This window comes from Chloracidobacterium sp., from assembly GCA_015075585.1.
Taxonomy (GTDB): Bacteria; Acidobacteriota; Blastocatellia; order Pyrinomonadales; family Pyrinomonadaceae; genus OLB17.
Genome location: JABTUB010000001.1, coordinates 403,700 through 461,370, shown reverse-complemented (window position 1 = coordinate 461,370; position 57,671 = coordinate 403,700). Strand labels below are relative to the sequence as shown.

The 57,671-nt window shown below is 53.9% G+C and carries 54 protein-coding genes and 2 tRNA genes (2 of these 56 running past the window's edge); 35 read left to right on the top strand and 21 right to left on the bottom strand.

The window, feature by feature from the left end:
• Positions 1-329 carry the 3' end of a 7-cyano-7-deazaguanine synthase QueC gene (queC, locus tag HS105_02080; GenBank protein MBE7515389.1) on the top strand. 346 nt of this gene lie to the left of the window's left edge, so 329 of the gene's 675 nt are visible here — the last part of the coding sequence; its start codon lies beyond the left edge, outside the window; its stop codon occupies positions 327-329.
• Here the strand turns inward: queC and HS105_02075 are convergent.
• Both HS105_02075 and HS105_02070 read right to left on the bottom strand, forming a co-directional pair.
• Positions 326-988, bottom strand: coding sequence for a hypothetical protein (locus HS105_02075; protein ID MBE7515388.1), 663 nt, complete (start codon positions 986-988; stop codon positions 326-328). The genes queC and HS105_02075 overlap by 4 nt on opposite strands.
• Before the next feature lie 3 nt (positions 989-991).
• Positions 992-2,269, bottom strand: a complete 1,278-nt coding sequence (locus HS105_02070) for an insulinase family protein (protein ID MBE7515387.1) — start codon at positions 2,267-2,269, stop codon at positions 992-994.
• A gap of 154 nt (positions 2,270-2,423) precedes the next feature.
• Between HS105_02070 and HS105_02065 the strand changes: the two genes are divergently transcribed.
• The 6 genes from HS105_02065 to HS105_02040 all read left to right on the top strand — a co-directional run bounded on the left by HS105_02065 (position 2,424) and on the right by HS105_02040 (position 10,059).
• A complete protein-coding gene (locus HS105_02065) occupies positions 2,424-3,818 on the top strand; it encodes an HlyD family secretion protein (GenBank protein MBE7515386.1) in 1,395 nt (464 codons plus the stop codon).
• Positions 3,818-5,398, top strand: a complete 1,581-nt coding sequence (locus HS105_02060) for a DHA2 family efflux MFS transporter permease subunit (GenBank protein MBE7515385.1) — start codon at positions 3,818-3,820, stop codon at positions 5,396-5,398. The genes HS105_02065 and HS105_02060 overlap by 1 nt, the downstream gene beginning before the upstream one ends.
• Before the next feature lie 87 nt (positions 5,399-5,485).
• The gene (locus HS105_02055; protein MBE7515384.1) at positions 5,486-6,148 is read left to right on the top strand and encodes a hypothetical protein; all 663 of its coding nucleotides are present in this window, start codon (positions 5,486-5,488) and stop codon (positions 6,146-6,148) included.
• A gap of 115 nt (positions 6,149-6,263) precedes the next feature.
• Positions 6,264-8,585 (top strand): oligopeptide transporter, OPT family, encoded by a 2,322-nt coding sequence (locus tag HS105_02050; GenBank protein ID MBE7515383.1) that lies wholly within the window; start codon positions 6,264-6,266, stop codon positions 8,583-8,585.
• Positions 8,586-8,714: 129 nt separating this feature from the next.
• Positions 8,715-9,581, top strand: a complete 867-nt coding sequence (locus tag HS105_02045) for a hypothetical protein (GenBank protein ID MBE7515382.1) — start codon at positions 8,715-8,717, stop codon at positions 9,579-9,581.
• A 94-nt stretch (positions 9,582-9,675) separates the two neighbouring features.
• The gene (locus HS105_02040) at positions 9,676-10,059 is read left to right on the top strand and encodes a hypothetical protein (protein MBE7515381.1); all 384 of its coding nucleotides are present in this window, start codon (positions 9,676-9,678) and stop codon (positions 10,057-10,059) included.
• A 4-nt stretch (positions 10,060-10,063) separates the two neighbouring features.
• On the opposite strand, the gene HS105_02035 is transcribed toward HS105_02040, so the two are convergent.
• The 3 genes from HS105_02035 to HS105_02025 all read right to left on the bottom strand — a co-directional run bounded on the left by HS105_02035 (position 10,064) and on the right by HS105_02025 (position 13,490).
• The gene (locus HS105_02035; protein MBE7515380.1) at positions 10,064-12,160 is read right to left on the bottom strand and encodes a S9 family peptidase; all 2,097 of its coding nucleotides are present in this window, start codon (positions 12,158-12,160) and stop codon (positions 10,064-10,066) included.
• A gap of 126 nt (positions 12,161-12,286) precedes the next feature.
• Positions 12,287-12,721, bottom strand: coding sequence for a DUF3225 domain-containing protein (locus tag HS105_02030; protein MBE7515379.1), 435 nt, complete (start codon positions 12,719-12,721; stop codon positions 12,287-12,289).
• A gap of 85 nt (positions 12,722-12,806) precedes the next feature.
• Positions 12,807-13,490, bottom strand: a complete 684-nt coding sequence (locus tag HS105_02025) for a peptidoglycan-binding protein (GenBank protein ID MBE7515378.1) — start codon at positions 13,488-13,490, stop codon at positions 12,807-12,809.
• Between the two features lie 280 nt (positions 13,491-13,770).
• On the opposite strand from HS105_02025, the gene HS105_02020 reads away from it, so the two are divergent.
• The 8 genes from HS105_02020 (at position 13,771) to HS105_01985 (ending at position 22,310) form a co-directional block, all read left to right on the top strand.
• A complete protein-coding gene (locus HS105_02020) occupies positions 13,771-16,140 on the top strand; it encodes a 3-hydroxyacyl-CoA dehydrogenase/enoyl-CoA hydratase family protein (GenBank protein MBE7515377.1) in 2,370 nt (789 codons plus the stop codon).
• Positions 16,141-16,247: 107 nt separating this feature from the next.
• Positions 16,248-16,967 carry a zf-TFIIB domain-containing protein gene (locus HS105_02015; protein MBE7515376.1) on the top strand — a complete coding sequence of 240 codons (720 nt, stop codon included), beginning with the start codon at positions 16,248-16,250 and terminating at the stop codon, positions 16,965-16,967.
• Between the two features lie 32 nt (positions 16,968-16,999).
• Entirely contained in the window at positions 17,000-17,575 is a 576-nt protein-coding gene (locus tag HS105_02010; GenBank protein MBE7515375.1) for a DNA-3-methyladenine glycosylase I, read from the top strand.
• A gap of 81 nt (positions 17,576-17,656) precedes the next feature.
• The gene (locus HS105_02005) at positions 17,657-18,136 is read left to right on the top strand and encodes an aminoacyl-tRNA deacylase (protein ID MBE7515374.1); all 480 of its coding nucleotides are present in this window, start codon (positions 17,657-17,659) and stop codon (positions 18,134-18,136) included.
• On the top strand, positions 18,133-18,426 hold the full coding sequence (locus HS105_02000; protein ID MBE7515373.1) for a hypothetical protein: 294 nt from the start codon (positions 18,133-18,135) through the stop codon (positions 18,424-18,426). Before HS105_02005 ends, HS105_02000 begins: the two co-directional genes overlap by 4 nt.
• A gap of 196 nt (positions 18,427-18,622) precedes the next feature.
• Positions 18,623-19,804, top strand: a complete 1,182-nt coding sequence (locus HS105_01995) for an acetyl-CoA C-acyltransferase (GenBank protein ID MBE7515372.1) — start codon at positions 18,623-18,625, stop codon at positions 19,802-19,804.
• A 45-nt stretch (positions 19,805-19,849) separates the two neighbouring features.
• Complete coding sequence (locus tag HS105_01990) at positions 19,850-20,398, top strand: hypothetical protein (GenBank protein ID MBE7515371.1); 549 nt, start codon at positions 19,850-19,852, stop codon at positions 20,396-20,398.
• A gap of 130 nt (positions 20,399-20,528) precedes the next feature.
• Positions 20,529-22,310 carry an acyl-CoA dehydrogenase family protein gene (locus tag HS105_01985; GenBank protein ID MBE7515370.1) on the top strand — a complete coding sequence of 594 codons (1,782 nt, stop codon included), beginning with the start codon at positions 20,529-20,531 and terminating at the stop codon, positions 22,308-22,310.
• 94 nt (positions 22,311-22,404) lie between these two features.
• On the opposite strand, the gene HS105_01980 is transcribed toward HS105_01985, so the two are convergent.
• The gene (locus tag HS105_01980; GenBank protein ID MBE7515369.1) at positions 22,405-22,713 is read right to left on the bottom strand and encodes a hypothetical protein; all 309 of its coding nucleotides are present in this window, start codon (positions 22,711-22,713) and stop codon (positions 22,405-22,407) included.
• A gap of 310 nt (positions 22,714-23,023) precedes the next feature.
• Positions 23,024-23,581 carry a hypothetical protein gene (locus tag HS105_01975; GenBank protein ID MBE7515368.1) on the bottom strand — a complete coding sequence of 186 codons (558 nt, stop codon included), beginning with the start codon at positions 23,579-23,581 and terminating at the stop codon, positions 23,024-23,026.
• A 274-nt stretch (positions 23,582-23,855) separates the two neighbouring features.
• Between HS105_01975 and HS105_01970 the strand changes: the two genes are divergently transcribed.
• Genes HS105_01970 through HS105_01960 form a run of 3 tightly spaced genes read left to right on the top strand, consistent with a single transcriptional unit; the run spans position 23,856 to position 26,076 of the window.
• Positions 23,856-24,704: a 3'-5' exonuclease gene (locus tag HS105_01970; GenBank protein ID MBE7515367.1), complete on the top strand. Its 849-nt coding sequence runs from the start codon at positions 23,856-23,858 to the stop codon at positions 24,702-24,704.
• A gap of 2 nt (positions 24,705-24,706) precedes the next feature.
• The gene (locus HS105_01965; GenBank protein MBE7515366.1) at positions 24,707-25,507 is read left to right on the top strand and encodes a site-specific DNA-methyltransferase; all 801 of its coding nucleotides are present in this window, start codon (positions 24,707-24,709) and stop codon (positions 25,505-25,507) included.
• A gap of 41 nt (positions 25,508-25,548) precedes the next feature.
• Positions 25,549-26,076, top strand: coding sequence for a hypothetical protein (locus HS105_01960; protein MBE7515365.1), 528 nt, complete (start codon positions 25,549-25,551; stop codon positions 26,074-26,076).
• Here HS105_01960 and HS105_01955 read toward each other — a convergent pair.
• The 9 genes from HS105_01955 to HS105_01915 all read right to left on the bottom strand — a co-directional run bounded on the left by HS105_01955 (position 26,069) and on the right by HS105_01915 (position 32,705).
• A complete protein-coding gene (locus HS105_01955; protein MBE7515364.1) occupies positions 26,069-26,800 on the bottom strand; it encodes a 16S rRNA (uracil(1498)-N(3))-methyltransferase in 732 nt (243 codons plus the stop codon). The two genes, HS105_01960 and HS105_01955, sit on opposite strands and share 8 nt — an antisense overlap.
• Entirely contained in the window at positions 26,797-27,363 is a 567-nt protein-coding gene (locus HS105_01950) for a hypothetical protein (protein ID MBE7515363.1), read from the bottom strand. The genes HS105_01955 and HS105_01950 overlap by 4 nt, the downstream gene beginning before the upstream one ends.
• Before the next feature lie 7 nt (positions 27,364-27,370).
• Positions 27,371-27,862 carry an adenylyltransferase/cytidyltransferase family protein gene (locus HS105_01945; GenBank protein ID MBE7515362.1) on the bottom strand — a complete coding sequence of 164 codons (492 nt, stop codon included), beginning with the start codon at positions 27,860-27,862 and terminating at the stop codon, positions 27,371-27,373.
• Positions 27,855-28,850 carry a carbohydrate kinase gene (locus tag HS105_01940; GenBank protein MBE7515361.1) on the bottom strand — a complete coding sequence of 332 codons (996 nt, stop codon included), beginning with the start codon at positions 28,848-28,850 and terminating at the stop codon, positions 27,855-27,857. The genes HS105_01945 and HS105_01940 overlap by 8 nt, the downstream gene beginning before the upstream one ends.
• Positions 28,851-28,946: 96 nt before the next feature.
• A complete protein-coding gene (locus tag HS105_01935; GenBank protein MBE7515360.1) occupies positions 28,947-29,927 on the bottom strand; it encodes a VCBS repeat-containing protein in 981 nt (326 codons plus the stop codon).
• 207 nt (positions 29,928-30,134) lie between these two features.
• Complete coding sequence (locus tag HS105_01930) at positions 30,135-31,673, bottom strand: S8 family serine peptidase (GenBank protein MBE7515359.1); 1,539 nt, start codon at positions 31,671-31,673, stop codon at positions 30,135-30,137.
• Between the two features lie 106 nt (positions 31,674-31,779).
• Positions 31,780-31,855: transfer RNA gene (locus tag HS105_01925), tRNA-His, on the bottom strand.
• Positions 31,856-31,884: 29 nt separating this feature from the next.
• A tRNA-Arg gene (locus HS105_01920) sits at positions 31,885-31,958 on the bottom strand.
• A 66-nt stretch (positions 31,959-32,024) separates the two neighbouring features.
• Positions 32,025-32,705 (bottom strand): (d)CMP kinase, encoded by a 681-nt coding sequence (locus tag HS105_01915; protein ID MBE7515358.1) that lies wholly within the window; start codon positions 32,703-32,705, stop codon positions 32,025-32,027.
• Positions 32,706-32,828: 123 nt separating this feature from the next.
• On the opposite strand from HS105_01915, the gene HS105_01910 reads away from it, so the two are divergent.
• Positions 32,829-33,491 carry a DUF2461 domain-containing protein gene (locus tag HS105_01910; GenBank protein MBE7515357.1) on the top strand — a complete coding sequence of 221 codons (663 nt, stop codon included), beginning with the start codon at positions 32,829-32,831 and terminating at the stop codon, positions 33,489-33,491.
• Here the strand turns inward: HS105_01910 and rpiB are convergent.
• Positions 33,488-33,934: a ribose 5-phosphate isomerase B gene (gene rpiB / locus HS105_01905; protein MBE7515356.1), complete on the bottom strand. Its 447-nt coding sequence runs from the start codon at positions 33,932-33,934 to the stop codon at positions 33,488-33,490. The two genes, HS105_01910 and rpiB, sit on opposite strands and share 4 nt — an antisense overlap.
• Before the next feature lie 112 nt (positions 33,935-34,046).
• On the opposite strand from rpiB, the gene HS105_01900 reads away from it, so the two are divergent.
• The 3 genes from HS105_01900 (at position 34,047) to HS105_01890 (ending at position 37,092) form a co-directional block, all read left to right on the top strand.
• Positions 34,047-35,489 (top strand): trypsin-like peptidase domain-containing protein, encoded by a 1,443-nt coding sequence (locus HS105_01900; protein ID MBE7515355.1) that lies wholly within the window; start codon positions 34,047-34,049, stop codon positions 35,487-35,489.
• A gap of 2 nt (positions 35,490-35,491) precedes the next feature.
• The gene (locus HS105_01895; GenBank protein MBE7515354.1) at positions 35,492-36,106 is read left to right on the top strand and encodes a UbiX family flavin prenyltransferase; all 615 of its coding nucleotides are present in this window, start codon (positions 35,492-35,494) and stop codon (positions 36,104-36,106) included.
• 122 nt (positions 36,107-36,228) lie between these two features.
• The gene (locus tag HS105_01890; protein MBE7515353.1) at positions 36,229-37,092 is read left to right on the top strand and encodes an ABC transporter substrate-binding protein; all 864 of its coding nucleotides are present in this window, start codon (positions 36,229-36,231) and stop codon (positions 37,090-37,092) included.
• 55 nt (positions 37,093-37,147) lie between these two features.
• Here HS105_01890 and HS105_01885 read toward each other — a convergent pair whose 3' ends face one another.
• Positions 37,148-38,269: a S8 family serine peptidase gene (locus HS105_01885; protein MBE7515352.1), complete on the bottom strand. Its 1,122-nt coding sequence runs from the start codon at positions 38,267-38,269 to the stop codon at positions 37,148-37,150.
• Positions 38,270-38,566: 297 nt separating this feature from the next.
• Here HS105_01885 and HS105_01880 point away from each other — a divergent pair, with 297 nt between their 5' ends.
• Positions 38,567-39,346: a patatin-like phospholipase family protein gene (locus HS105_01880; GenBank protein MBE7515351.1), complete on the top strand. Its 780-nt coding sequence runs from the start codon at positions 38,567-38,569 to the stop codon at positions 39,344-39,346.
• On the opposite strand, the gene HS105_01875 is transcribed toward HS105_01880, so the two are convergent.
• On the bottom strand, positions 39,340-39,936 hold the full coding sequence (locus tag HS105_01875) for a hypothetical protein (protein MBE7515350.1): 597 nt from the start codon (positions 39,934-39,936) through the stop codon (positions 39,340-39,342). The genes HS105_01880 and HS105_01875 overlap by 7 nt on opposite strands.
• Before the next feature lie 379 nt (positions 39,937-40,315).
• Between HS105_01875 and HS105_01870 the strand changes: the two genes are divergently transcribed.
• Positions 40,316-40,654 carry an RNA-binding protein gene (locus HS105_01870; protein MBE7515349.1) on the top strand — a complete coding sequence of 113 codons (339 nt, stop codon included), beginning with the start codon at positions 40,316-40,318 and terminating at the stop codon, positions 40,652-40,654.
• Positions 40,655-40,688: 34 nt separating this feature from the next.
• Here the strand turns inward: HS105_01870 and HS105_01865 are convergent, their stop codons facing one another.
• A complete protein-coding gene (locus HS105_01865) occupies positions 40,689-41,219 on the bottom strand; it encodes a hypothetical protein (protein MBE7515348.1) in 531 nt (176 codons plus the stop codon).
• Positions 41,220-41,318: 99 nt separating this feature from the next.
• Between HS105_01865 and HS105_01860 the strand changes: the two genes are divergently transcribed.
• The 10 genes from HS105_01860 to HS105_01815 all read left to right on the top strand — a co-directional run bounded on the left by HS105_01860 (position 41,319) and on the right by HS105_01815 (position 52,169).
• Positions 41,319-42,626 carry a class I SAM-dependent methyltransferase gene (locus HS105_01860; protein MBE7515347.1) on the top strand — a complete coding sequence of 436 codons (1,308 nt, stop codon included), beginning with the start codon at positions 41,319-41,321 and terminating at the stop codon, positions 42,624-42,626.
• Entirely contained in the window at positions 42,627-43,370 is a 744-nt protein-coding gene (locus HS105_01855) for an aspartate/glutamate racemase family protein (GenBank protein ID MBE7515346.1), read from the top strand.
• Between the two features lie 263 nt (positions 43,371-43,633).
• Positions 43,634-45,172: an RNA-directed DNA polymerase gene (locus tag HS105_01850; protein ID MBE7515345.1), complete on the top strand. Its 1,539-nt coding sequence runs from the start codon at positions 43,634-43,636 to the stop codon at positions 45,170-45,172.
• A 244-nt stretch (positions 45,173-45,416) separates the two neighbouring features.
• Positions 45,417-46,208 carry a site-specific DNA-methyltransferase gene (locus tag HS105_01845; protein ID MBE7515344.1) on the top strand — a complete coding sequence of 264 codons (792 nt, stop codon included), beginning with the start codon at positions 45,417-45,419 and terminating at the stop codon, positions 46,206-46,208.
• Positions 46,205-46,693 (top strand): hypothetical protein, encoded by a 489-nt coding sequence (locus HS105_01840; protein ID MBE7515343.1) that lies wholly within the window; start codon positions 46,205-46,207, stop codon positions 46,691-46,693. Before HS105_01845 ends, HS105_01840 begins: the two co-directional genes overlap by 4 nt.
• A gap of 289 nt (positions 46,694-46,982) precedes the next feature.
• Complete coding sequence (locus HS105_01835) at positions 46,983-48,815, top strand: ABC transporter ATP-binding protein (protein ID MBE7515342.1); 1,833 nt, start codon at positions 46,983-46,985, stop codon at positions 48,813-48,815.
• A 44-nt stretch (positions 48,816-48,859) separates the two neighbouring features.
• Complete coding sequence (locus HS105_01830; GenBank protein ID MBE7515341.1) at positions 48,860-49,849, top strand: hypothetical protein; 990 nt, start codon at positions 48,860-48,862, stop codon at positions 49,847-49,849.
• An 80-nt stretch (positions 49,850-49,929) separates the two neighbouring features.
• Positions 49,930-50,358 carry a hypothetical protein gene (locus HS105_01825; protein ID MBE7515340.1) on the top strand — a complete coding sequence of 143 codons (429 nt, stop codon included), beginning with the start codon at positions 49,930-49,932 and terminating at the stop codon, positions 50,356-50,358.
• 133 nt (positions 50,359-50,491) lie between these two features.
• Positions 50,492-51,151 carry a GTP cyclohydrolase II gene (gene ribA / locus HS105_01820; GenBank protein MBE7515339.1) on the top strand — a complete coding sequence of 220 codons (660 nt, stop codon included), beginning with the start codon at positions 50,492-50,494 and terminating at the stop codon, positions 51,149-51,151.
• Positions 51,152-51,170: 19 nt separating this feature from the next.
• On the top strand, positions 51,171-52,169 hold the full coding sequence (locus HS105_01815) for a carboxypeptidase regulatory-like domain-containing protein (GenBank protein MBE7515338.1): 999 nt from the start codon (positions 51,171-51,173) through the stop codon (positions 52,167-52,169).
• Between the two features lie 202 nt (positions 52,170-52,371).
• Here the strand turns inward: HS105_01815 and HS105_01810 are convergent, their stop codons facing one another.
• A complete protein-coding gene (locus HS105_01810; protein ID MBE7515337.1) occupies positions 52,372-55,611 on the bottom strand; it encodes a TonB-dependent receptor in 3,240 nt (1,079 codons plus the stop codon).
• 521 nt (positions 55,612-56,132) lie between these two features.
• On the opposite strand from HS105_01810, the gene HS105_01805 reads away from it, so the two are divergent.
• Positions 56,133-57,671, top strand: partial view of a TonB-dependent receptor gene (locus tag HS105_01805; protein MBE7515336.1) — the 5' end (the start) only. The gene runs 1,779 nt beyond the window's last position; 1,539 of the gene's 3,318 nt are visible here — the first part of the coding sequence; it begins with the start codon at positions 56,133-56,135; the stop codon falls past the right edge of the window.

The window sequence follows — 57,671 nt, the reverse complement described above, 5'->3', positions numbered from 1 at the left end:
TCGGTGCAGATTCGATCTTTATCGGCGCGGTCTTTGAGGATTCGAGCGGTTATCCTGACTGCCGCCCGCAATTCTATGATGCATTTCAGCAGACGATGAACGAAGGCACCAAACCCGACACGCATATCGAGATACGTACACCGATCATTCACCTCTCAAAGGCCGAGATCGTTAAGCGAGGGCTTGAACTCGATGCTCCGCTGCATCTTACGTGGTCTTGTTACCGCTCGAACGGGCCGGCGGCATGCGGAACGTGCGATTCGTGTGCGCTGCGGCTGCGCGGCTTTGCACAAGCCGGCGTTGCAGATCCTATCGAGTACGCGGACTAACTTTGCTCTTCAGCACTGTCGTCGGCGGACCGCAGCTCCAGCTTTTTCTCTTCGAGGATCCGAATTCTCGCTTTAAGCTCTTCTATCTCGGCCTCGATCCCGGCCGCATCAGGCCCGCGGCTGAGCTTATGAAATACCGGCGTCATTACCGTTACCGCGCCTATGAGAATGGCGAGAACGCCGATGATCCTAAAGATAATATCGCCGTTGCCGTCGGGCTCGAACCACAGCAGGAACAGCAGGATGCCGACAAGGCTGCCGTCCAGTATGAGTGCCGCGGTGCGCGACCACGAAAAGCGATGATCGAGCCGTGCCAATGACAATAACGAGATGTGTGCGAATGCGACCGCTGCGATCAGCGCCGTAAGTTCGGTCTTTACGAAGATCGTGCCCTCGGCCGATCTCCAGATCGTCACAAGCGTCATCACGCCTGCGATCACCGTGCTGATCACGCCGGCGATCGGCAATAACGCGGCCCGCTCCGTCTCGTAATATGCGCCGCATGCAAGGCCGAGTATGCTCATGACCGTGATCGTGAGCGTCGTCAGCAATATGCGCACTTCCGTATCGCCATAATCGCCGAGAAGAATGACAACTATCCCAAGAACAGCGCTGACCGTAACCGATGCGATCAATGAGTAGAGAAATATTCGTTTCATGGCTCAGACGGTCAATATCGAATGATCGAGCGACAACTCGTCAATATCGCCCAGTGCAGCAAATGCAAGCTTGTCGGTCGAGAAGAACTCTGCGGCAAGTGCCCCGCAGTCATCGGCAGAAACGCTGTCAATTTGGTCCATCACCTCTTCGATCGTTATCTGCCGCCCGTGTGTCATTTCCGATTGTGCAAGCGAAGCGGTCCGCGATGCGGAATCTTCGAGCGATAACAACAGTGATGTACGAGCCTGCTCCTTTGCAAGTTCAAGTTCGTCATCCGTAACGCCGTCCTTTGCGACGGCACTCATTTCCGCGACAGAGATCTTGACGGCCTCTTCGAGGTGCTCGGGAGCCGTTGCGGCAGATACCGAAAATATCCCGCAATCTCGGAATAATGTCGCCGCCGCACCGACCGAGTAAGCAAGGCCCCGCTGCTCGCGTATCTGCTGCCAAAGCCGGCTCGATGTGCCGCCGCCGATCAAATTTGCAAGTATGTCGGCCGCATAGCGACGCGGATCGCCGGCTCCGACAAGCGGTGCGGCCAATATGAAGTGTGCCTGCTCCAGAGTCTCGTTCGCTTTGACGATAAAAGGGGCGGCAGGCTGCGGCTCATTTTTCACAATTTGTCTCGGCGCCTCGCTCCCGTTCGGGGTTGCAAATCCGTAACGGATCGCCATCTCGACAAGAGCGTCGTGGTCGATATTACCCGCGGCCGCAATGACAAGTTCTGCGGCTGTGAACCTCGCTTTGTGATACCGTTCAGTGATGTCGTGATCAAAGCTGTTCACACTCGCGGCCGTTCCGGCGATGTTCTTGCCCAACGGATGACCGGCAAAATACGCTTCGGCAAAGACCTCACCGAGATGATCCTCGGGCGAGTCCTCGACCATCTTCAGCTCCTCGATTATCACCTTTTGCTCACTTTTTAGGTCGGGTTCGGCAAATCGCGGTTCCAGTAGCATATCCGCGATCAGATCGAAGGCACGCGGCAAACGGTCGTCTATCACCTTTATCGCAAAGCCGGTCTCTTCATGCGTCGTAAAGGCATCGAGGTTGCCGCCAAGCCGATCTTGTTCGATGGCGATATCGAGCGCCGTTCGCCGTGATGTACCTTTGAAGACCGTGTGTTCGATGAAATGCGAAATGCCGTTGAGCCCTTCCGGCTCGTCGCGTGCGCCCACGCGAAAAAAGAAACCGAGCGTAGCACTGCGCGCGCCTTCCATTCTGTCCGAAAGGACGACCGCACCGCTGTCGAGCCGTGTTTCATTTATCGAATCTTTCATTTAGATCACGGCAGAAAAAGAGCGCTCATCGAGCAGTTGGTCCGGCCGTCTTCAGATAATAGCAGATGCCGAAAATGTACGCAGTCCGGTATTGACAACAGAAGGTGGTTTTGCCAAAGTTAGTGATTACTTACTAACAATTGTTAGTTGATCGATGAGCGACGAAGACGATAATGAGACAGTGAGCGAACCGGCCGCTACAACCCCTGCGGCATCCGAAGATGATCCTTCGGAAAGCTCTGCTCAGCCAAAGAACGGCAAGCGGCGGCGGATATTCATTTTTGCGGGAACAGGTGCGTTGCTTTTGTGCATCGTAGGTTTCGGTTATTGGCTTTACGCGCGCCAATTCGAATCGACCGATGATGCCTTTATCGAAGGCGACATCGTGCAGATCAGCCCGCGCGTCTCGGCCCATGTAAAAAAGATCTATGTATCGGACAATCAGCTTGTCCACAAAGGCGATCTGCTTGTTGAGCTTAGCACCGAAGACCTCGAAGTAAAGCTTGAACAGGCAAAAGCCGAGCTCGCAAATGCCAACAGTCAATATCAGCACGCTGTTGCGAGCACCGACCTGACGGCGAGTACAACACACGCTGCAAAGCTGCAGGCACGTTCAAACGTATCAACGACAACGGGCAATATCGAACAGAACCGCCTCGCGGCAAACAGCCGCAGGGCACAAGTTACGCAAGCCGAGGCCGCAGTAAGGACGGCGACGGCGAACCTCGCACAAGCACAGGCACAGGTCGCTCAACCTGAGTCCGACGTACGTCTTGCCCAACTCGAATACGATCGCCGCCTCGCTTTATTCAACAAAGGCGACATTTCGCAGCAATCGGTCGATCAAGCCCTCAATCAATTACAGAACGCAAGATCGCGTCTCGACGCGGCTCACCGTCAGGTCGATTCGGCCCGTTCGCGTGTTGATGAATCGAAGGCCGCGGTCCTTACCGCCACCGAGAACTATCGGCAATCGCTCGCGCAGGTCAACGTCAGCCGCTCGCAGGCTGATGAGTCGATGGGCCGTCTCGCCCAAGCCGACACGGCCCCGGAGCAGATCGCCGTTAGCCGTTCGCAGATAGAAACGGCGGCGGCTGCACAGGCGGCGGCCGAGGCGGCGGTACATCAGGCAGAACTCGACCTTTCATACGCAAAGATCTACGCTCCGGAAGAAGGCCACGTTACAAAGAAGGCGGTTGAAGAAGGCCAGCTCGTCCAGATCGGAATGCCGCTGATGGCCATCTCGATGTCGAGCAATGTTTGGGTCATCGCAAATTTCAAGGAAACTCAACTTGAAAATATGCGGGTCGGCCAAGGAGTCGATATCGAGGTTGACGCGTATCCCGGGCAGAAATTCAAAGGAAAAGTTGACAGTTTTCAGGCCGGAACAGGATCGAGGTTCTCCGTGCTGCCGCCGGAGAATGCGTCGGGAAACTATGTGAAGGTCGTACAGCGGCTTCCCGTAAAGATCGTTTTTGATCAGCCGCCTGACGACATTCATCTGCTGGTACCAGGAATGTCGGTCGTACCGGTGGTCAAGGTCCGCTGATGGCCGCTGATGCCGCACAGCATGACGTATGGGTTCCGAGTTTTAACCCTTGGATCATCGCGATCTCGGTAATGCTCGCGACGGTTATGGAGGTCCTCGACACCTCTGTCGCGAATGTCGCGCTTCCGCACATTGCCGGCAACCTCTCGGCCACGAGCGAGGAAGCAACTTGGGTTCTCACAAGCTATCTCATCTCGAACGCGATCATTCTGCCGGCAACAAGCTGGATCACTAAATACATAGGCCGCAAACGCTTCCTGATAATTTGTATAACGACATTCACGCTGGCTTCGGCGCTGTGCGGTGCGGCTCCGAGCCTTGGTTTCTTGATCGCCGCCCGCGTGCTGCAAGGCATGGGCGGCGGAGCACTGCAGCCGATCGCACAGGCCGTACTGCTTGAGAGCTTCCCCATAGAGAAGCGCGGTGCGGCAATGGCTCTTTACGGAATGGGCATTGTGCTTGCGCCGATCATCGGCCCGACGCTTGGCGGCTGGATAACCGACAACTATTCCTGGCGTTGGATCTTTTACGTTAATCTGCCCGTCGGCGCGCTTGCGGCTTTTATGGCAAATTCCTTTGTTGAGGATCCGCCGTATCTTCGCGATCAGAAGCCGGGAAGGATCGACTATTTCGGATTCGGCCTTATGGCTCTCGGTCTTGGCGCCCTTGAGCTGACACTCGATCTTGGCCAGCAAAAGGATTGGTTCGAGTCGTCTGTGATCATTTTCACGGCTGCGACATCAGGCATCTCGCTGCTTGGTTTTGTCATTTGGGAACTGGTCACGCCTGAACCGATCGTCAATCTCCGCGTATTTTTGAACCGGAATTTTGCTGTAAGCTGTGCGATGATCGCCTCGCTCGGCGTCGTCCTCTATGGCTCCACCGCGCTTCTGCCACTGTTTCTGCAAACGATCCTTGGCTATCCTGCTCTCCAGAGCGGTATGGCGGTAAGCCCGCGCGGAGTCGGCTCGATAATCTCAATGGTCATTGTCGGGCGGCTTATCGGCCGTATCGATTCGCGTTACCTGATATTGTTCGGGTTCGCAACGCTTGGCATTTCGACGTATATGTTCACGGACATAAGCCTCTATATCGGCTTCTGGAGCATTGCGATACCGATGGTCATAAGCGGCTTTGCAATGGGCTTTCTTTTCCCTCCGCTTACCACAATGTCTGTGGCAACGCTTCCGCAGCGTGAGATCGGCAATGCCAGCGGCGTTTATAATCTTATGCGAAATACCGGCGGCAGCGTCGGTATCGCGATAATGATGACGCTGCTTCAGCGTCGGCAGCAGATGCACCAAAGCTACCTAAGCGAGCACTTCAATGAGTATTCACCCGCATATCAGCATCTCCTTCAGCAGATAAAGGCGGGATTGGGGGCAGCGGCCGACCCTTACACCGCTTCGCAGCAGGCGTATCAGATAATGTATGGGATGTTAGCTCGCCAAGCCGCAGTACTCGCTTATATTGATGACTTTGCCCTTATGGCCGTTCTTTGTGCCGTCTGCGTACCGGCCGTGCTCTTATTCAAAAAAATCAAGAAACCACAGCCGGGCCACTCCATAATGGCCGAATAGGATCCGCGTGCGGTTCCGAACCAGTTTTTACAACGCCGGCTCCGCGTTAAACGATCATTAAGAAAAGCTGTATGCTAGACGTGCCCTATGCGCGTGCTGCCGAAATGTATTTGCGGCCTGATCTTCGCCTTGATCTGCGCGGGAGCCGCTCCTTTCACGGCGTTCGCGCAGCGTATGACGCCGTGCGAACAAACGATAGCGAGAGCATTCGGTGATGCAGGTGCATATTTCTCGAACCCGCACGACGGCGAGCCGATCGACCTGACGGTCGGCTTCAGCAGCCTCGGCAACGCCGACGCAGGCGATCTTTTTGCGGGCGACAATCATCTTTACGCGAGTTCGACCGACCCGGAAGCCCGTTCGGCGGTCTATATTCCGAGAGGCGGCAAGCTTGTGCCCGTCGCACGGCGCGACAAAGGCGACTCGATCTATGTAGGCAGGCTTGAAAGCGGCGATGCGTATTCGATCGTCCAATTCAGCGAACTTCGACAAACGCTGTTCATCCTTCACGCAGTAAACGTGAAACGCCGCCCGAAAGGATCGGACGGCCGTTCAAAACTCGGTGAAATGGGTACGGGCGGAGGCGGCGAATGGCACTTTCGCACGATCGATAAGACAAGGAGTCCGGAATCCGTCTGGCACCCTAGTTTTCATTACCATTTTGAACTTTACTCCGGCCTTCTGAACTCATTTGAGGCCGCGACAGACCCTGTTGCTTTCGATGATCTCTGTGCTCTGCTTGAACGCTGATCGGCGTCGATCATCGCCCCAAGCCTTGCAGGATGTTGCTTTTTCGCGGAATGCAATGTAAATTCCTAGCAGGTCTGTCCCCAATTTATTCCGTAATTAAAGGAGAACCCGTTGGATGAAAAATCCGTTTCTCGAGAACTTTAAGCCGTATATCCCTGACTCGGCAACCCTGCGTGAGCTGACACCGATCCCGCTGATCGTAGGCACGGTGCTCGGCATTATTTTCGGAGCATCATCGCTTTACTTGGTACTGAAGGTCGGTTTGACCGTTTCGGCGTCGATACCGGTCGCCGTGGTAGCGATCACGCTGTTTCGCCTTCTCTCAAAGATCGGCATGCGTGACGCAACTATCCTCGAAGCGAACATTATGCAGACCGCAGGATCGGCGGGCGAATCGATCGCATTCGGCATCGGCGTTACGATGCCGGCGATCATGATCCTCGGCTTTGACCTGGAACTGTCGCGCGTGATGATCGTCGCGGTTATGGGCGGCCTGCTCGGCATCCTTATGATGATCCCGCTTAGGCGAGCCCTGATCAAAGATCAGCACGGCCTTTTGAAATATCCTGAGGGCACAGCCTGTGCTGAGGTCTTAAAGGCAGGCGCCTCAAAGGAATCGCGTGAGGCCTCGCACCTCGGCGACACTCACGGTGATGACAACGCCGCTCTGCACGGCGGCAAGATCATCACGGTCGGTTTCATCTTCGGCTTTCTTTTCAACGTGTTGATGAAGGTTCTTTTCTTTTGGAAGGAACAGCCCGGCTACGATTTCACGAAGAACGGCTTTAACGGTGCTTCGATCAACTCGGATAACGACCCGACGCTTCTCGGTGTCGGATACATAATCGGGCCGAAGGTCGCGGGTTTGATGATGGGCGGCGGCGTCCTTTCGTATCTCGTAATGATCCCGATGATCAAGTTCTTTGGCGCCGCGGTAACCGAGCCGATCGCACCTGAAATAAGTAAAACGATCTCGGAGATGTCCATCAGTGATGTAAGGAGCGCGTATGTCCTCTACATCGGTGCCGGTGCGGTCGCAATGGCGGGCATCATCTCGCTCGTTCGCAGCCTGCCGACGATATGGCACGGGCTTAAGGGCGGCCTTGCCGACCTGCGGGGCGGATCCGAACGCTCAAAATCAGCAACACCGCGAACTGATCAAGATCTTTCGCTCAAATGGGTCATCATTGGACTTATCATCCTGATGCTTGGCATCATGCTGGCTCCGCAGCTCAACTTGAGCGTTTTCCAACATCCCTTCGTAGCATTCTTCGGTGCGTTGCTCATCATCATATTGGGCTTCCTTTTCGTTACGGTATCGTCAAGGCTGACGGGTGAGATCGGCTCTTCATCCAACCCGATCTCAGGTATGACGGTCGCAACACTGCTCATCACATGCCTTGCATTCCTCGGCATGGGCTGGACGGCCGCAGACCCGTATTTTGTAACGGCACTTTCGATCGGCGGCATCGTCTGCATCGCAGCCTCGAACGGCGGCACGACATCGCAAGATCTCAAGACCGGCTTCTGGGTAGGAGGCACGCCGTGGCGGCAGCAGATAGCTATCCTTGTCGGAGCACTCGCCTCGGCGCTGGTGCTGGGTGCTTTGCTCATTATGCTCAATAACAATGAGACGTACTTCCAGAAGATCGAGCCGTCGAATCCCGTCGCCTCGCTCACCATTCCGGAAAATAAGCTCTTTACTCAAGACGGCAAACTTCAGACCGAGATCGTCAGCAGCGGCAAATACCGAGGCGTCGATACTAATACTTACCGAGTCTGGCAAAACACCAAGCCGGAGGAAGGCCAAGTCGGCAAATACCTGATCGATGAAGCAGGAAAACCGATATATTTTGTCGATCCGGGCATCAACGGCATCATCTCGAAAGACGAGGACGGAAAACCGCTCACACGATACGACGCCCCGAAAGCAACCCTGATGTCATATATCATCAAAGGTGTGCTCGGCCAAAATTTGCCGTGGGGCCTCGTTATCCTCGGAGCGATGATCGCAGTTGTGCTGGAGCTTGCAAGTGTTCCGTCCCTTGCATTCGCGGTCGGCCTTTATCTGCCTATATCAACCTCGTCGCCGATATTTATCGGCGGCATCGTTCGCTATCTCGTCGATCTGTATCTCAAACGAAAGTTGTCCACAACAAATATGACCGAGGATGAGATCGCAGCCGAAACCGACAAGTCGAACGGCGTTTTGCTCGCGTCCGGCTACATCGCGGGCGGAGCGATCGCGGGTATCCTGATAGCACTTTTCGCCGTACTTCCAACGCTAAAGAATATTCAGGATAAGGCCGCCCACTGGTCCGAACAGAACAATCCGTTCCTCGCCGGCGACTTCCTCGGCTTTATTCCGCTCGTCGGGCTTGCGGTCATTCTGTACCTTGTCGGCCGCGAGATATGGCTGAAAGGCCGATCCGCGTGATATAAGGCGCAAAAAGGTGTTGTGTCTTTTTAGGCGCGGAACGTATAATCACCAATATACGTTCCGCGCTTTGCCGCGCTGACGGTCGATGCAAGCCCTCACAGCGTTGCTTTTTTCGACAACAAAACTATGCGTCACTTTACGCAGCTATCTTCCGGAATCCTGCTCTTCGGCCTGCTCATTTTCGCCGTTGCGTGCAGCGGAGCTTCGGCCGGACCATCGAACGGCACCGCAGCAAATGCAGCGAACGCAGCCGCCTCGAACTCAACATCGACCGGTGCAACGATCTCGATCGACCCGCAAGGCCCTGCCGATACGGTCCGTACGTTCTACGCAAAGCTTCGTGAGCGAAAATTTCGCGAGGCGATATTTCTGACCAATTTGCGGCCTGCGATCGAGAGTTTGACAGATGCCGAACTTGCAGATTTCTCAGTGGATCTTGCCGCGATCGCAGGTGATATCCCCGCTGACATCAAGATCAACGGCGAGATAATTACCGGAGACAGTGCTGCGGTTACTGTCGATCTGCCTTCAGATGACTCCGGCAAGCTCGAAACACAACAGATCAAGCTTCGCCGGCAGAATGGTGCTTGGATCATCCTCACCGTTGATGACGCCACCGAAGAACGCATCAAAAAGGACGGCAAAGACTATTTCTACAACCTCCGCATAGAGACGCACGAGGATGAGGCACGGAAAATGCTGGAACGTATAGCGAAGGCGCAGGTCGCATATTCGCTGCAGAACGGCGGCCTCTGTGCCGAGCTGAAAACGCTCATTGACGGAGGCCTTCTGCCGTCCGACGTTTTGACGAGCGATTCAACGGGGTATAATTACTCGGTTAAGCTGTCCGACGACAAACGCCGTTACTATGCGACAGCGACTCCCGCAGAATATGGAAAAAGCGGCAGGGCATCATTCCTGCTCGACATTGACAACAAAGGGCTCCCTCATGTAAGCGGTAAAGACAACGGCGGCAAACCGTTGAAAGACTAAAAGCTCAAAGACGATGTTGCGAAGGCTTATTTCAAATTTCCGCAGAAATGTTTCCGAACGTTTAGTTGCATCGAGGCGGAAGTTCAACGCTCCGATGCGGATATGGTTCGAACCTACGCTTAATACGCCGCGTGAACACGACCTTGCACGCAGCAGGGCGATCAAAGGCGAGACCGTGGATCTCAGCCGCACCGGCATCGCCTTTATGGTCAACGTGATCCGCGTGAATGAGAATTACCTTGTCGGGCAGGACCGAAAACTCAACTGCGAGATCGACCTGCCGACCGGAAAGGTTGCGATGCAGATAGTTGCCCGGCGCTACGAAAAGGTCGGTATCCATCTGACCACTGAGCAGTACCTTATCGGTGCCAGCATCACGCGGCTCGACAGCGACAGTAATGCCGCCTACGACCACTTCTTACGAAAGGGCGACCGACGCGGGAAACGAACGCGCGAACTCGGCCTCAGAACCGACTGACACCCTATTTCAAATACTTATCAAGGAAATCGGCGACGAGCGGATAAAGCTCCAGCCGATTCTTTAGTTTTGTAATACCGTGTCCTTCGTCGGTGTAGAGCTTATATTCGACAATGCCGCCGCGTTCGCGTACCGCCGTAACGATCTGCTCGGCCTCTGTGTAAGGCACACGCGGATCATTCTTGCCTTGGATCACAAAAAGCGGACACTTTATTTTATCGACCCTTCCGATCGGCGAGATCGAACGCAGGAATTCGAGGTCACGATCGAGCCGCCCGTACTCTACCTCACGCTGACGGCGCCGGTAGCCGCTTGTATTCTTTAGAAAGGTCTCCCAATTCGCGATACCGACGGTATCTACAGCTGCCGCCCAAAGTTCAGGGTAAAGCGTGATAGCGGCAAGCGTCATATAGCCGCCGTAGCTTCCGCCCATAACGGCGATCCGATCCTTATCGGCATTGCCCATAAAGGTCAGCCACTGAACCGCGAATGAGAGATCTTTTACGGAATCCTCACGTTTTTCAACGTCATCCAAATGCGTGAAGCGTTTGCCGTAGCCGGTCGAACCGCGGACATTCGGGGCGAGTATCGCATATCCTTTCGATAAATAGTATTGATAGAGCGGGTTAAAGCCCGGCCGCTCTTGGCCCTCGGGGCCGCCGTGAACCGAAACGATGACCGCGTGTCCTCGGGCCGCAGGGATCGGCGGGCCGACCGTACCATCCGGACGCGGTGCGAGCGGCGGCCGTTTGCCGCCGCCCTTTGGCGTTGATGCGATCTCCTCGGTCGCCGGCCGAAAAAGATCCTCATCCGTTGCTTGCTTCCAGCCCGAAGCCACTGGAGCATCAACAGCCTTGGGCTTCGGCGAGTAATACCACGCAGGTATCTCGCGGCCGTCGAATGTTTGATATCTGACCAGCTGCGGTGCGATGAACGTATTCGGGTTGACGCCTGCCGTGTCGCTACGCGTAACCCGCTTCAGTTGCTCGGTCTTCAGATCGTATGTCCAAATATCGGAGTTGCGTGTCGCCGAGTTGAAGGCAAATGCCAGCTTTGTCTGATCGCGGTTGAAAGTAACACCGGAAACAACGCCGTCGCCCGGCAGTTTCACATCACGAGCCTCCCCGACGAACCGAGAGAGCGCAGGTTTGCCGCTCGTCGCTACATTCCTTGTAAAAACTCGTGAAAAACCGTCGGCGTTCACGGTATAGACGACCAACGAGCCGGAGGGTGAGACCGCAATATTGCTTACATCCCACCGAGCATCTTCAATAGGCTCCATCGCGGGGGCCGCAACGCCGAGGCGAACCTGCGTCAAAGCGGCGAACTCGCGTCGGTCATTCTGCGACATCAGGAGCGAAGTGCCGTCAGGCAAGAACTCGACATTGTAAAACTCCGCAGCGCCTTTATGCGGCGTCAGCAGCGTCTCATGGCCGTCAGCGACAAGATATAAATTATTGTCGAGGCTCAACTCCGTGCCATCGCGCGAGATAATGAATTTTGTTCCGGCTGCGTTGGCCGCTTCGATATTCTGATTTCCGTCGAATTGGCTTATCAGCGTCTCCTTGCCAGATGCAATGTCCATTTTATAGCTGTCGAAATATTGCCGGTTGCGTTTGTTGGAGCTGTATGCGATCCATTTGCCGTCAGGTGAAACAAATTCGAAGTTGTGCCGCACCGCCGGATCATTCGTCAATGCCCTTATGCCTGCGCCGTCGGGCCGCATCCAATAGAACTGCGTATTCTCATCGCCGCCCTTTGCTTTACCGAAAATGATGCCCGAGCCGTCGCCCAGCCAGCGGACAAAGCTCAAATTATCATCAGAATCGGTCAGCCGATGTGTCGCTGCCGTTGCAAGATCGACTACCCACACCTCAGATATCCCTGATTCGTTCGACAGATACGCGATCCGGCGTCCGTCGGGCGAGAAGGACGGAGCCGAAGCTGCCTTGATCGTCAGATATTGCTCGATCGTGTACGGCCCGGGCTTATAAACTCGCGAAGGCGCGGTGGTTCTGCCCGTTCTTTGCGCAAATACGGAAGCACTCAGAAGCAGGATAAGAGCAACGCAAAAGGACTTGGTCAAAAATTTTCTCTTCATCGTTGATAAGCACATTATACATCAGCGTTGTATAGAGACGCTTTTGCTGCCCGAATAGATGCACGACATTCAACGCTTCATAACAATATCGGCTGCTAAATGAACGCCTCTTGATGAGATCCGGTGCTAACTTGTATGGTCTATAATGATGCGCCAGCCTTCTTTCAGTTTGCGAAAGGTCAATGTGAATTTTCCGTGCGGCTCATCCTTTTCGCGTTTTAGTGCCCACGACCCCAGCACGACCGCAAAATCCTTGCCGAGCATGGTTACCTCAATATCCGAGAACGTCAGCACGCCCATCTTTTCGCGTGTCGGATAGCCTTTCTTGTAGTTGTCGAGCGTTTGCTGCCAGCCGCGTGTTACACGGTCGCCCGAAACGAACGTGAGCTTGTCGGATCGCCAATAGCCGATCGACATGAAGCCGTCGAGATCACCGCGGTTCCATGCCGCGGCTTGATCGTTCATCACCTTGCGGATCGCGGCAGCCGACCGATCCGACTGCGAGAACGCCGTCGTTGTTATTAGCAGAAATAATACTGTTACGGGAATAATATATTTCATAAGGACGTCGGGTGTATGACTTGAAAGACCGAGAGCCGCCACGTTTGGGCGGCCCTCGTTTCAGAGATAGAACTGCCGCTGCAGATCAATCCTTCTTCTTCGCAGCATCGAATGCAGCTTGTGCTGCGACCTGCTCCTTCTGCTTTTCGGTCAACGCGATTCCGGCCTTTTGCAGCGTTTCGGCATTGATGCCGCCGGTCGCCTTGAGTTTGTTCGATTCCTGATACTTCATAACGGCCTGTTTCAAAGCATCGCTCCGCTCGCCGGTAGCCTCACCGCTGAAAAGTTTCGCGCCTATCAGCACTTTCTGCAGATCGACGATCTGATCCTTTGTTGCGGTGAAAGGAGCAGGACGCTTCGGTCCGTCTTTTGAAGTTGCTGCGTCGGCGGTCGATGTCTTTGCCTTACTACTTGTGCCCGCCGTTCCGGTTGAAGAAATACCTTTCTGGCTGTCCGTCAATGCGATGCCCATCTTTTCGAGCGTCGCCTTATCGAATTTGCCGTTAACATCGAGGCCGTGAGCCTTCTGATAAGCCTTTACAGCAGGCCGCGATTCACCGTAAACACCTGTCGCCTCGCCTGTGTAAAACTTTTCTTTGATGAGTATTTGCTGGCCCTCGCGTATCTGCTCTTTCGTCGGCCGAAAGACCGGAGCTTTTGCAGGTTTATCCGCCGAAGTGCTGTCAGTCGTCTTTGAACCGCCTTGGGCAAAAGCTCCGGCGGCCATCAATGCAAAAACCGAAATGGTCAATATCGCTCTCTTGTACATAATGAATCCTCCGCAGACCTAAGTATCAGATAACGGCGCTTCGGCGGTACGAAGTACCCCTTTCTTCCGACGCCGCGTATTCAAGCCTGTTAGTGAAACATAATCGGCCGATTTTTACCTCGTGTCAAGATTCTTCGTTCAAAAACACTGTCGGCTGAGGCTTGCTGAATGAATGTTCATTCAGTTATACTTCCTTCAACAGCTATTTCATCAGAGCTTAGGAAAGGTTCATTACAGTATGGCAAACGCAGCAGCAATCAAAGATCAACACTCAACCACAATGCCGATCCGCAAGGCGGCAGTGCTTGGAGCGGGCACGATGGGTGCGGCGATCGCCGCGCACCTGACGAACGCAGGCGTGCCGGCCTTGCTTCTCGACATCGCTCCGAAGGGCGACGCCGCGGGCGACAACGATCTGATCGTCAAGTCGCTTTTCGAGGCGGCGAAGAAGCTGAAACCGGCGCCGTTTATGCTTGCAGGCAACGCAAAGCTGATCACGCTCGGCAATTTCACCGATGATCTTGAAAAGATCAAGGACTGCGACCTTGTGATCGAGGCTGTAGTAGAGGATCTTGATATAAAGCACAAACTCTTCGCCGAGGTCGAGAAGTATCGCGGTCCGAACGCCGTTGTCGCATCGAACACCAGCGGGCTGCCGATAGACTCGATCGCAGAACCGTTCTCCGATGAGTTCAAGGAGCACTTCATCGGCGTCCATTTCTTCAATCCGCCGCGTTATATGAAGCTTGTTGAGGTCATTCGCGGCTCACACACGCGGGCGGATGTCGCCGATAAGGTCTCTGACTTCCTTGATAAGCGCCTTGGCAAGGGCGTTGTGGCGGCAAAGGACAGGCCGAATTTTATCGCTAATCGGATCGGCGTTTTCGGAATGATGGCGACCATTCACGAAATGATCGCGATGGGCTTTACACCGACCGAGGTCGATCAAATGACAGGAAAAGCTATCGGCCATGCGTCCTCAGCAACATTCCGCACAAGCGACCTCGTCGGGCTGGATGTTACCGCACACGTTACCGATAATCTGTATCCTGCGGTGCCTGATGATGAGGATCGCGATGTTTTTCGTCTGCCCGAGATCATCCGAACGCTGCTCGATAAGAATATCCTCGGCGACAAGACCGGCGGCGGCTTCTTCAAAAAGTCTAAGGACGCGGAAGGCAACCGCGTCATCCTGGAACTCGACCTTCAAACCTTTGAATACAAGCCGCAGGCGAAGGCACAGTTCGCGTCGCTCGATGCTGCAAAACAGATCGACGATCAGGCAAAGCGTGTAAAACAGCTCGTTTGGGGTGAAGATCGCGTCGGCGAATTCCTTTGGAAAACTACCTCGCGGATCTCACGATATGCGGCGAACCGCATCCCTGAGATCGCCGATACGGTTGTCGAGATCGACAATGCCATCAAGTGGGGCTTTGGCTGGACGATCGGCGTTTTCGAGGCTTGGGATGCCATCGGCTTGGAACGATCGGTCGAAAGAATGCGGCATGAAGGCCAAGCCGTACCGGCAAATATCGAGCAAATGCTGGCCTCCGGAGCGAGATCATTCTACAAGGACGAGAATGGGGAGCATTTCTTTTACGACCTTGTTGCAGGCGAATACCGGCCGGTTCCGCCGAGACCGGGCGTTCTCATTCTAAAAGATGTTAAGGAGCGCAACGGCGTTATAAAGACGAACCCCGGAGCTTCGCTGATCGATCTTGGTGACGGAGTGGCGTGCCTCGAATTTCACTCGAAGATGAACTCGCTCGGCACCGACACCGTCGCGATGATGAATTTTGCGATCGATGAGGTCGAACGCAACTTCAAAGGCCTCGTCGTCGGCAACCAAGGCGGCACTTTCTCGGTCGGTGCGAACTTGATGATGCTTCTCTTAGCGGCCCAGGAAGAGGAGTGGGACGACATCAATATGATGGTGCGTGCGCTGCAGAATGCGGTAATGCGGCTGCGGTATTCCTCAAGGCCGGTCGTGACAGCTCCGTTCGGAATGACATTCGGCGGCGGCTGTGAGATAACGCTGCACGGAAATAAGGTTCGTGCGGCCGCTGAAACATATATCGGCCTCGTCGAGGTCGGCGTCGGCGTAATTCCCGCGGGCGGCGGCACAAAGGAGATGACGATGCGCGCCTCCGATGCGTGGGCAAAGGTTCCCGATGCTGACCCTGTCGCATTCCTCAAAAGGACCTTTGAAACTATCGGCATGGGCAAGGTCGCAACATCGGCGCAAGAGGCACGCGAACTCGGATTTCTTCGCGACAGTGATGCCATCTCGATGAACGGCGACCGCCTCATTCAAGATGCCAAGCAGGAAGTCCTCAATATGGACGCCGCGGGTTTTGTCGCACCTATCGAACGCACTGATGTCACGGTATTTGGCGAGGCGGCCGAAGCGGCGATGAAGCTTGCCTTGCACATGATGAGACAGGGCGGATTTATCTCCGACCATGACAGGCTCATCGGCACAAAACTCGCACACGTTATGTCGGGCGGAACGATCAACCACAAAGCACAGGTCTCGGAGCGTTACCTTCTCGATCTGGAACGCGAGGCTTTCCTCTCGCTCTGCGGCGAGCGCAAGACACAGGAACGCATCGCCGCGATGCTAAAGACCGGAAAAGCACTCCGCAACTGACGCGGATTCGCTAGGTGCGGAACATTTGGTGGCAGTCAATGGGACATATCCGCTAGAATGGACAATGACGGCATTGGACCGATCATCCGGATGCCGCGTGTTTCAGCGTGACCGTAGTTGCCCTAAACTGTCCGAATTGTGGTGCCGGAGCACTTAGCGATGCGACCCGCTGTGATTTTTGCGGTTCGCGCCTCAAGACGACCGCGTGTACGTCCTGCCTTTCGCTGATGTTCGTCGGCAGCAAGTATTGCTCGCATTGCGGCAATGCTGTCGTTGATATCGAAGCCGGTGCGAATATTCCCGTCGGCAAGTGTCCGCGATGCCGCTCGGCGTTGACGCCTCTTGCGATAGAGAACACTTTATTGTCCGAGTGTCAGCGATGCGGCGGTTTCTGGTCTAGTGCGGACACCTTTGAGGATATCTGTGCCGAAAAGGAGCGCCGGGCGAGCGTGCTGCGATCGATACAGGAACGCTCATTTCCGAAATCCGACGTTCCTGTCAAATACGTTCCGTGCCCTGTTTGCGGGCAGTTGATGAACCGAAACAACTTCGCACGCAGCTCAGGGGTCATTCTTGATATTTGCAAAGAACACGGTGTGTGGTTCGACGCTGAAGAGCTGCCTGCGATAATAACCTTTGTAAGGCAGGGCGGCTTGGACCGTGCTCGTGAGAATGAGAAGATCGCACTGAATGAACAGAAACGCGACCTGATCGAAATGCAGAACAGGATCGCGCGTCAGGACGCTCGCTTCGCACAGGGAAACTACGATGCCGGCGAGCCGCTTACTGACATGGTACGCGGCTTTGTAAAGCTTTTGTTCCGCTAGATCGCCGGCCTGTCGTAAGTACTTTTTATCAGATGCAAGTTGAACGATGCCATTGGGCTAAGAACGAGATCAACATTCCCTATCACGATACCGAATGGGGCGTGCCGCTCCACGACGACCGAGCTTTGTTCGAGTTCATCGTGCTCGAAGGTGCGCAGGCAGGGCTGAGCTGGGACACCATCCTGCGAAAACGCGAAGCATACCGCAGTGCCTTCGATAATTTCGATCCGGTAAAGGTCGCCCGTTATACCGAAACGAGGATCGGGCGGCTCCTTCAAAACAAAGGCATTATCCGCAATCGCTTAAAGATCAATGCCGCCGTTACGAACGCAAAGGCTTTCTTGGCGATTCAAGACAAGTTCGACTCTTTCGATCGGTATATTTGGGAATTCGTCGGTCGCAAGCCTATCGTCAATTCCTGGAAGAACGCAGCAGATGTTCCGGCAACAAGTGCGTTGTCCGATATCATCAGCAAAGATCTCAAGAACCGAGGATTCAAGTTTGTCGGCTCGACCATAATCTATGCTCATATGCAGGCAACGGGAATGGTGAACGATCATTTGGTATCCTGTTTTAGATATGAGGAATGTCAGGGCCGAAAGTCATAACGAACTGCGGATGACGTTCCCGTAACGATGATGCGTTCACGGTGCGGCGGCCGCGCCAAGTTCGCCGCTGGCAGTAAAGCGATGTCGGCCAGTCATCCGGTAACACCGGCAACACGATATTTGGCAGAGCACGGGGTCGAATTCACCCCGCATCTCTATCAATATGTCGAGCACGGCGGCACAAGCGAATCGTCGCGGCAGCTCGGGTTGGATGAGCACGCTATCGTCAAAACGCTGGTTTTCGAAACAAGCGAAAAGCGGCCGCTGCTCGTCCTTATGCACGGTGACCGCAAGGTCTCGACAAAGACGTTGGCGCGGCATCTCGGCGTAAGGTCGGTCCAGCCGGTGACGGCTGAACGGGCAACAAAGCTCACGGGCTATGTGTTCGGCGGGACGTCGCCGTTCGGCACCGCGACGAAATTGCCGATCTATGCCGAACGGTCGATCTTCGACCTTGATCGTATCTATATCAACGGCGGCAAGCGCGGCTTTCTGGCCGAGATGGACCCGAGCTCGCTACGATCTGCTTTAGAAGTACATCTGATCGAGGCTGCAATATGACAAGCTGGGAAGAACTCGTTGAACAAGGAAACTTTAGTGACGCCGAACGTCCGATGCTGATTGCGACCGACGGCGGCGGCGGATTGGCACCTGATTGCGCGACTCGTGCCGGATTTTACGAAAATTGGGCCGAGCACCTCGACGGATACCAGAAGAACGCCAAATACCAAGAAGCATTGGTCTATCTGCAAATGTATGCAATGAGAGCACCGACCGGCGAAGAGGAGGCCGCCCGTACGGCCGAGGTCGATCGTGTCCAAAAGATAGTTGACGAACTCGAAGGCGACTGAATCACGAGGCTTTGGCAATAAGAGCATCGATCCCACAACTACCGAGCCGGCTGTAAGGAACCTCGTCCATATCCCGTCTTTCACGTCATCCGGATGCCATATGACCGTTCGGAACGCTAAAAGAGTTCTTGCGAAAAATCAAAAGAAATGTAAAAATGAATGAACGTTCACTCATTATTGTGAAAACAGGAGAATTATGAAAGAAGCAGTGATAGTCTCGGCCGTGCGGACGGCAGTTGGCAAGGCTCCGAAGGGAACGCTGCGCAATACGCGGCCGGATGATCTGGCGGCGGCGGCGATCACGGACGCGGTTGCGAGGGCGGGCGTCGATGTGTCGCTGATCGATGATGTGATCATGGGCTGTGCGTTCCCCGAAGCTGAGCAAGGTATGAATGTCGCCCGCACGGCATCGATCGCAGCAGGCTTGCCTGTCGCGGCCTCGGCGATGACGGTTAACCGATATTGCTCGTCGGGTTTGCAGACCATAGCATTGGCGGCAGAACGGATAATGACCGGCGGTGCTGACGCGATCATTGCCGGCGGCCTTGAAACAATGTCGATGATCCCGATGGGCGGGAATGCGTTCCGGCCGAATCCGCGTCTTGCCGATACGTATCCGGACTACTATCTGAATATGGGCCTGACCGCTGAAAACCTCGCACGCAAGTATGAGATCACGCGTGAGCAGGCCGATGAGTTCTCGTACAACTCGCATATGAAGGCACTGGCTGCCATCCGCGAAGGCAAATTCACCGACGAGATCGTGCCCGTGAACGTGTTCATCGATGAGATCGACGAGAAGGGGCGTGTCCGCCGCAAGGAGGCGTCGTTCGCGCAGGATGAAGGCCCGCGTGCCGACACTTCGCTCGAAGGCTTGGCAAAGCTCAAACCTGTGTTTCACGCAAGCGGCACTGTTACAGCGGGAAATTCATCGCAAATGTCGGATGGTGCGGCGGCAGCGGTCGTGATGTCCGCGGATAAAGCTTCGGAGCTTGGCCTCAAGGCAATGGCACGTTTCGTTTCGTTCGCGACGGCCGGCTGCCTGCCCGAAGAAATGGGCATCGGCCCGGTCTATGCGATACCGAAGGCACTCAAACTCGCAGGCCTAACACTTGATCAGATCGACGTGATCGAACTTAACGAGGCCTTCGCGGCGCAGAGCCTCGCTGTTATGAAAGTGCTTGAAATGGATCCGGCAAAAACGAATGTGAACGGCGGCGCGGTTGCGCTCGGCCACCCGCTCGGCTGCACTGGAGCAAAGCTGACGGCGACCGTGCTTCGTGAGCTTGAACGGCGGAATGCACGTTACGGAATGGTTACGATGTGTGTCGGCGGCGGAATGGGAGCGGCAGGAATATTTGAGAGGATCGCCGACTAGATGTATCGTAAATAGATCAAATCGTTACAGCAAATTGGAGCGTTTATGAAAAAGACCCTGCTAATATCGATCATTGCCGCATTCGCCGCTGCATGCGGCGGCACTCCTGCGAACCATACGGCCAACGGCGGAAATGCGGGAAATGCCGCCAATGCTCATACAGGTGCGCCGGCCGCGGCGGTTTCGCCGCAGGCACCCGTGTCATCCTCTGCTTTGACACCGACGGGATCCAGCTTAACTGTGCTGAAAAAGGACATTGGCAAGACGGCGACCGAGGCAAAGCTCTGGGCGAATAAAGACCTCACCGCTCGCCTTTCTAAGATCATGGGAACAGACTTTCAGAAGATGAAAAAGTTCTGGAACGTCGAAACTCCGATCGAAGAGGATAGCGGCGTATATATGATGACCGGCTGCGAAACACATAATTGCGGCGGCAATAAATACTACATCTTTGTCGAGCCCGGCGCGGATAATATTAACGTCTATCATTTCGGACCGGTAGTAGGAAAAGAGAACGTTTGGGCGGAAAAAGATGATATGACGCTGCCCAAAAAGTTCGCAAAAGAGCTCGACGACATGAGAGCCGGCAACTGACGGCTCGTATCTGAATAACTGCGGCAGCCGCAAACTGATTTGCGGGCTTGGCGTCATACCCAAGGAGGCATCAGAAGCGGCCTCTTATTGAATGAATGTTCATTCATACCACGATCTTAGGAGAAATTTTATGGAAGCACGAACTGAGAAAGAGTATTTGAAAGGCGGCGAATTCCTTATCGCCGAGCAAGCGGCAGAAGACGTCTTTACGCCCGAGGACCTGACCGATGAACAGCGAATGATCGGCGAGACCTCAAAGGAATTTGTCGATAATGAGGTGCATCCGCAGCTGCCCGCAATGGAGAACCATGACTGGGCGATCGCCCGCGGCCTTGTAAAAAAGGCCGGCGAGCTGGGCCTTCTCGGTGCGACGATACCCGAAGAATACGGCGGCCTCGGACTTGATCAGACAACGGGCGTCGTGATCGCCGAGATGATGGGCCGCGGCGGCGGCTTCGGCACCACGTTCGGCGCGCAAACCTCCATCGGGCTGCTTCCTATCCTTTACTTCGGCTCCGAAGAGCTAAAAAAACAATGGATACCTCGGATCGTTTCGGGCGAGACGGTCGCCGCATATTGCTTGACCGAGGCAGGCTCCGGCTCCGACGCTCTTGGGGCAAAAACGACGGCGAAACTTACCGATGACGGCTCGCACTACGTCCTCAACGGCGAGAAAATGTTCATCTCGAACGGCAGCTTTGCCGATATGTTCATTGTCTTTGCAAAGGTGGACGGCGAAAAGGAGAAATTCTCTGCGTTCATAGTCGAACGCAGCGAAACCTGCCGCCCCGGCGCCGAGGAGCACAAAATGGGCATCAGATCGTCTTCGACGACACCGCTTATCTTGAGCGATTGCAGCGTGCCTGCGGCGAACCTCCTTGGCAATGTCGGCGACGGTGCAAAGATCGCCTTCAACATTCTGAATGTCGGCCGATTCAAGCTCGGTGCGTCCGTAACCGGCGGTGCCAAACTTGCCATACATCAGTCTGTCAGGTACGCGAACGAACGCGAACAGTTCCACAAAAAGATCTCGTCATTCGGTGCCATGAAGCACAAGCTCGCCGAAATGGCTGTCCGCACTTGGGTATCGGAGTCGATCACCTACCGCACGGTCGGAATGATCGACGCCCTTATCGGCGATGGTGCCGATAATGCCAAAAAGCTGCAATCGATCGAGGAGTACGCCGTAGAATCGTCGATCAATAAGGTCGCCTGCAGCGAAGCCCTCGACTTCGTCGTTGATGAGATGGTGCAGATCTATGGCGGCTACGGATATTCAGCCGACTATCCGGCCGAAAAGGCATATCGCGACTCGCGCATCAACCGCATCTTTGAGGGCACGAACGAGATCAACCGGATGCTCATTCCGGGCCAACTGGTAAAGCGTGCGATGAAAGGGCGGCTCGGCCTTCTTCAGGCGGCAAAGGCGCTGCAGGAGGAGATACTCGAGCCGCAGATGTCGTTTGACGAAGACAGCGGATCGCTCGCCGCCGAGACACGGCTTGCCGGCAACGCAAAAAAGATCGCCCTAATGGTACTCGGCACTGCGGTTCAGAAATATATGCTCGCACTTGCAGATCAACAGGAGGTCCTCATCAACTGTGCCGACATCATTATGGAAGCATACCAAATGGAATCTGCCATCCTGCGTGCAAAGAAATATGCCGCCCGCAATGGCGAAGTCGCGGCCGCGCGATTCTTCGATATCACAGGCGTTTTCTGCAATGACGCGATCCAGCGTATTGAAGCAAAGGCAAAGAATACGATCGCCGCTGTTGCAGAAGGCGACGAAGGACGAACGCTGCTGATCGCATTGAAACGGTTCACGAAGAATAATTCGCCTATCAACACTATCGCGGCACGTCAGCGTATCGCGGACGCTCTGATCGCCGCGAACACATATCCTTTCTGACCAACAGGATCGCTTGTGAAAAAGAGGCTGTACCCGTTGATCGGACACAGCCTCTCGCTATTTGATCCTCAAAGCCCCGGATTCCCTTCTCTCTTTAGAAGCGCCGCTTTTTCGGATTGATCTTGTAGGTGTAAAGCGCTGAACCGCCCGCGCCGGCGGCCGCTCCGATAAGTGCCCCTTTCTTACCGCCGATGATGCCGCCAAGCACTGCTCCGCCGCCCGTGCCGATCGCTATATTGATAAGATTGCGATGACGACGATAAAAGCTCGGCTTCTTGTAGGTGTAGGTTTGTGTCGGACGCCGATCATAACTTCGCGTCTGTGCACCGACGGTCGTGCCAAGCACCGAGATCGAAATTGCCAGCAGCCCGGCGACCATTAATGTTGAGATCATTTTTTTCATAATGCTTTCCCTCCCGGAGGATGCGGCCTTCGGCGGCCGTGTGACCTCATAGGAGCAACACGCGTGCCATTGACGCTATCTGCAGTGTTCACATCATTTACACAGGTGTGCATTTGCTAAACAGGTGCGCGGTGATACTATTTCGGGCGTCGATCCGACAATATCGTATGACGAATGAGTGCGCTGCGAGGCGGGCGGCAAATGCCGTCGTTCGGAGAGTTTGCGTAAGAGCTTAGCTCGTGAGGCCTACCGGGAAATTTCATGGACAGGACACCGAGTGCCCTGTCCATTGCCCTGCGAACGATCGGCCCTACGAGCCTTTCATCACGTCTGGGTTGTCCTTGACGATCTTATCGGCCTTGTCTGAAAGATCTTTCGCATCCTTAAGCATCGACTGTACCTTTTCCATTTGGTCCTTATAAAGGCTTCGATACTCAGTTTCGCTGTCACTATCGATGAGCTTTTGCGGGATCTTTTTCAGCTCTACACTGTAATCGTGTCTGGTGCTGAATTCCTTCGCTTTCGTCTCAAGATACTCCTTGAACTTGTCATTGATCTTCAGCTTGCTTGCTTCAGTGAATTTGTCGCCGGCCTTTTTGAAATTATCGCCGAGGTCGTCATACATCTTGCCAAGATCCTTTGCCATCGAACGTGCATCTTCAAGATCCGATTTATCTTTGACATTGTCGAGTTTGCCGTCGAGCTTGCCGCCAAGGTCCTCAGCCTTGGTCGCAATGTCATTGCCCGCCGTAATAAATGTGTTCGCCTCTTTTACAAGGTCGTTTGCCTTGCTTGTTTCATCCATTGAGCACGCAAACGCCGCCGTAAACAAAACAACCACTGCTAAGACTCCAGTCCAGTTCCTCATACAGTTCTCCTTTCCCCTAAATTTTCAATATCGACACCTCACTGTCAGCGAAGGGTGCTCGCATTGTAACCCAGATCGTATCCAACCGCTTTGTAAAAGCGGTCAATTGTACACAAAACCGACAGGATTATACACATTGATCTGCACTTTTCAACGTCCGAAAGCAAGATGTCGCGCGCAAAATGTTTGTACCGGCGCGCGCACTGTGGTAAGCTTCTGTTTTTCGGATCGTATAAGTGCAAGGAAACTTTGTAGTTAAGGCCTCATCACTCCGATGCTAAAGTCGAACATTCCTGAACTCTGTCTGTTCTTCGACCTCGAATGGGTGCCGGATGCCGACGGCGCACGCAGGCTCTTTGACCTGCCGGACGAGGTGACCGAACTTGAGGCTATGGAGAGCCTTTGGCTGAAAAGTCCGCAATACGATTGCGAAAAGAACCCGAGGCCTTTTCTCAAATATATGTTCTCGCGAGTCGTTTCGATCGCCTTTCTTTCGAGAAGGGTCGTATTTCGCGACGGCGAAACGGCCATTGAATTCGGTCTCAATTCGCTGCCTCGCCTGCCTATAACCGACGTCGATGTGGACGAGGCCGAGATCATAAGCAGGTTTCTCTATTTCGTCGGCGAACGCCATCCGCAGCTCGTCGGTTTCAATTCTGCCGAATCCGATCTGCAGGTCTTGATCCAACGCGGGATGATCAAAGAGGTCTCGGCGCCCGAATTCAGCAAACGGCCGCCAAAGCCTTGGGAAGGGGCGGATTACTTCGACGCGCGAAACAGCGAAGCCCACCTCGACCTTCTCAAACGTTTTTCCGGCGGTGCAATGACGCCGCGGCTCGATGAGTTTGCAAAGCTCTGCGGCTATCCGGGCAAGATCGACGTAAAAGGCGATCAAGTTACCGACCTATGGCTTGCCGGCGACATCACGAAGATAGTTGAGTACAACCAAATTGATACGCTGAACACATATCTCGTATGGCTTCGGATGGTTTACTTCGCGGGAAAGCTGAGTGAAGAAAAATATTTCGAGGAGACCGAGCAGTTCCGCTTCTTCCTCGAAGCGGAAACTCAAAAGCCGGAAAAGGCATTCGTAAGGGAATTTTTAGACAAGTGGCCGCAATAAGTATGGAATTTGGACGCATATATCACGAGAACTGCACCGAAACGCTCGAACGTCTTCCCTACGACACTATCGATATGACGATCACAAGCCCGCCTTATGACGATCTGCGCGATTACAACGGGTATCATTTCCCTGTGTATGAGATCGCCAACCTGCTGTTCGCAAAGACAAAGCCCGGCGGCGTGGTCATCTGGGTCGTCGGTGACCGTACGGTCAACGGAGACGAGACGCTTACGAGTTTCAAGCATGCTTTCGCTTTTAAGGATGCGGGCTTTCGTGTACACGATACGATGATCTATGCAAAGAATAACCCGATACCTAGCGACTGCGGACTGCGTTACAGACAGGCATTCGAATATATGTTCTGCTTCAGCAAGGGGCGGCCCTCAACATTCAATCCGATAATGCAGCCGCTGCAGCAGGAGAAGAAATTCAAATCGTTCCGTATTACAAAGGTCGGCCGCAATGATCTTGCTCACGATCACGTCGCGCCAAAGCAGCGAAAGGTGAATAATATCTTTTTTTACAATGTCGGCACTTCTTCATCAAAGGACAAGGTCGCCTTCGGGCATCCGGCCATCTTTCCCGAACGGCTTGCTCTTGATCAGATAGGAACGTGGACGAACGAAGGCGATATAGTATATGACTGCTTTATGGGAAGCGGTACGACAGCAAAGGCGGCACACCTTTTGAACCGCCAATGGTTCGGATCGGAGATATCCGGCGAGTACATAAAGCTGGCGTCAGAGCGGCTCAAGCCGTATCTCTTCGGCACACACGCGCGCCGGACAGCAACCAAGTAAGCCGCCGCAGCGTCAAAACGAATTGTCGGCCGGTTTCGGAAATGAAGAAGATACTCGTGTTATTGTCAATGGTGTTGGCTGCGGCCTTACTGACCGCGGCTCAGCCGCGTCCTCTCCCGGCCGATGCAAAGGCAGTGAAGCCTGCACCGGAAAGCTTTGCCGCAAAGTACGAGGGAGGGCTATTCGGTTACAGCGATAAAACCGACGGCACGCTGCGTTTTGATGATGCGAACGAGCAGCTTGTTTTCAGATCCGACAATGGCCAACAGTTCTCGGTCCCGTACGCTTCACTTTTGACAGTTTATCCGCAATCACAGTCGGTACGAACGACGGCAGGTTCTGTCATAAGCGCGATACCATTGCCGGGTGCTGGTTTCGCAGGCTTTATACGTGAAAAACGCCGCTATCTGATACTCGATATCAATGATAACGAAACGCGGATGCGTTCCGCGCTGAGCTTCAAGCTCGGGTCGAAGGATCTTCTCGATTCAGTGATCGCGACACTTGGCGCGAAGGCGGGCCTTAAGCAACGCGGCGATGCATTCTACCGCGCGGGCGGGCCTAATTGATGTCGCCGAATCGGTGCTGAAGTATTGCGGATAGTGCGATCACCGCCGTTTCCGCCCGCATTATCCGCCCGCCGAATGTTACCGCCTCAAAGTCTGCCGCTCGCGCCGCTTCGATCTCCGAATCATCCCAACCGCCCTTCGGCCCGACAACTGCTGTTATACTGTGCGGGCTGCGATCGACAGCTAACTTGCCGCCATCACGTTCGGAAAAAAATATCGAGGCATCTGCCTTTCCTGCATACAGGTCAATAAAGCCTTTAACATCAAGCGGTTCCCCAACCTGCATCAAGCGTGCACGGCCGCATTGTTTTGCCGCATCGAGAGCAATTCGACGCCAGCGAACAAGCTTCTTTTCAATGTCCTTGCGTTTCAACTCACAACGTACAGAGGACAAAGGCACAATGGTTCGCACGCCAAGTTCAACCGCTTTTTGAACGATCAGATCGTACTTATCGCCGGGAATAACGACCGAACCCAGCGTGAGAGCAATGCCCGATTCGGGAGCCGGCGGAGCCGCCTCCGTCAGCCCGCTGACCTCGGCCTTATTCTTTGCGAGATGTGTGAGAATGCCTGCGTATTCACGGCCTTTGCCGTCAAAGATATGTATGCTGTCGCCGGGCTTCAGCCGAAGCACATCGCGGGCGTGATGAGCTTCGTCAGCATCAAGCACCGCCGCCGATGCCGCGGAATCGATATTCTCTGAGAAAAAACGTCTTACGGTCATTCTTCTATTGAACCAAACTTTTCCCGAAACTCCGATGAACGCCGCCGCAGTTCGATCCATGCAAAGAACAGCTCCGGAGTTCGCATCCAATGAGCGAGCCACTCGTCGATCTCGGCAAACTCCCTGTATCTCGGATCGTCGTGACCAAGCCGCTCCGCAGCTTTCTTATTTTCGCTCCGAAGATGAAGCACGAACTCGTGAAGGCGCCGCAGACGGACGTCATCATGCTCGGAGGTCAGCGTTTGACGCAGGACTTCGAGTTTTTTTAGGGTTTGCATCGCCGCCGACAGGCTCCGCGGTCGAGCCGTCTCGCGAAGGGCATCATCGAACGGATCGGGCTTGTTGCGTTCGAGATAGAGATCCATGATCTCAGAATGCCGAAGCACAGCGCCCTCGTCGGCAAGCAGCCGAGCAATGTTCATCGGCGATTCGACCGCCGCCTTACCGAATCGGCCTTCGATCGCCGCCTCAACGGCCTCGATCTCGGGACGTCCGACGCTATCGCAGTCGAGTTTCTCCCAGACCTCGATGATCAGATCATCTTTTGTACGGGATATCCACATTTTCAGGTCAGATCTTGTGATCGCCGATGGAGCGTATGATCTCGGTCGAAGAGTGTTCCTTCGGGTCGCCGACTATGATTACCTTTCCGCCGATCTCACGCATAATATCGCGTTCGGGAACGGTCTCGGCCGTATAGTCTGTCCCTTTCGTGTGAATATCGGGGCGGATCGCGTAGATGATATGCTCGACCGTCGGCTCGTCAAATATCGTTACAAGATCGACACAGCGCAGAGCGGCGATGATCTCGGCCCGCTCATTCTGTGGAACGAAAGGGCGGCCCTCGCCTTTCATCGCGCGTGCCTGCCGGTCGGAATTGACCGCTGCGACAAGCGTACCGCCAAGTGCCTTTGCACCCTGCAAATAACGCAGATGCCCGACATGAAAAAGATCGAAACAGCCGTTCGCAAGTATGATCGATTTGCCGGCGCGCCGACGCTCGGCGACCGCGCTGATGAGCGCGGTGCGCTCTAATATCGGTGCCGGATCGAGTTCAAGCATTCTTTTCAGCGGCCGTCAGGCCGGAGCTGCTCAGAGACTCTGCCAGTTCGGCGGCGGAAGCGGTCGCGGTACCTCTTTTCATTACGACGATCCCGCCCGCGTGGTTGGCGATGCGCGCTGAATCGGCGTACGAGATGCCCGCAGCAAGCGCGAGTGTAAAAGCGGCAATAACAGTGTCGCCGGCGCCGGTAACATCTACAGGCTCAAGCGAACCGACAGCGTGCAAAGAGTTGATCGGCTTGCCGTGCTCTATCAGCTCCATTCCCTTATTACCTTTTGTTATCAACAACGCATCCACGCCAAGCCGCTCTCGCAGCTCTTCACGATCAGAACCCTCGATACTTTGCTGCAGCAACTGCTCAACCTCATCCTGATTCGGCGTGGCTGCGGTCGCGCCTACAAGAACGCCCAACCGCGACCTTGAATCAACAACGAGCGGCAGCCGGTGCCGCTTTGCCGCATCCCTAATCGCAGCGAACAGTTCAAAGTTAACAACGCCGTAGCCGTAATCCGAAACAATCACCGCATCCGCCGTCGGAAGGTGTTCATCGATCTGCCGCCGCAGGAAACTGTTCGCTTCATCGGATACGACACTCGTCTCAAAATCGATCCGTATCACCTGCTGCCGAACCGCATGAGTGTGGCTTGCCAGCACGCGCTGCTTGGTTGTGGTTGCCGCAGAACCGTCAACCGCAATGGATGCTGTGCCGACACCGGCTTTTTCTAATGCTTGGCGAAGAAGCGTGGCGTTGACGTCGCCGCCGAGTACGCCGATGAGTGTGGGTATGCCGCCGAGTGATGCGATATTTGCCGCCGCGTTCGCCGCCGCCCCCGGAAACGTTATCGTCTCGTCATGCCGAAGTATAAAGACCGGCGCCTCACGCGAAACGCGCGAGATCGTGCCGTTCAGGTATTGATCCGCGACCACATCGCCGATGACAACGACGCGTTTTCCGCTCAATTTACTGATGATCGAACCGTCAGACATCAATACACTTTAACAGAAAAAATACCTGTAGATCGAAAAATGGTTGAGCGACACGCAGTCAGCCCAACCATCCTAAGAGAGTGCCGTCAAACGCTATCAGTGCGTATCGTAGCTGCCGACAGGATAATCGCCGGTGCTGCCCCATTGCTGGACAAGCGTTTGCGTAAAGCCGGTCGTACTCATCAAAGCATAGAACGTGCCCGTCGGGTCACGCCAAACGGCCGGATCCGCCTTGCCGTCGCCGTCGTAGTCATTTTGACAGTTGAGGTCGGTACCCGTGATGCCGAATGTCGTCGCGAACAAGCTCCCGTCAGAACTCTTGCGAATATACCAAACGAGCGGCGAGGTCGGCGTCGAACCTTCGCGAACGACCGCAATATCCGTTTTGCCGTCGCCGTCATAATCGCCGGGAACGACAAGGTCGTTGCTCAGCCCCCAGTTGGTAATGAAGTAATTGCCGTCGCCGCTTTGCTGAACATAGAATGTTGATTGGCTCGAAGCGGTCGCCCCCGGACGCTGCACTGCGATGTCGAATTTGCCGTCGCCGTCGTAGTCGCCCGGCGCTGTATAATCGGTCGAAAGGCCGAACTGCTGTGCGCTGAAGCCGCCGTCACTGGTGCGAAGTATGTACCAGATCATATTGCCGCCGGTACGCCTGACAACCGCACAATCGGTCATTCCGTCGCCGTCATAATCACGGGCGATAGGCTCGTCGCCTGACGTGCCGAATGCCTGTGCCGCGAAGGTTCCGGTCGAGCTGTTGAGCCGATACCAAATGCCGTCGGTGTCGCGCCAGACCGAGATGTCCGCTTTGCCGTCGCCATCAAAGTCGCCCGGTGCAGGGTAATCCGAATTTACAAGCCCGAACTGCTGGAAGACGAATCCGCCGCTGCTCTTGTTTATGTACCAAACGTTGTTGCTCGGGCGAAATACGGTAAAGTCCGCCTTACCGTCATTGTCAAAATCCATCGCCTTACGCAGTTTAGCCTGAGCGGCCGCATCAGAGGCGACCAGGACAGCGATCGACAGGACAAAAACATACTTTGCAATGGCAGAAGCCAAATTCTTCATCTTCATTATTCCTTCCAGATAACCTACAGGAGCGACGCCGTCGGCAACGCTTTATGTAAGCCAGTAATTTTACCTTTTTCCGATGCAGGATAGCAAGAAAAAGCAAGTTCTTTCGTCCCGCGATCTCAACGATATTTTGCAAAATCCGCTAACTAACAGCATTTAGACGCGCCGCACGCCGAAAACGTTGGAGCCGCGCCGCAGATCTTCTGATCAATTCCGCTTTTGTGTTACCGTGAACGGCTGCCCGCCGATGGTTATCACTCCCGTTCGCGAGATCGTCGGGTTGACCGAAACACGGAACGTGAACGAGCCGTTGCCGCTGAACTGATCGGCCCCGAGAACCTTTATCCATTTGACCGAGCTTTTCACAAAATAATCGCAGTTAGTGCCGGGCGTTACATTCACGGTAAAGACACCGCCCTTTGTACCGACCGACATCCCGGCCGGGAACGCACAAACTGTCTGCTGATTCAATGCCTTGCTCACGTTCAGACGCCCGCCCGTCTTTATAATTCCGCTGAATGCGCTTACGGGATCGACCGTATTCATCAGCGTCGCTTTGAGCGATGCTACCGAAAGGCTCGGATTGTAAGCCGCAAGCAGTGCGGCCGCACCCGCGGCATGCGGCGTTGCCATGGATGTTCCGCTCATCGTCGTCGTCGCTGTATTCGACGAATTATATGTGCTTAGGATACCCGACCCCGGAGCCGCGATATCGACGCTGGTCGGGCCGTAGCTGGAAAACCCCGATTTGCCGTCACTCGATGTCGAGGATGCGACGCCGAGGATGCTAGGGCTTGTATAGCTTACGGGATAAGAGGGCGACGTGTCGTTATTTATATTGTCATTACCGGCGGCAAAAACGTTGAGAATGCCTGCTTCGCCCATCGCATCAATTCCGTCTTTTGTCGCCTGATCGTAGCCGCAGGCCTCGCCGCAGCCGCCGTACGAATTATTGGTTACACGGATGTTAACGCCGCGAAGCTTCATCATACGAACATAGCTGTAAGCTTTTACGAGCATTGCAGAGGTCGAATCATCTCCGTTCGGGCTGTAGATCTTGATGGCCATGATCTTGACGTTCCAATTAACGCCGACGACATTCAATGCATTATTACCAACCGCTCCGATCGTGCCTGCGGTATGCGTACCATGGCCGCCTGCGTCGTCGATCGGGTTGCTGTCGTCATAAAAGAAATCCCAGCCATAGACATCATCAATATAGCCGTTCCCGTCATCATCGATGTTGTTGCCGGGAAGCTCGCCCGTATTTACCCAAGCATTTGCCGCGAGGTCTTGATGCGTATAGCGAAGGCCCGTGTCTATATCCGCGACGACGATCGACGAACTGCCGGTCGTCAGATCCCACGCCTGCGGCGCTGATATCTTTGTGAGGCCCCACATTCCCGAGCTTGTGAACTGCGGATCGTTCGGGGTGGTCAAAAGGTGATAGTAGAAGTTCGGCTGGGCATCGACCACGGCACCGAACTTCTTATAGTCAATTATCGCCGCCTCAACGGTCAGGCTGTCCGGAATTCGGACAAGCTGCCATTGGGTGTCGCCGAGGGTCTCTATCGCGTTCGCACCCATAGCCCTATTGACCGAACGTGCGGCCGTTGAGTCCGGGTTCGGACGGAATTTGACCAACAGTTCGCCGCGGACATACTGCTCCTGATTCGAGTTTTGACCTGCAACGGCAATAAAAATACTAAGGGAACAGATAACGGTCAGAATGGCGTATCTCAGCATAACGAAAACCTTGAACGGGCTAATGTCCTAACAATGAGAACCCATCAATTATATTGCTGCCGGCCCGTGTTGACAATGGTTTTCGGTCGTTTCGGAAGGGTAATGGTGGGGCGGCTAGTGGGATTCGAACCCACGACATCTTGAACCACAATCAAGCGCTCTAACCGCTGAACTATAGCCGCCACATTATCGATCTCGGACCTTTGATCCTCGCCCCCGGCAGGACTCGAACCTGCGACCCACAGCTTAGAAGGCTGTTGCTCTATCCGGCTGAGCTACGGGAGCACGTAAGAGCAATTCACTATGTTATGTGCGCCGCCGCCGCAAGTCAACTTTTTGCGGCACGAAAGGTCAGCCCGAAACGCCGACGCCGGTTTCGCGGATCTTTGCAAGCATCGCCTCAAACGCCTCTGCAAGATCCAGTTCGCTCGTGTCTATCACAATGGCGTTCTCGGCGATGGTCAGCGGCGAGTCCTCGCGTGAGACATCGCGCTCGTCACGCTCGTTGATCTCGGCAAGGGTTTGCTCGTAGGTCGAGATGCGGCCCTTCATTTGATCTTCGGTATAACGGCGCCGCGCTCGTGCCTCAGGTTTTGCGGTAAGAAAGAATTTAATATCGGCATTCGGGAACACGACGCTGCCTATATCGCGGCCCTCGAGAACGCAGCCCTTCGGAGCCGCCTCACCGATAGAACGCTGATGTTCGACCATTACGCGGCGGACGGCGGGAATGGTCGATACTTCAGAAGCCGAACGTGCGACCTCAAGCGTACGTATCTCGACCGAGACATCCTCGCCGTCTAACATCACTTTCATCGCATCAGGTTCGCCCACAAGGTCGATGTCGGCAGTCTCGGCGATATACGTGATCCGGTCGATATCGCGGATCGGTACATTAGCGCGCATCACGGCCAACGCCACCGCGCGATACATCGCACCCGTGTCCAGATACAAAAGGTCAAGTCGTTTTGCGAGCATTTTGCCGAGCGTTGATTTTCCCGCGCCGCTCGGCCCGTCGATGGCAATTATCATCCTTTTCGGGCAGTTCGTCTTTCAGCCTCGGCTGGTAGTGTACCAGAAACCGTGCCGTTAGACGCGCGGCCTCCTCTCTTTACGGCGGCAGGAATGATCAGGAGCCGATGCTATCATACAAAAATGATCACAAATGAAACGCTGCAATTGCTGAAGGAACTTGCGGAAAACAACAACCGCGAATGGTTTCACGCGAACCGTGCTGCGTTCGACAGGGCACAAGATAATATGACCGCATTTGTCGGACAAATGATCGGCGAGATCGGCCGGTTCGATACTACGATCACCGATCTGGAGCCTCGATCCTGCATCTTTCGCATTTATCGCGATATCCGATTCTCAAAAGACAAAAGCCCGTATAAGACGCACTTCGGCGCGTACGTTGCCGCAGGCGGCAGAAAGTCCCTCGCGGCAGGATATTACCTTCACATCGAGCCGAACGCGTGTTTCGCAGCGGCGGGCAAATATATGCCCGACCGTCAAGAGCTGTTGAGGATCCGCAATGCTATCGAGCAAAACGCGGAAAGATTCAAGAGCATCGTTGAGACAAGGGCTTTCTTGAAGCGCTTCGGGACCCTTGCAGGCGATTCGCTCATCAGGCCGCCAAAGGGTTTCGCCGCCGATTCGCCGGTGATCGAATATCTGAAACTAAAGAGCTTTATGGTTCATCGCATTTACAGCGATGCAGAGGTATCGGCCGCGGCCTTTTACAGGTCGGCGGCGGCTGATATCAAAACGGCATTTCCGCTGGTGAAGTTCCTGCGTTCGGCATTCGAACGGGATTAGAGATGCGCATTCTCGATAGCGGTTATCTTCTCGATACGGCGTTCGTGCCGTCCGCCTTCAAAATCCGCCGCGAACCAAGCTTTTATCAGTTTGTTCACTTCATCTTGGCTGATAAAACGGGCCGGCAGAGCCAATATGTTGGCGTTATTATGCTGCCGTGCAAGGCGTGCGATATCTTCGCTCCACGCGACCGCCGCTCGAATGCCCCTTATCTTATTTGCCGCGATCGCCATGCCGGTTCCCGATCCGCAGAACAGAATGCCCTGCTGAACGTAACCTTTCGCAACAGCTTCGCCTACCTTGAGCGCAAAATCGGGATAATCGACCGACTCGGCAGAGTCCGTACCCATATCGACATATTCAATGCCCATTTCGTCCAATGTTGCCTTTACCGCTTCCTTTTCATGGAAGCCCGCGTGATCCGCACCTATCGCTACTTTCATAACTCGATTTTACTGCGTTCACGGCAAAAGAGGAACCATATGCGAACGACACAACGCCCAAATTATCATTGTCCGAGAGCATTAAAGAACCTATAATCAAAGCGGTCTGCAAATGTACCTTCGCACTTTTCGATTTTGGCCGCTCGCATATTTGGCCGCCTTGCTCACTTTCGGCGTAACGGCCGCAGGGCAGGACTTTCTGCCTGAGCTTGTAAAGCGTATCAAGCCCTCCGCCGTGGCGATCGAAACCTTTGACAATAAAGGCGCGAGCATCTCGCGCGGAAGCGGCTTTTTTATAGCATCGGGTCGCGTAATAACCAACAGGCATGTTATCGAAAGGGCATCGCGGGTTGAAGTGCATCTGCTGGACGGCCGCAAATTCAACGCACGAGGCGTCCTCGCGGTTGACGGCGAGGGCGACCTCGCATTGATACAGGTCGATGTGCCGAACACCGCTCCCGTGCCGCTGCCTATCGTCCGAACCGTGCCGCAGGAAGGTGAGTCGATCGTCGTGATCGGCAATCCCTTCGGGCTTGAAGGTTCTGTATCGAACGGCATCGTGTCTGCCGTGCGTGAAATTCCGGGCTACGGCAAGATCATACAGATCACGGCCTCGATCTCGCCGGGTTCGAGCGGCTCGCCCGTCGTGAATATGGCCGGACAGGTGATCGGCGTCGCTACATTGCAGGCCGCCGAGGGCCAGAACCTGAACTTTGCCGTGCCGTCAGAGCGCATCGCACAGTTAAGGATGACGGACCTGCGAACCTTCAACGCGCTCAACAGTGAGGCCCTGCGGAATAAGCGTTCTGCAGCAGAAAGGCTTTATTCACAGGGGCTTGCACAACTTTCGCGTGATGATTATTCCCGTGCGGCACCATACTTCGAGCAGGCGGTCGAGTCAGACCCGAATTACGCCGAAGCTTGGTATCAGGCAGGCTATTGCTATGGTGCGCTCGGCCGCTTTACAGAGGCATTGCGTGCGTCGCGTCAGGCGGCGAAGCTGCGGCCTGATTGGGCAGCGACGTATGTGAATATTGGCGTCGCAAGTTACGCATTGGGTTCCTTTAAGGACGCCGTCGATGCCTACCGAACCGCGTTAAAGCTCGGCGACGACAATGCCGATCTGCAATATTCGCTCGGCTTGGCCCTCGGCAAACTCGGCCGCGGCGATGAGGAGATACTTGCCTACAAAAGGGCCATTTCGCTAAAGCCGGACCACGTCCCTGCAATGGAAAAGCTCGGCATTGCGTTGTACAAGGCCAAGCGTTTTGCCGATGCCGCCTCGATCTTTGAGGTGCTGCGGGCATACAAGCCCGACGCGGCCACATACGGCTATCTCGGCGAGAGCCTTTTGGAAGCCGGAAGAACCGACGATGCGATCGCGGCTCTCAGCACCGCCCTCGGCTACGATCAGGAACTCGATAAAGCGCGATACGACCTCGGCCGCGCATACCTTAAACGCGGCGACCGCGAACTCGCCCAAATGCAGTACGAATTCCTGCGTTCATCGCGCAGTGATTGGGCCGACAGGCTGTATGTGCTGATCAACCCCTGAATATGGAACTTACCGTCGCCGTCACCGGAGCGTCCGGCTCGATCTACGCACAACGCACGCTGAAGCTGATCGCTGATAGCGGTGTCGTCGAGACCGTACACCTTATTGTTTCGGGTACGGCTGAGATAGTTGCACAGGTAGAGACGAACACGAACCTGCGAAATGCGAACGCCGCGGCAATAAATAAATGGATCGGCATTGACGCCTCTTCGAAGCTCATGCGCCTATGGCGTCTCGATAACTTTGCGGCAAAGCCGTCTTCGGGTTCGACCGGGCAAGCCGGTATGATCGTCGTCCCGTGTTCTATGGGGACTCTTGGCTCGATAGCCTCGGGCGCCGGCACGAACTTGATACATCGTGCGGCCGATGTTTGCCTAAAGGAGCGGCGCAAACTCGTTCTCGTGCCGCGTGAAGCTCCGTATAACGCGATACATTTGGAGAACATGCTTCGGCTGACAAACGCCGGTGCGGTCATTTTACCGGCAAGTCCGGGCTTTTATCACAAACCCTCGAGTATCGATGAGCTTGTAGATCATTTGTGCTTTCGGATCCTCGATCAATTTGACATACCGCACGGCAAGAGTGCCGCATGGACAGGCGACGAGATCGCCGAATGATTGGCTCCAAAGCGGTTCCGCGCGACAGCGACAGTACATCTACCCTTGCTAAAACTGAATGAAACGGTAGAATAGCAATTCTGGATAGAATTATTCTTTATCAAGTCCTTGCTTAGCTTTTTATGGCAGTCACGTCAGTCAACGCTCCCGAAACCCGCACCATCACCGTCGCTCACTCGCCCGACTCGGATGATGCCTTTATGTTCTATGGCCTGGCGACCGGAAAACTTTCAACCGACGGCCTGAAATTCGAACACACGCTAAAAGATATTCAGACGCTGAATGAGGAGGCACGCAAAGGAACCTATGACGTAACGGCAGTTTCGTTCCACGCCTTTGCTTATATCTCAGATAAATATTCGCTGCTTCCGCACGGTGCAAGCATCGGCGATAAGTACGGCCCGATCGTTGTCTCAAAAGACCCGCACGATGCGAGCGAGATGTCATCGCTGAAGATCGCAATTCCCGGCGAGATGACGAGTGCATTCCTTGCACTCAAGATCTTTTGCCGCGATATCGACTATATCGTCGTGCCTTTCGACCAAATAATCGACACCGTCAAGGCCGGCACGGTTGATGCGGGCCTTTTGATCCATGAAGGACAGCTTTTCTATCAGCATCTCGGCCTGCACAAGGTACTCGACCTTGGCGAATGGTGGCACGACAAGACCGGCCTGCCGCTGCCGATGGGCGGCAACGTAATAAAACGTGAACTCGGCGACGATCTTATGCGGCAGGTTTCAAAATATCTGCACGCAAGCATCGTTTATTCGATGGAAAACCGCGAGGACGCTCTTGCCTACGCGATGCAGTTCGCACGCGATATGCAGCCCGAACTCGCTGACCGCTTTGTCGCAATGTGGGTAAATGACCTGACACTTGATTACGGCGAGCGAGGCCGCGAGGCAGTAAGAACGCTGCTTGACGAAGGTTTTAAGGCGGGCATAATTCCGCACAAGGTAGAGATCGATTTCGTCGAAGGCTGAGTGCTGCGTAAGCGATATTGAAGCCCGTTCTGCCTTTTTGGCCGGACGGGCTTTTTCAGTGGCCGCTCACAGCTTCTACGGCTTTTCGAGCGTCGATCACGCCCCAGCCTTGACGATCAACTTCATAATGCGGAAGCCTTTCGGCGGTCGAGATAAGTATCCGTTTGACCTCGGACGGTGTCAGGCTCGGGTCGGCCTCGATCATTTGTGCGGCAACAGATGAAACGATCGGTGCGGCGAACGACGTTCCGTCAACGTACTTGTAATTACGCGTAATGACGTTCTCCTGCCGTATCTTGAGCAGAACAAGCTGCCTGATGACGTGAACAGGCCTGTCAATTGCGGCATCAAGCTCGCCGTCCACGCCCGGATGCTGCTCGATCATCGTGTGAAGGTCGTCATCCGAGGCCTTGTCCAGCAAAGAAAGAAGCTCGGCCTGCTGTGCCGTCGGCGTATTAGGCAGTATCGGTGCCGGCACCCATATTGATGATGCGATGACCTCCGGCTTTTGCAGGCCGTCCACGGTCGGGCCGTATGATGACCGGTACATACCGCGCTTCGCACGATTGATCGAGTTGTGATCGTCAAGGCCGCCAACGGCAATGCACGAAGGTGCGCTGGCGGGCGGCATCACCGGATGCGTGGGCAGATGTCCGGCATTGCCGACGGCGCAGACGACCGTGATCCCCGCAGCCGAACACGCCTCGACCGCTTGCGACAATGGATCGTTCAAATAACTTTTCTCTTCATCGCCGCCCGCTGAGATGTTTACGATGCGGATGTTGTAGCGTTCGCGGTTTGCGAGCACCCACTCCAAGCCGTCCTCGATATTCTGATCCGTTATGCGCCCGGTGCGGGCAAGCTTAACGAGAACGACCTTGGCTTCTGACGCGATGCCGCGATAAAACCCGTTCGACAGTGAGCCGTTGCCTGCCGCTACGACGGACGTCATCATCCCGTGCCAGCTTGCAACATCCGGCTCAAAGAGTGTCGAAAGGTCGCCGTCAGGGTCGGGCAAGTTGCGATATGCAACGATCCGATTATCCGGTGTCGTAAGATCGACGTGCGGATAAAAGCCCGAGTCCAGAAATGCGATCGTTACACCCTTGCCCTTGAAACGGTCGTCAGCATCAAGCCGCAGCGGGATGGAAAGCACGTGTGAGCCGTCCTTTTGCATTGCGGCGTCACGCATTATCTGATCCTTTGCGCGGTCGAATATACGCACGCAGCGGGCACACACGCCGTCAACTTCGCCCGAATTAAGCGCATTGGCCCGTATAAGGCCCGCGACCTCCGGATCCAGCGCTGACAGCGGCAGCGAATCGCCGTCGCACCGCGAACAAACGGCACATGCACTTTCACCGGCTGCAATATCGGCGATCGTGCCCTGACGCGGCGGCAATGTCGAATCGTGAAGGGTCATCGTCGGAATTCGAGTTTTTCACAACACGCGGTTAAAATCAATATCGTCTGTATGCCGAGAAAGCGAATAGGACTAGCCCTTTCAGGCGGCGGCGCCCGCGGCTTTGCACACGTCGGTGTGCTAAAGGTGCTCGAGCGCGAAGGCTTTAAGTTCGATCTTATCGCGGGCACTTCTGCAGGTTCGATCGTCGGCGGTGCCCTTGCCGGCGGTATGGCGGCATCGCAGATCGAAGAGATGGCGCGACGCACGGGCTACTTTAATATGTTCAGGCCGACGATAAGCCGCTTCGGCCTGCTCTCGAACGCGGCTATGGGCCGTTTCCTTCATCGTACGCTGCCCGCAGATCGGTTCGAGGCCTTGCCGACGCCGCTGTATGTCGTCGCTTATGACATTACTGCGGGCAAGCAAAGGGTTTTCTCGGAGAGCGGCGACCTCATCACAGCGATACGCGCAAGCTGTGCCGTGCCGGGTGTCTTCAAACCGATCAGGGACGAACTCGGACATTTGCTTGTAGATGGCGGCGTAACATCCGTAATGCCGTCGCGCACACTCCGCGAGGCCGGTGCTGACGTCATCATCGGCGTAGATCTGCTGGGCTCAGGGTCGGTATTCAGGCCCAAAATACATACTGTGCTGAGTGTATTGGTCCGTTCGGCCATGAAGATGATCCAAATATCAGGCCGCGAGGATAAGTTGGCTGCTGACGTCGTTATCACTCCGCAGATAGCACATCTGCGGCCCGATCAGATCGGCAAGATAGACGAATTCATCTCGCTTGGCGAGGCCGCCGCCGAAGCATCGCTCGATGCGCTCCGCAGAGCCGTTCAATGACGCTTTTCGATCGGCACCTTTTCCGAAAGATCAAGGGTAGTATTCTCGGTCACGGATGTGTAGGGCAGCGATTCGCCCGCAGTAAGCATTTCGCTCGGTGCACCTTCCGGCGGCAGATACGCTCCGGCCTCGAAAGCAGCGACGCGCCTTTCCGGCACGGTCAGGAACCGGCCGTTGATGATGAACGCCATTCCGATAAAAAAGGCTACGGCGCCCAATGCAGCAGGCACAAGAAGATCTTCCTTGAAGAAAATACTTACGGCCGAGAAGGCCAGAGCGACGCCAAAACCGATCAGTGCGATGATAGTACCGACACGGATGCGCCGAAGCTTGCGTTCCTCGGGAGATTCAAGGAACTTCTCGATCTCCGGCAGCACATCCTCGACCACTTTTTTCAGTTGATAGGCGTCCTGCGTCTCGCGTATCTTTGCCGCGACCGCACGGCCGATCTCATCGCGTGCTGACGCGGCCGAAGCAGTAACAGTATCGGGCGTTGCAATGGCATCCCGAACCGAACGAAGATTGGTACCGCAGCCGCGGCAGAATTGATTCGCATGCTTTTCGTCGATGCCGCAATTCGGACAGAACATATTGATCAAAACTTACGGAACGCTCGGTTCCCGGTGTCCTATTTTACACTTTTAGTACGCACGCCGCCGCTGACAAGTTCCACATTGGCCATGCGAATAAAATTGTTGAAATAAGGACTTGCACATTTTGCGTACTCTCGTGCATTATTACACCTGTTAGTCCTGCTCTCGGTGTGTCAAAGGTGACACGCCCGCACCGAAAGGTTCTGTTCGACGGCGTTCGAAGTTTGAGGGTTGGTTGTTCTTTGGTAGTCGAAGTAGCTTGCCCTGCGAGCATGCCGTCATTGGATGCCTTTTTCGATTTAAGCTCCGATTTCGTACTTCTTTCAGTCGAACGGAAAGTGCTTTTGCACTCCGTTCGGACGGGAACTTTATTTGTATGTCTATGAAACTTTATGTGGGAAACCTCCCATTCCAGACCTCGAGCGGTGATCTCGAAGAACTCTTTGCAGCCGCCGGCACAGTTGAATCGGCAACTGTTGTTGAAGATCGTGAGACCGGACGTTCGCGCGGTTTCGGCTTTGTTGAAATGTCGTCGCAGGAAGAAGGCGAAAAGGCCATTGCCGAGTTTAACGGCAAGGACTTCGGCGGACGCGAGATCAAGGTGAACGAGGCCAAGCCCCGCGAAGATCGCGGCGGCCGCTCATTCGGCGGCAACCGCGGCGGCAATTACGGCGGAGGCGGCGGCTACGGCGGCCAGCGCGAACCGCGTTGGTAAGCTGATAAAGTGCTTTATTGCAGAGGGCTCGAGGTCATTGCTTCGAGCCTTTTGTTCTTTGACGTGCGGATCGCTTTACCGGTGCCGCAGAAACGGAGTCATTCTTCTCCGGCGGCGTTCTTTCAACGGCATATATCTCAAAATCCACCTTGCGTCTGCTCTTTTCGTTCACAAATATCTCGATACGATATTCACCCGCAAGCCAATCACCCTGCGGACGCCCGTTGAACGTAACACGATCTTCGCCTTCCTTAAGTGTGTAAGAGCTTGTAATTATAGGCTTTTCCGCCGCGACGCCGGGCACTTTGACGGCACTCAACTGCATCTTGACGGTCGCCTTTGAACTTTCACGAAGCTGTACTACGCAGTAGATCGGCACATCATCCGTCCGGAAACGCGAGACGATCTCGCCTGCGTGCCCATGCCCGTCGCCTTTTGCAAGAAAGACGCCGTCAACCTCATCAGCAGCTGCACCGCCGCCGGACTGGCCGAATGCGGCTGCGGCTGCGAAAAGAACTCCGATAAGAGCGAGCACCCATCTGTGGGGACATTTTCTTGGCATCATTACAATGCTTTGAGCCGCAAGCCTCCGGTTTGGTTGCTTCGGCCTCGGCTATTTTCGTGTATTTTGATGTATAATGTGGCGTTTCCCCTGCTAATGCCGATGCCCGAAAGACGAGTCATCCTTATCATTTACACGACAAAATACCGCCTTGGCGGCCACCAGTTCCCCGTTGTTGCGGAGACGCTAGCCGACGAAAAGCGGCAGCGCTTTGACGGCGAAGTAAAAACCTGCGCCGTAGAATCCAAACGTGATGTGCTGAAAGCTGTCGCCGAGGTACGCGATGCCGGCGACAAGATAAAGGAGTTCATCTTTGTCGGCCATTCGGGAATGTACGGCCCGATGTATGGAACAGTGGCGTTCCCCGAACAGTTCTCGCCGTTCGAGTGGGAACAGATGGATATTCCGTTCAGTGAGGATGGCTCCGCATCGTTCTACTGCTGCCGTTCGGCACGTTGGTTCGCCCCGTTCTTCGCACGCACCTTCAACGTGCCCGCGAACGGTTTTTTTTGGTACACGACATTCTCAAAAAGCAAGGAGAAATACATTTCGGCCGGCGACGGCACCTCAAAGCCGATGTACACGATCGGCTGCAAGGGCAGAAAATCGCACGGCATCGCAGGAGCACTGCAAAAGCGGGCGGGTTTTATGCCGGCCGAGGAGATGAAGCGCTTTGAGCCGCGGCCGCCGGACGGCGACACGTCATACGATCACGTCGCCGAGCTTTACGATGCGGCCTTCGTTGATATACGGGTGCGCCGAGATGAATGGAAATGGCTGAATGAGCACCTGCCGGCAGAACCGTTTGATATGCTGGACATCGGCTGCGGCAACGGTGCTCTGCTTTACGCTTTGCGCGGCCGCATCTCGTCGGGCCGCGGCGTTGATGAATCAGCTGCGATCATCGAACGCGCGAGGATCAAGAACGCGGATCAGCCGCACATCGCATTCGAGAAGATCAACGGGCCGCTGCTTCCCTTTCCCGATGATTCGTTCGACATCGTAACCTCGCTGATGTCGTTCCGCTATCTTGACTGGGACCCGCTGCTCGCCGAGATCAAACGCGTAGTGCGGCCCGGCGGCAAGTTCCTTGTGATCGATATGGTAACGGTGCCGCCGAAATTGGGCGAGTATCCGCGGCTGCTTGCCGACAAAGTAAAAGAGATACGCGGCCGCCGTGCGTCGCCCGAGTTCAATGCGGCGCTCGCCCGCCTCGTCTCGCATCCGGACTGGAAAAAGATGGTCGAGTACAACCCGATCCGCTCCGAACACGAGATGAAATGGTACCTCGAAAGCCGCTTTCCCGGCCGAAAGGTCGAGATCCTGAACATCGCGTGGCACTCGAGGATAATTGCCTTCGACAGCGGCCCGGTCGAGCGCGGCGTCGAGGCAAAGCTCACCTATCCGTAAATGAAAAGGCTCGGCATCATTGATTGGGGCATCGGCGGCGTCAGCATCTATAAGCTCGTAAAGGAGCGGCTCGGCGGCGTCGGCGTCACGTACTTTTCGGACACGGGTGCAACGCCGTACGGCAAGATGTCGCGCCGCGAGCTTGGCGCACGCCTCGACCGTGTCATCGAATTCCTAAAGGAAAAAGGAGTTACGCACATCATCATAGGGTGCAATGCGGCAAGCACCGCGATCGGCGACCTCGTCGATCACGGCATAACGGTCGTCGGAGTGATAGAGCCTGCGGTCGCCTTTGCCGCACGCTTCAAACCCGAACGGCTCGGCCTTATCGGCGGAAGGCGAACGGTCGTCTCAGGCGTTTACAGACGGGCATTCGCGGAACGCGGCATCGCGGTACGGCAGCGGATCGCACAGCCGCTTTCCGCACTTATCGAGAGCGGCGATACTTCGTCAGATCGGCTCCGTGAGGCGGCCGCCAAGATCCTTTCGCCGCTGCGGAACTCGACGCACATCCTTCTCGCCTGCACACATTATCCCGCGGCGCTGCCTGTTCTGCGTTCGTTGGTTTCGCCTTCAACGGCATTTATCGATCCGGCGGCAGAGGTCGTAAAGATCGCCGCACGCTGGAAGCTTTCCGATGGCAGCGACACCTTTTACACATCGGGCGATACGTCCGCAATGCGGCTCGCGGCCCGTAACGCCTTCGGCGTCTCAATATCAGGAGCGAAACACATTTCACTCTGACCGGACGCAAGGCTCCGCCGCAGTAAAACTTCTGCGATCAAAAGTTTGGTGCTATACTCCGGCCGTTACCGTTAATTGAGAACCCGTTAAGAAGGTATGATCCTCGCAAGGCAGAGTTAAATGACCCCATCGGACGTTGGCGCAAGATTTAACATTCGTTCTTAGATCGAAGATTATCGGTAAAGATCCGCCACTGCGGCAAGCTGGTCAGACGCCCCCTGCAAGAACAAAAGGCGACAGCCGATAAAATTTAACAATGGCAAATGACTAGAATTTTAGACCTTAATCATACAGACGCAAGACAATTTTTTCTCAAAGAGGAAAGCTATTTCAACTTTGATCTTCCGAAATATTTCGTGTTTGAAAATTTACTGAATGCTATTTCGAATTATATTGGTGAACAAGACCTTAAAACGTTTTATTCTACTGATACCGATGGATCAGGGCGGGAGAAAAAACATCGTCCGGTGGAATTTGAAGATGTAAATTACAAATTTTTAAATAATAAAGACGGAAAATTTGCTTGGCGACCATTTCAGTTAATACACCCTGCACTTTATGTTTCACTTGTCAATAAAATCACAGAACAAGCAAATTGGAATGTAATTGTGGCAAGGTTCGCTCAATTTCAATCTAATCCAAAAATAAGATGTTACAGCATTCCATTACGCTCGGACGACCAACAGTCAGACAAAGCAACTTCAATTAGCCAATGGTGGCAAGCAATTGAACAACAGTCCCTAGAATTAGCTTTGAAATATGAATATGTTCTACATACGGACATTTCAGACTGTTACGGCTCAATATATACACACTCCGTTCCTTGGGCAATTCATACAAAACCCGTTGCAAGAGCGAATCGACATGACCTAAGCCTTGTTGGAAACTCGATTGACAAACATTTGCAGGGTATGGCTTTCGGTCAAACCAATGGAATACCACAGGGAAGTGTTTTAATGGATTTCGTCGCTGAAATGGTTCTTGGCTGTGTTGACTTGAAGCTTTCGGAAAGGATACAGGAAGACAACATTCAAGACTATGAAATACTCAGATACAGAGATGACTACAGAATTTTCTCAAGTAATCCACAAACAGCCGAACATATCACCAAATTACTGACTGAGATTTTGAGTGTTCCGGGAATGCGATTGAACGCACAGAAAACCATTATTTCAAGTAACATTATTAAAAATTCAATAAAGTCTGATAAGCTCTATTGGATCTCGGCAAAAAAAGGAGCAAAAGGAATTCAAGAACATCTTTTGACCATTCACAACTTATCCGAACTACATCCTAATTCAGGCAGCCTGTCAAAAGCGTTATCCAAATTTTACAACAGAATTAAGGCCATAAAAGAGACCAATCAAAATATCGTCGTCTTGGTAAGTATCTTGGTTGACATTATGTATAAAAGTCCTCAAACCTACCCGATTGCTTCTGCCATTCTTAGTAAGCTTTTATCCTTAATACCGGAGACAGACAAGAAAAATGAAATACTAGATGTTGTTTCCCAACGATTTGAAAAAATCCCCAATACCGGCCACCTAAAAATTTGGCTTCAAAGGCTTACAATAAAACTAGATAGACAGAAACAGTATTCAGAAAGGCTTTGCGAAAAGGTGAATAATCAGGAATTACCAATTTGGAATTCAGATTGGCTTGAAGATGGGTTGAAAACCCTGATTGAGAATACTGCTATTATTGACGAGAAAGAAATTGCTGAAATAGATACTGTAATAGCAAAAGAAGAAGTTGAACTGTTCAAAACAGAATATGACTATGCAGAACAACGATCAGAATAGGCAGGCGGCCCATAACGGCCAGTTTTGCGTCAGGCGGGTCGAACGGTGTTGATCGAGTGTTTTCGGTAAGTTGAAAGTTCGCCCTCGATCGAAGTTTCGGGCTAAAAACCCCACCGTTGGCAACGCCTGAACCGTTGGTGGCAATCGTGAAACACCGCTTATCAATTTGTGCTACCATCGACCAAATGTGAAAAGTTCTCCTGGTTTTCGACTGACCAGGTAAGAACTCCCTTAAAATTGTCGTATGGAACTAAACAAAATTTACCAAGGAGACACTCGTGATCTTATTCATAAACTTCACGACGATAGTGTTGATCTGATCGTATGTGACGGCCCCTACGGAGTAACTACAAATGAGTGGGATAAGGTAACTGACATTCAAACATTCAACCTTGATCTGATCAAGATTTTTTCAAGAGTTCTTAAACCCGGTGGTGCATTGTATCTGTTTGGTAAAGACAACTGCATAGATTTTATTGACTACCGCCCTTACCTGACATTGAACAGAAAAATCATTTGGTATCAACCAAGCCGACTTGCACAAGGACGATTGAATTATACCAACAACTACGACTTGATTGCTTACTTCACAAAGGGCAAAGCAAAGACATACAATCTTGACGATATTCGTGTTGCTCAATTAGTAGAACTCGAACATCGTTTACGCTGTGAGAAAGTCCCTTCTGTTACAAACGGACAATACGGAAAAACTAAATTCAACGATGACGGAAAGAATCCGGGTGATGTTTGGGGCGACATTAAGCAACTTACCTATAAATCAAGAGAGCTTATCAGTAGGGAACTTCTAAACACAATACAAAAACCAGAAAAGCTAATTGAACGAATTGTAAAAGCCAGCTCAAACGAAGGTGATGTCGTGTTTGATCCATTTTCAGGAGTTGGGACAACCTTTGCCGTGTGTAAGAAACTTAATAGAAATTTTATCGGCTTTGAGTTGAACCCCAACTACATTGCTATCACCAAAGAACGAGTTCATCAAATTGAATTAGAGAAAGAATACAATTTGTTCAAATGAAAGAAGAAATCATTCGAAGAATAATTAAGTTGGTAATTCAAGCACAAGAACTTGCTTTGAAAATTGGCATCCCAAATATATTGCAACCCGGACTTGTTAAAGAAATGATTATCGCTGAAACTTTGGGGCATGAGTTAATTCATTCCAAACGTGATGCGGATGCGTGTGACCCCAATGACCCAAGCATTAAATATGAATATCTTTCTTGTTATGTGGGCGGCTCAGGACAACTTGACCGGATGTTTAAAGAGCCGAAGGAAGAAAGAGAAAAATCTCTTTACCGTATCTGGAGAAATCAAAAAATTTATTTCGCAGTTTTCTACAAGGACAACCCTTTGAAGATAAAAGTCATTTACGAAATTGAGCCGAAAGTGTTAGTTGCAGAAACTGAAAGACAGTTGGACAGGAGTAGTAATTCAATTTCTCATGTAGGCTTCTCAGAGAACTGGGCAAAAGATAATGGCAAGGTTGTTTACACGGATTGAGCGGAACGAAAGCCGTCAACAGGGCTTAACAATAGCGGACGGCCAGTGTGATCAATGGACTGGTTGTGATTGCATTGTACATTCGTGCTTGCCAAGAAGTGCTTCGTAATGCCCGCCAGCGGCAAGTGAGTCAGTCGGCGCGCAGATCTTCTGGCGATCCGGTAATCACATATTCACAAAAATTGATCCGCGTCTGGCATTGCGTTCCCATCGTCTTGTTATCGCGTTGGCGGCGTTTTGTTAAGCTGATTGCGAAACAAGGCGGCAGTCTCTAAAATCTACACTCGTAGTGTCGGAAGCCATCCGGAAATATCACGAGGAAGATGCGATCGGCAAGACGTATGATCTAAAGATCACACGCCGCCTGCTAAAGTACTTGAAGCCTTACTGGGGCTATGCGGTGGCGGCGCTTCTCTGCACGCTGCTGACGAACATACTCATCAGCCTTCAGCCGTATTTTACAAAGATGGCTGTCGATGATTTCATCACGCCGCGCCGAACCGACGGCATCTGGTGGTTCGCGACCGCATTTTTCGGGGTTTTTCTATTCCGCTTTATCTCATCCTACGCACAAGAGATCCTGCTTAACAACGTCGGGCAGCGTGTGATGTACGACCTGCGGAGCGAGATATTCTCAAAGCTACAGCGGCAGGAGGTCGCGTATTATGACCAATATCCCGTCGGCCGCACGATGACGCGGCTTACGAGCGATGTTGACGCATTGAATGAGCTGTTCACATCAGGCGTGATCGATGTGCTCGGCGATATTGTCGTGATCTTTGCGATCATCGCGATAATGTTCGCGCTCGACTGGAAGCTCGCGGTAGTGTCGCTGATCACAGTGCCGCTGCTGTTTACGGCGACGAATTGGTTCCGTAAACGCGCGCGGCACGGCTTCGATCTCGTACGGACACGCAATGCAAAGCTCAACGCCTTTCTGCAGGAATACATCTCCGGAGCGCAGACCGTACAGCTTTTCAATGCGGAGAAGAAGGCCCTTTCCCGATTTCGTGATATCAACGACGAGTACCGCAACGCCAATATCGAGACCATTTTTTACTACGCCATCTTTTATCCGATGGTCGATCTTATCGGCGCCGTCGGCATCGCCATGGTGATCTTTGCCTTCGGTGCCGAGACGCTCAGCGGCTGGTCCGCGGCAGGTGCCGGGCTGACGGTCGGCGTGCTTGCATCGTTCATTCAATACTCGCTCCAGCTTTTTCAGCCGATACGCGACCTTTCGGATAAATTCAACGTCCTGCAGGCGGCGATCGTCGCCTCGCACAGGATCTTTATCCTGCTTGACCGCGATATCGAGATAACATCGCCCGAGAGGCCCGAAAAAAGCGGCAAGGCTGCTGGCGAGATCGAATTTGAGAATGTATGGTTCGCCTACAAGGGCGAGGATTGGGTGCTCCGCGATGTCTCTTTCAAGGTGAGCGTAGGCGAGAGCGTCGCTTTGGTGGGGCACACCGGTTCGGGAAAGACGACGATCACAAATCTTGTGATGCGGTTCTATGATATCCAAAAAGGCCGCATCCTCGTGGACGGCATTGATGTGCGTGAATGGGATCTTGCAAGTCTGCGGTCGAATTTCGCGGTCGTCCTTCAGGATGTTTTTCTTTTCAGCGGCACGATCGAGAATAATATTCGCCTCAGCAACTCGTCGATCAGCACCGAACGAGTAGAGTGGGCGGCACGCGAAGTTCATGCCGACGACTTTATAAAACAACTGCCGGGCGGCTACGGCGATCAGGTGCGCGAACGCGGCGCCGGACTTTCGGTAGGGCAAAAGCAGCTGATCTCGTTCGCGCGTGCGCTTGCCTTTGACCCGACGATACTCATTTTGGATGAGGCAACGAGTTCGATCGACACCGAGACAGAGCAGCTCATCCAACAAGCCGTCGAGCGTGTTATGACCGGCAGAACGTCCATCGTCGTGGCACATCGCCTCTCGACAGTGCAAACCTGCGATCGGATAATGGTGATGCACCACGGTGAACTTCGCGAATCGGGAACGCATAACGAGCTGCTGGCGGCACGGGGCCTCTATTGGCGGCTTTATCAATTACAGTACTCCGACGAAAAGCTCCACATTTCGGCGGCACCTAACCCTGCCTAAGAATTAGGCGCAATCTTCTCATAACGGCTATAATACGCGTGATCGTGGAATTGACACCGGACATCCAGCAGCACATTGATGCCTTGACCGGCACTGCATTCGAGGTGTGTCATGCGGAGGCTCCGAACTTCGGCGTTACGCGCGGGCAGTTTGCTGCAAGCATTAGGCAAACGATCGCAAAATATCTCGTCAGATCATCAGAAGGCCCGCTCACAATTGCGGATATCGATGAGTTCTTTGCAAATCTCCAGAATGGCGACCTTTTTCTCGCTCTCGGTTGCTCGGCCGGCAATGAGCGCGCGTGGTGGGAGTTCGACCAGCAGCACCGGGCGTATATGGAACGCGTGGCAAGGCATCTGGCAAGCTCAGATCTCGACGCAACCGAAGTTGTTGATTCTGTTTATGTTGAGCTGTACGGCACACGCGTCGTTGACGGCCAGCGGATGTCAAAATTCGCCACGTACAGCGGTCGCGGCACGCTGCGCGGCTGGCTGCGGACCGTGATCTGGCACTCGATCGTCGATCTGCACAGAGCCGGGCATGATGAGGTCTCACTTGATGAAATGGTCGAAAGTGTCGGCGAAGGTGCTGCCCATTCGGCATTCGCACTCGAAAGCAGCGGCGAGAGTGCGGCTTTCGATGACCTTGTAAAAGAGCGCTACCGTGCAGTGACGGTTGCTTCGCTCGCCAAGGCCTTTTCATCACTTGATGCTCACGAAAAGCTGCTGCTCGCCTACTATCACGTTGACGGCCTCAAGCTTCGTGAGATCGCACGGTTGGCGGCAGAACCTTCATCGCCGCTGCGCGAGTGGTTCCAACGCCGCTCGCAAACGCGACAGACAGCCCCTGCCGCACGTATTCACGAATCGACAGTAATGCGTTGGCTCGAAAAGAGTTATGCACGCGTCCTTTCGCAGTTTCGAGCGGAATTGAAAGGCGCACATGAGCTTTCTGAGGAGGAGATCGATATTTGCGTCGGCCTGGCGGGTGATGACCTTGCCGGCGGTGATATATCAACGCAGCTTGCAGTATGAAGGTTGAGCAGCCGCAGGAAATTATTATGCAAAAAGTTGCGGCGGAAGGCGTCTCTCATTCGGGAGGCCGGTAGCACAAAATGGCTAACGAAGAAAAAATAGCAGCGACGGATCGAAGGTTTCAGCGATTGCTGGAAGTCTTTCTGCTTGCAAATTCGTCCGACCGTTTTGCCGCTGACGAGCATCTCGATCAAGACACCCTCGCGGCTTTTGTCGAAGGCGGATTGACGCTCCGCGAGGCCGAGCCTGTCGTCGCGCATCTTGCGGATTGCGGATTTTGCAGGAACATCTCAGTCGAACTGATACGCCTCGACCTCGCATTTGCCGAAACATCGGCCGAGCCTGCAACGGTTCCTGAGGCCGCACCTGCCCGAATTTCGGAGGCGATCAGCCGCCTTTTCTCACGGCTTTTGGGCGGAACCGATGCCGCGGTCTTTGCTCATCAGGAGCACGATCCGGACGACAAGGACGAAGAAAAGGCCGACAACGATAAAGAAAACGATCGGTAGAGCGGAAATTGATATCAGCGACGAAAGCCGGCGGCCGGGTTCCGCCGGCTTTTTGCCGTATTGCGTCGATCCCCTTCGGACATCAAATTCTAATAGCAATAATGCGAATTTCGAATTATAATTTTCGATGAATATGCAGGACGAAGTCATAAGAACGGACAGGCAGGATTGTCCTTGGTCAAGAAAGGCCCTCTCTGTCGAACGCGTAGCGACCGCGAAACTGCCGACGAAGTTCGGCGAATTTTTTATCGCCGGTTATCGCTCGCTCAACAGCACAGAAGAGTTTGTCGTCCTATACAAGGGTGAAATGGACGCCGAAACGCCTACGCTGGTGCGCATTCACTCGCAATGCCTGACGGGCGATGTCTTCGGCTCGATCAAGTGCGACTGCGGGCCGCAGCTTCAAAGGACGCTTGAAATGATCAATGCAGAAGGGCGTGGTGCGGTGGTCTATCAGCAGCAGGAAGGCCGCGGGATCGGTATCTTGAACAAGATCAAGGCGTACGCCCTGCAGGATGAGGGCGCCGACACGGTCGAGGCGAACGAACGGCTCGGCCTCGGTGTCGATGAGCGTGAATATTTGCAGTGTGCAGAGATACTTTTCGACCTCGGGCTATGCAAGGTGAAGGTGATCTCCAATAACCCCGATAAATTGAAGGCCCTCGAATCCGCAGGGCTTCGTATAGTCGAGCGTGTGCCGATCGAGGTTCCCGCCGAACAGCCCGCGGCTCATTATCTTCGCGTAAAGAAAGAGAAAATGGGCCATTTACTAGAGTTTCAAGGCCTGAAATAGAGGCCGACAGGAGGAAAATATGTTCAGTTTTAAGATGCTGCGCCTCATCGGTGTCTCGGTGCTGGTCGTCGCCGGTGCTTCGTTCGCAATGGGCAGCACCATTGCCGGTACGGTCTATGATATGCATCGTAACGGCCTCGCCATGGTCGATGTCGAGCTTATGAACTCATACCATTCGATGATCGGACACACCATGACCGACGGGGTCGGGCGATATCAATTCGAAGGACTCGGCGACGGAGACTATTATGTACGCGTGCTCCCTTTCCGCTACGACTTTGACGAAGAAACGCAGATGGTGACCATAACCACCATTTCGCAGAATGCAAACAGGCCGGGATACACCTATCAAATGCTCGACTTTACGCTAAGCCCGCGCAAAGGTACGCTTGCTGAGGCCGAGGCCGAAGTGATAGTCGCGCAAGAGATACCGCCGGCGGCGAAGAAATCGTATGAAGCCGCGACCGGACTTGTCAAAAAGGGCAAGTTCAACGAAGCCATACCGGAGTTTGAAAAGGCTCTTGCTGTATTTCCCGAGTACTTTCTCGCCAATAACGGACTTGCAACGATCTATTACGACAAGAAGGATTATGAGCATGCGGCACCACTTCTGATGCGGGCTGTCCAAGCATACGAGAAGAGCGGCAAGACGCTCTATATGCTCGGCGTGTCGCTCACGAATTTGCATTATTATCCGGCGGCGATCATTGCTCTCAAGCAGGCGGCAGTTCTTGCCCCGGCATCGGGCGTGGTTTATCTGTATCTCGGGTCTGCGCAACGTATGCAGCGTGATTATAAGAATGCAGAGACCAACTTGCTCGAGGCCAAAAAACTGACCAAAGGGAATAACGTTGAGGTCTTTCGCGAGCTTACGGCTTTGTACAGCGAAACAAAGCAGTTCGAGAAGGCGGCCGACAGCCTTGAACAGATGATAAAGGTCGGCAATTTCGCCGATGCAGATCGTGCCAAAATGAAGGAGCAGATCAAACATTGGCGTTCACTGCCTAAGACGAATTGACGCATCAGCTCAGTAAAATAGGATCGGCCGCCTGAAAATGGCGGCCTTTCATTTTGCCTTTCGAACGGTTCGCCGGACAGTCAGCTATCGGAACATATTCATTTGCCCGCACGGGTTTTCCACGGCTTTTCGCCCGGACCCGAAGAATAAAAAAGCCCGTCCGCGTTAAGCGGACGGGCAAAGTAACCTCTAAAGAATATCTTTAGAAGAAGAGGCGAATACCGAAGCGAACCTCACGAGGTGCGGTCCAGCCATTAGCGATCTTGTACGTATTGTACGTACGAGCGGTCGGATTGGCGTTAAGCCAGTTGTTGAAGTAACCGGTGAGTTCGCCGCTGCCGCTGAAGAGCACCTGCTGAATTGTATCGAAGTCGGTACAACGGCCTACAGGGCATCCGCCGGAAGTAAGTACGCTGCCACTGATCGTGGAAGAAGTGATCGTACCTACCTTCGACGTCATCGACCTGCGGTCAAACAGGTTGATGATGTTGATGTACGGCTGAACCGTTACGCGGTTGTCACGGCCGAACTTATACCGGTGATCGATATTGAGGTCGGTCGAGTAGATGGGTGCGCTGCGGCCCAGGTCACCACGTCCGTAGATGTAGATCGGAGTGGTGCTGAAGATGAAGTTCGCCTGAGTCGAAAGCGGAGCACCCGACTGAGCTGTCGTGTAGAACGAGGCCGCCGTAGTGTTGGTCTTGCTCCATTCGAATTCATAACCGCCGTATGCCTTGAAGACATGCGGACGATCGGTCGGAAGACGGCCGGCGTTCGACTTACCTGACAGTGTATATTCAATGTAAGGCAGGTCAAAGTTACGGTCAACGTTCGGGCTGGTACGGCCACCTTCATCAGAGCTTGCAAGTCCGGAGTAGTTACCGAACAGGCGGCTCCAGGTGTAGCTGGCGTTAAAGAACCAGTGGTTCTCGAAACGCTTGTCGGCACGGATCTCGAGCGCATCATAGCGGCGGACCGCCTTGGTGCACGGGAAGCCGAAGCCCTTAGCAGTGTCGCATGCGAGGCCTTCGCCCGGGTTTGCGATAATGTAAGCTTCGCTGCCTGTTGCAGTCAAGAGACCTGTATCCTCGACCGCATGATCGACCTGCTTGTGCGTAAAGCGGCCGCTGACGATCCAGTTACGGAAGAACTCATGCTGTGCACCGAAGGTGTATTCGCTCTGACGAGCGGCCTTCAGGTTAGGATCGACCGCACCACCGGCGAACAGGCCGAGGCCTCCGTTCGACGGTACGCGGAAGTCAACGTTACAGCTTGAGTATCCCGGCGGATAAATGGGAATACCGTCTCCGGGGCAGTTGCCGGCGATCGGATCAGGGTGACTGCCGAGGACGTTCGCGAAAGTGTACGCAGTGTAAAGCGTTCCGCGAGCCATCGTGATGTCAAAGAAGTCTCTGCGATAGAAGTCGCCGCCGAATGAACCGCGCGGCAGTTCATACTTAAAGCGGTCATAGAACCAACCGTAGTTCGCAAAGATCTTGGTCTTACCGTTGCCGAAGACGTCGAAAGCGACACCGAGACGCGGAGCGATCTTATCACCCCAGCCGAATTTGATACCGGGATTCGACGGATTGAAGCTGGGAACGTTCTCTGCATCAAAGCGGACGCCGAGGTTGAGCGTCAGGCGTTTTGCGATCGTCCAAGAATCCTGAACGAAGAGAGCATTGCTCGCGCTGCTTGCCTTGCCGCGTGTGGCAAAGCGCTGGAGGTAACCGCAGCCGACCGCATCGGGAAGGCTGATCGTGTAGCCAAGGTCAGCACAGTCGCGGCCGTAATAAAGGACCATTACACCGGTATCCCGGTAACCCTGATCGGTCTTGTTCGAGATATGGTTATACTGCCAGCCCCACTTGAAATTGTGGCGGCCGCCAAGGTCAACACCGACATACGAAGCATCCGCATCAACCAGCGTACGCCGTGAAACGTCATATGCGATCTGGAAGTTCGAAGGCATATTGCTGAAGTTCAATCCGCAGCCGGCCATTGCAGTCGTGATAAGCGTACCGCCCGGTGCCGTACCTGTGGAAGGTGCAAAGATACTTGCCGAGTGACAAATATAACGTGTCTGATTCGGAATGCCATACGAACCGAGCTTCTCATTCAAGAAGGTCTGCCCCGCATGGGCGTTGATGACGAAGCGCGAGGTCGGGGTCCATGTGATCTGGCCGTTGATACCGCTTGAGTTCGTACGGCCGCCCTGCGTCGCCATAAAGTCATTGGCACTGACCATGCCGCTCGGTAAGCTAACGGATGTCGGGTTCGTAAGGCCGTATGATGAATCGATGAACCTGCCCTTTACCGAGATCGGATTCCAAAGGTACGTTGCATAAGCACGAACCTTATTCGACGGCTGAGCGTCGATACGGAAGAAAGCTTCCTGCGTGGTCTGCTTTGCGCGGAAACGCTGGCTGCCTGTGTCAACACGCGTGTTGGGATTTGCACTTGTGTAGAAATGCGGATCCGTCGTGTAGTTGAACATCTGAGGCGCATAAACGGTCGAGAACCAAAGGCGATCCTTGACGATCGGGCCATTGATCTTTGCGACCGGATAGCTGGCCAAGCCGCCATCCTTCGTCATACGGAAGAGTTCATACTGGCCAACGCCGGTACCCCAGCGGTTGAGGATCGGGTTGAGACCGCCCTGGAAGCGCTGCGGCCTCCACGAGACGCCGAAGTTGCCGTGCCATTCGTTGTTTCCGCCCTGGGTAGCAACCGTAATAACACCGCCGGTAGCACCGCCGTATTCGGCCTCAAAACCATTCGACTTGATCTGAACCTCTTGGATCATTTCAAACGGAAGGTTGTTGTTGGAGTTCAGGACGCCGGTACGGAAGTTTGTAACTTCCTGTCCGTCGATGACCCAAACGTTCTCCGAACCCGACGCACCGTCGATCTGGAAGCCGCCTGCAAGGCCCTCACCGCGTACGTTCGGGGCCGCTTTGAGCAGCGACGTGAACGTCGTTCCTTTCGGAAGGGCGTTGAACAGGTTCTGCGTAAGGTTGGTCTGGATCTTCGAGTCGGTGGGGTCGATCGTCACGGCATCAGTGTCGCCCGTAACTGTAACGTCACCAACGTTACCGCCGCCTGCCTTAAGCGACAGGTTGATAGAGGCAGCCTGGTCAAGCGCTACGGTAACACCAACCGTTTCCGACTGGAAACCGTCCTTTGTCGTAGTAACGCTATAGTTGCCCGGCGGCACGTTCGGAATGATGAAGTAGCCCTGACCGTCGGTTGTAAGCGTACGGTTGTAGCCCGCCGTGGTACCAACACTCTTAACGGTGATCGTAACACCGGGAATGACGGCACCATTGGTGTCCTTCATCACACCTTCAATGCGACCGTAAACAGCCTGTCCAAAGGTCGAAGCGACCATGGCAAAGCTGAGAACGAGCACTGAAAAAATAAGCGTGATCTTGTTTCTCATTATTTACTCCTTGAAAGTAGTTTTCGTTGAAGACTAAAAGCCAATCGAGGCATTTATTCGAGGTAATTCAATGCAATTACAAAGCCACAACTCTGCGGAATTTGCAAAAACGCATAAGTCATTATTTCACAGCAATTTAGCTGACAGTAAGGTTTGTCTTTCTATTTACTCGGAATTGATTTTCTGCACAAAAATACGAGAATTCATATTTTTTTACGATCGAGCGCTTTTTTGGCCGCAGATCGCCAAAAAAGATGTCTCGCAAAAGCCGGATCCCGTGGGGCCACTCCATACAAATATTTGAACAATATCCGAAAACTCGGATTTATTCGTACCCATGAAACCCGATCTACGGAGACGAAAATGCCTTTAATATTAAGTCATATTGAAAAATTGGCGTAATCATCATTTTTCCTGATAGTTGGCGTCAAATTTGCGTAAAACTAACACAATAACGCCAGTTCACACTCTCTACGGGCGTTTCACGACCGTCTTTCAACATTCAATTAAGGAGGATTCAAATGGGAGATAAGCTGAAATTCATCACTTCGGTAATGCTCGTGTCCCTGCTGGCCGTCGCATACGCTTTTGGCCAAGTAACGACCGGCTCTATCGAAGGTGTCATTAAGGATCAGGCCGGTGCGGTTGTTCCCGGCGCATCAGTTACGGTAAAGGGTGCCGACGTCGGATTTAACCGAACCGTGGTATCTAATTCCAACGGTTTCTATCGTGTTGACCGTATTCCGGCAGGACGATACACAGTTACAGTTGCACCGATAAGCGGCTTTGCCGAAACGACCGCGGATGCAGTGGTCGTTGTCGAAAAGACCACAGCGGTCGAGATCACCTTGGGCATCACAAAATCTGTTGATGTTGAAGTTACCGGCGACCCGCTCGGCGTGGTCGTCGATGCAACGGACAGCAAGGTGCAGACAAACATCACCTCTGACCTTATCGAAAAGCTCCCCCTCGGAACAAGCTTTTCATCCGTTCTTAAACTTAACCCTGCAACCCGAGGCGAAGGGCTGATCGGCGGCTTCACCGTCGCCGGTGCGAGCAAGGCGGAAAACACTTTCAGTATCGACGGCCAGGACATCACGAACTTCCGGCACGGAACGCTTGATGATAATGATACCGGCGTTGACAGCGGGAACATCCCGAATGCTCTTATAAAAGAGGTTCAGATCAAAACCGGCGGCTTTGAAGCAGAACACGGCGGAGCCAGCGGCGGCGTTATTCAGGTCGTTACAAAATCAGGCACCGACCAGTTTCACGGCGAAGTGGGTGCGCAGTTCACTCCGTCCGGCCTTCAACTTGGCGGCAATTACAGCCGGCCGCTGAATACATACGATTACGGCAACGGCGCCCAAAGACTCTTTGCGCTCCCGCCGCCGGAAAAGGATAAGTATCTTGCCTTTGACCCGACGATCGCAGTTGGCGGCCCGATCGTAAAGCGCCATCTTTGGTTCTTTGGGATCTACTCGCCTCAACGCTACAAAGCAACGCGTGTGATCCATTACTACACGATCACGCCCGACGGCGAACTGATCCAAGATCCGAAGATCGGAACGCCCGGTTATCCGTCCACACCGACCGAGACCTACAAGGCGAAGCAAAGCTACGAGTACGCAATGGGCCGCTTCGACTACTCGCTGTTCAACAGCCTGAACGGCTTCACGTCATACCTGTGGAATCCGTTCAAGCAAGACGGCCTGTTCCCGTACGGTTCACAGGCGGTTGACGCGATCGAGCCTTATCAGGCCGGATATCCGTCCGGCCCTGAACTGTACGCCCTCAAAGGCGGCCGCAGCCCGTCGCTGGTATTCAATACCCAGATGACATGGGCACCGAAGAGCTGGTTCGCGCTCAACGGCCGTTACGGCTACAATTTCTTGAACAGCAAACCCGGCAGCTACGCGACCGGTGAAGGTATTCAATATCGCTGTGCAGGTTCGACAAATGCTCCGGCGTACCAGAGTGGAGCCGCAGGCTGCACCTACGGTTACCGCAGTCAATCGTCGATCGGCGGCATCGTCCGCGATGCGTCCAAACACAGCACG

Excerpts from the sequence above, each read along its gene's own strand:
- HS105_02055 (MBE7515384.1), top strand. The coding sequence starts at position 5,486 with ATGCGCGTGCTGCCGAAATGTATTTGCGGCCTGATCTTCGCCTTGATC.
- HS105_01810 (MBE7515337.1), bottom strand. The coding sequence starts at position 55,611 with ATGAGAAACAAGATCACGCTTATTTTTTCAGTGCTCGTTCTCAGCTTT.
- ribA (MBE7515339.1), top strand. The coding sequence starts at position 50,492 with ATGCAGGACGAAGTCATAAGAACGGACAGGCAGGATTGTCCTTGGTCA.
- HS105_01990 (MBE7515371.1), top strand. The coding sequence starts at position 19,850 with ATGAAAAAGACCCTGCTAATATCGATCATTGCCGCATTCGCCGCTGCA.
- HS105_01950 (MBE7515363.1), bottom strand. The coding sequence starts at position 27,363 with ATGTGGATATCCCGTACAAAAGATGATCTGATCATCGAGGTCTGGGAG.
- HS105_01880 (MBE7515351.1), top strand. The coding sequence starts at position 38,567 with ATGCCGAGAAAGCGAATAGGACTAGCCCTTTCAGGCGGCGGCGCCCGC.
- HS105_01985 (MBE7515370.1), top strand. The coding sequence starts at position 20,529 with ATGGAAGCACGAACTGAGAAAGAGTATTTGAAAGGCGGCGAATTCCTT.
- HS105_01945 (MBE7515362.1), bottom strand. The coding sequence starts at position 27,862 with ATGCTTGAACTCGATCCGGCACCGATATTAGAGCGCACCGCGCTCATC.
- HS105_02005 (MBE7515374.1), top strand. The coding sequence starts at position 17,657 with ATGTCGGCCAGTCATCCGGTAACACCGGCAACACGATATTTGGCAGAG.
- HS105_02075 (MBE7515388.1), bottom strand. The coding sequence starts at position 988 with ATGAAACGAATATTTCTCTACTCATTGATCGCATCGGTTACGGTCAGC.
- HS105_01915 (MBE7515358.1), bottom strand. The coding sequence starts at position 32,705 with ATGATAATTGCCATCGACGGGCCGAGCGGCGCGGGAAAATCAACGCTC.
- HS105_01930 (MBE7515359.1), bottom strand. The coding sequence starts at position 31,673 with ATGCTGAGATACGCCATTCTGACCGTTATCTGTTCCCTTAGTATTTTT.
- HS105_01980 (MBE7515369.1), bottom strand. The coding sequence starts at position 22,713 with ATGAAAAAAATGATCTCAACATTAATGGTCGCCGGGCTGCTGGCAATT.
- HS105_02050 (MBE7515383.1), top strand. The coding sequence starts at position 6,264 with ATGAAAAATCCGTTTCTCGAGAACTTTAAGCCGTATATCCCTGACTCG.
- HS105_01995 (MBE7515372.1), top strand. The coding sequence starts at position 18,623 with ATGAAAGAAGCAGTGATAGTCTCGGCCGTGCGGACGGCAGTTGGCAAG.
- HS105_01845 (MBE7515344.1), top strand. The coding sequence starts at position 45,417 with ATGGAACTAAACAAAATTTACCAAGGAGACACTCGTGATCTTATTCAT.
- rpiB (MBE7515356.1), bottom strand. The coding sequence starts at position 33,934 with ATGAAAGTAGCGATAGGTGCGGATCACGCGGGCTTCCATGAAAAGGAA.
- HS105_02035 (MBE7515380.1), bottom strand. The coding sequence starts at position 12,160 with ATGAAGAGAAAATTTTTGACCAAGTCCTTTTGCGTTGCTCTTATCCTG.
- HS105_02020 (MBE7515377.1), top strand. The coding sequence starts at position 13,771 with ATGCCGATCCGCAAGGCGGCAGTGCTTGGAGCGGGCACGATGGGTGCG.
- HS105_01965 (MBE7515366.1), top strand. The coding sequence starts at position 24,707 with ATGGAATTTGGACGCATATATCACGAGAACTGCACCGAAACGCTCGAA.
- HS105_01890 (MBE7515353.1), top strand. The coding sequence starts at position 36,229 with ATGGCAGTCACGTCAGTCAACGCTCCCGAAACCCGCACCATCACCGTC.
- HS105_02060 (MBE7515385.1), top strand. The coding sequence starts at position 3,818 with ATGGCCGCTGATGCCGCACAGCATGACGTATGGGTTCCGAGTTTTAAC.
- HS105_01940 (MBE7515361.1), bottom strand. The coding sequence starts at position 28,850 with ATGTCTGACGGTTCGATCATCAGTAAATTGAGCGGAAAACGCGTCGTT.
- HS105_02065 (MBE7515386.1), top strand. The coding sequence starts at position 2,424 with ATGAGCGACGAAGACGATAATGAGACAGTGAGCGAACCGGCCGCTACA.
- HS105_01870 (MBE7515349.1), top strand. The coding sequence starts at position 40,316 with ATGTCTATGAAACTTTATGTGGGAAACCTCCCATTCCAGACCTCGAGC.
- HS105_01900 (MBE7515355.1), top strand. The coding sequence starts at position 34,047 with ATGTACCTTCGCACTTTTCGATTTTGGCCGCTCGCATATTTGGCCGCC.
- HS105_02010 (MBE7515375.1), top strand. The coding sequence starts at position 17,000 with ATGCAAGTTGAACGATGCCATTGGGCTAAGAACGAGATCAACATTCCC.
- HS105_01815 (MBE7515338.1), top strand. The coding sequence starts at position 51,171 with ATGTTCAGTTTTAAGATGCTGCGCCTCATCGGTGTCTCGGTGCTGGTC.
- HS105_01885 (MBE7515352.1), bottom strand. The coding sequence starts at position 38,269 with ATGCAAAAGGACGGCTCACACGTGCTTTCCATCCCGCTGCGGCTTGAT.
- HS105_02040 (MBE7515381.1), top strand. The coding sequence starts at position 9,676 with ATGCGGATATGGTTCGAACCTACGCTTAATACGCCGCGTGAACACGAC.
- HS105_01955 (MBE7515364.1), bottom strand. The coding sequence starts at position 26,800 with ATGACCGTAAGACGTTTTTTCTCAGAGAATATCGATTCCGCGGCATCG.
- HS105_02030 (MBE7515379.1), bottom strand. The coding sequence starts at position 12,721 with ATGAAATATATTATTCCCGTAACAGTATTATTTCTGCTAATAACAACG.
- HS105_02000 (MBE7515373.1), top strand. The coding sequence starts at position 18,133 with ATGACAAGCTGGGAAGAACTCGTTGAACAAGGAAACTTTAGTGACGCC.
- HS105_01895 (MBE7515354.1), top strand. The coding sequence starts at position 35,492 with ATGGAACTTACCGTCGCCGTCACCGGAGCGTCCGGCTCGATCTACGCA.
- HS105_01935 (MBE7515360.1), bottom strand. The coding sequence starts at position 29,927 with ATGAAGATGAAGAATTTGGCTTCTGCCATTGCAAAGTATGTTTTTGTC.
- HS105_01960 (MBE7515365.1), top strand. The coding sequence starts at position 25,549 with ATGAAGAAGATACTCGTGTTATTGTCAATGGTGTTGGCTGCGGCCTTA.
- HS105_01975 (MBE7515368.1), bottom strand. The coding sequence starts at position 23,581 with ATGAGGAACTGGACTGGAGTCTTAGCAGTGGTTGTTTTGTTTACGGCG.
- HS105_02045 (MBE7515382.1), top strand. The coding sequence starts at position 8,715 with ATGCGTCACTTTACGCAGCTATCTTCCGGAATCCTGCTCTTCGGCCTG.
- HS105_01910 (MBE7515357.1), top strand. The coding sequence starts at position 32,829 with ATGATCACAAATGAAACGCTGCAATTGCTGAAGGAACTTGCGGAAAAC.
- HS105_01840 (MBE7515343.1), top strand. The coding sequence starts at position 46,205 with ATGAAAGAAGAAATCATTCGAAGAATAATTAAGTTGGTAATTCAAGCA.
- HS105_02025 (MBE7515378.1), bottom strand. The coding sequence starts at position 13,490 with ATGTACAAGAGAGCGATATTGACCATTTCGGTTTTTGCATTGATGGCC.
- HS105_01825 (MBE7515340.1), top strand. The coding sequence starts at position 49,930 with ATGGCTAACGAAGAAAAAATAGCAGCGACGGATCGAAGGTTTCAGCGA.
- HS105_01855 (MBE7515346.1), top strand. The coding sequence starts at position 42,627 with ATGAAAAGGCTCGGCATCATTGATTGGGGCATCGGCGGCGTCAGCATC.
- HS105_01865 (MBE7515348.1), bottom strand. The coding sequence starts at position 41,219 with ATGATGCCAAGAAAATGTCCCCACAGATGGGTGCTCGCTCTTATCGGA.
- HS105_02070 (MBE7515387.1), bottom strand. The coding sequence starts at position 2,269 with ATGAAAGATTCGATAAATGAAACACGGCTCGACAGCGGTGCGGTCGTC.
- HS105_01860 (MBE7515347.1), top strand. The coding sequence starts at position 41,319 with ATGCCCGAAAGACGAGTCATCCTTATCATTTACACGACAAAATACCGC.
- HS105_01970 (MBE7515367.1), top strand. The coding sequence starts at position 23,856 with ATGCTAAAGTCGAACATTCCTGAACTCTGTCTGTTCTTCGACCTCGAA.
- HS105_01875 (MBE7515350.1), bottom strand. The coding sequence starts at position 39,936 with ATGTTCTGTCCGAATTGCGGCATCGACGAAAAGCATGCGAATCAATTC.
- HS105_01850 (MBE7515345.1), top strand. The coding sequence starts at position 43,634 with ATGACTAGAATTTTAGACCTTAATCATACAGACGCAAGACAATTTTTT.